The organism is Pseudomonas sp. FG35, assembly GCF_057809295.1.
In genome coordinates this window covers 1-57,671 of sequence record NZ_JBMDJR010000002.1, presented here as the reverse complement: position 1 = coordinate 57,671, position 57,671 = coordinate 1, and the positions used below count along the sequence as shown (strand labels likewise).

The 57,671-nt window shown below is 60.6% G+C and carries 49 protein-coding genes and 1 pseudogene (1 of these 50 running past the window's edge); 16 read left to right on the top strand and 34 right to left on the bottom strand.

Translation table 11 applies throughout. The annotated features are described in order from the left end of the window. Positions 1-1,188, bottom strand: partial view of a restriction endonuclease subunit S gene (locus tag ACODTD_RS04345; RefSeq protein WP_489104550.1) — the 5' portion only. 150 nt of this gene lie to the left of the window's left edge; only the first 1,188 of its 1,338 coding nucleotides appear in the window; its start codon is at positions 1,186-1,188; the stop codon falls past the left edge of the window. Then, positions 1,185-3,104 carry a type I restriction-modification system subunit M gene (locus ACODTD_RS04340; protein WP_489104549.1) on the bottom strand — a complete coding sequence of 640 codons (1,920 nt, stop codon included), beginning with the start codon at positions 3,102-3,104 and terminating at the stop codon, positions 1,185-1,187. The genes ACODTD_RS04345 and ACODTD_RS04340 overlap by 4 nt, the downstream gene beginning before the upstream one ends. A 555-nt stretch (positions 3,105-3,659) precedes the next feature. Here ACODTD_RS04340 and ACODTD_RS04335 point away from each other — a divergent pair. Further along, on the top strand, positions 3,660-4,028 hold the full coding sequence (locus ACODTD_RS04335; protein WP_221615020.1) for a DUF6124 family protein: 369 nt from the start codon (positions 3,660-3,662) through the stop codon (positions 4,026-4,028). A 95-nt stretch (positions 4,029-4,123) separates the two neighbouring features. Here the strand turns inward: ACODTD_RS04335 and ACODTD_RS04330 are convergent, their stop codons facing one another. Beyond that, positions 4,124-4,702, bottom strand: coding sequence for a GNAT family N-acetyltransferase (locus ACODTD_RS04330; protein ID WP_489104548.1), 579 nt, complete (start codon positions 4,700-4,702; stop codon positions 4,124-4,126). Between the two features lie 143 nt (positions 4,703-4,845). Between ACODTD_RS04330 and rimJ the strand changes: the two genes are divergently transcribed. Together rimJ and ACODTD_RS04320 are read left to right on the top strand one after the other, a co-directional pair. Then, on the top strand, positions 4,846-5,433 hold the full coding sequence (gene rimJ, locus ACODTD_RS04325) for a ribosomal protein S5-alanine N-acetyltransferase (RefSeq protein WP_074691948.1): 588 nt from the start codon (positions 4,846-4,848) through the stop codon (positions 5,431-5,433). 68 nt (positions 5,434-5,501) lie between these two features. Continuing rightward, positions 5,502-6,935, top strand: a complete 1,434-nt coding sequence (locus tag ACODTD_RS04320; protein ID WP_489104547.1) for an ArnT family glycosyltransferase — start codon at positions 5,502-5,504, stop codon at positions 6,933-6,935. 65 nt (positions 6,936-7,000) lie between these two features. Here ACODTD_RS04320 and ACODTD_RS04315 read toward each other — a convergent pair whose 3' ends face one another. Both ACODTD_RS04315 and pmrG read right to left on the bottom strand, forming a co-directional pair. Next, on the bottom strand, positions 7,001-7,822 hold the full coding sequence (locus ACODTD_RS04315) for a phosphatase PAP2 family protein (protein WP_489104546.1): 822 nt from the start codon (positions 7,820-7,822) through the stop codon (positions 7,001-7,003). Then, positions 7,819-8,490, bottom strand: coding sequence for a lipopolysaccharide core heptose(II)-phosphate phosphatase PmrG (gene pmrG / locus ACODTD_RS04310; protein WP_489104545.1), 672 nt, complete (start codon positions 8,488-8,490; stop codon positions 7,819-7,821). The genes ACODTD_RS04315 and pmrG overlap by 4 nt, the downstream gene beginning before the upstream one ends. On the opposite strand from pmrG, the pseudogene ACODTD_RS04305 reads away from it, so the two are divergent. The 3 genes and pseudogenes from ACODTD_RS04305 to ACODTD_RS04295 form a co-directional block, all read left to right on the top strand. Continuing rightward, positions 8,384-9,796 (top strand): annotated as a pseudogene (locus ACODTD_RS04305) (methyl-accepting chemotaxis protein); the annotation flags it as partial. The gene pmrG and the pseudogene ACODTD_RS04305 sit on opposite strands and share 107 nt — an antisense overlap. After that, a complete protein-coding gene (locus tag ACODTD_RS04300; RefSeq protein ID WP_371857340.1) occupies positions 9,791-10,654 on the top strand; it encodes a methyl-accepting chemotaxis protein in 864 nt (287 codons plus the stop codon). The pseudogene ACODTD_RS04305 and the gene ACODTD_RS04300, both read left to right, overlap by 6 nt. A gap of 472 nt (positions 10,655-11,126) precedes the next feature. Then, a complete protein-coding gene (locus ACODTD_RS04295; protein WP_201818931.1) occupies positions 11,127-11,510 on the top strand; it encodes a DUF6124 family protein in 384 nt (127 codons plus the stop codon). A 51-nt stretch (positions 11,511-11,561) separates the two neighbouring features. Here ACODTD_RS04295 and ACODTD_RS04290 read toward each other — a convergent pair whose 3' ends face one another. Then, on the bottom strand, positions 11,562-11,789 hold the full coding sequence (locus ACODTD_RS04290; RefSeq protein ID WP_285356184.1) for a FitA-like ribbon-helix-helix domain-containing protein: 228 nt from the start codon (positions 11,787-11,789) through the stop codon (positions 11,562-11,564). Positions 11,790-11,952: 163 nt separating this feature from the next. Between ACODTD_RS04290 and gliR the strand changes: the two genes are divergently transcribed. Next, positions 11,953-12,981, top strand: a complete 1,029-nt coding sequence (gene gliR / locus ACODTD_RS04285; protein WP_489104544.1) for an AraC family transcriptional regulator GliR — start codon at positions 11,953-11,955, stop codon at positions 12,979-12,981. On the opposite strand, the gene ACODTD_RS04280 is transcribed toward gliR, so the two are convergent. The 7 genes from ACODTD_RS04280 to mdaB form a co-directional block, all read right to left on the bottom strand. Beyond that, the gene (locus ACODTD_RS04280; RefSeq protein ID WP_489104543.1) at positions 12,978-13,346 is read right to left on the bottom strand and encodes a glyoxalase superfamily protein; all 369 of its coding nucleotides are present in this window, start codon (positions 13,344-13,346) and stop codon (positions 12,978-12,980) included. The genes gliR and ACODTD_RS04280 overlap by 4 nt on opposite strands. A 117-nt stretch (positions 13,347-13,463) precedes the next feature. Further along, entirely contained in the window at positions 13,464-14,921 is a 1,458-nt protein-coding gene (locus ACODTD_RS04275) for a D-aminoacylase (RefSeq protein WP_489104542.1), read from the bottom strand. A 1-nt stretch (position 14,922) separates the two neighbouring features. Continuing rightward, positions 14,923-15,783 (bottom strand): MurR/RpiR family transcriptional regulator, encoded by an 861-nt coding sequence (locus tag ACODTD_RS04270; protein ID WP_011332358.1) that lies wholly within the window; start codon positions 15,781-15,783, stop codon positions 14,923-14,925. A gap of 15 nt (positions 15,784-15,798) precedes the next feature. Next, positions 15,799-17,148 carry a GntP family permease gene (locus ACODTD_RS04265; RefSeq protein WP_201818925.1) on the bottom strand — a complete coding sequence of 450 codons (1,350 nt, stop codon included), beginning with the start codon at positions 17,146-17,148 and terminating at the stop codon, positions 15,799-15,801. Positions 17,149-17,397: 249 nt separating this feature from the next. Next, positions 17,398-18,291, bottom strand: a complete 894-nt coding sequence (locus tag ACODTD_RS04260) for an NAD-dependent epimerase/dehydratase family protein (protein WP_489104541.1) — start codon at positions 18,289-18,291, stop codon at positions 17,398-17,400. 103 nt (positions 18,292-18,394) lie between these two features. Then, positions 18,395-19,306, bottom strand: coding sequence for a LysR substrate-binding domain-containing protein (locus ACODTD_RS04255; protein WP_489104540.1), 912 nt, complete (start codon positions 19,304-19,306; stop codon positions 18,395-18,397). A gap of 60 nt (positions 19,307-19,366) precedes the next feature. Continuing rightward, positions 19,367-19,957, bottom strand: a complete 591-nt coding sequence (gene mdaB / locus ACODTD_RS04250; protein WP_489104539.1) for an NADPH:quinone oxidoreductase MdaB — start codon at positions 19,955-19,957, stop codon at positions 19,367-19,369. Positions 19,958-20,158: 201 nt separating this feature from the next. Here mdaB and ACODTD_RS04245 point away from each other — a divergent pair, with 201 nt between their 5' ends. Further along, positions 20,159-20,473 (top strand): putative quinol monooxygenase, encoded by a 315-nt coding sequence (locus ACODTD_RS04245; RefSeq protein WP_129972410.1) that lies wholly within the window; start codon positions 20,159-20,161, stop codon positions 20,471-20,473. Here ACODTD_RS04245 and ACODTD_RS04240 read toward each other — a convergent pair. Further along, a complete protein-coding gene (locus tag ACODTD_RS04240) occupies positions 20,463-21,227 on the bottom strand; it encodes a sulfite exporter TauE/SafE family protein (RefSeq protein WP_489104538.1) in 765 nt (254 codons plus the stop codon). The two genes, ACODTD_RS04245 and ACODTD_RS04240, sit on opposite strands and share 11 nt — an antisense overlap. Positions 21,228-21,309: 82 nt before the next feature. Here ACODTD_RS04240 and ACODTD_RS04235 point away from each other — a divergent pair, with 82 nt between their 5' ends. From ACODTD_RS04235 to ACODTD_RS04215, 5 genes are all read left to right on the top strand, one after another. Next, positions 21,310-22,191: a LysR family transcriptional regulator gene (locus tag ACODTD_RS04235; protein WP_489104537.1), complete on the top strand. Its 882-nt coding sequence runs from the start codon at positions 21,310-21,312 to the stop codon at positions 22,189-22,191. Positions 22,192-22,236: 45 nt separating this feature from the next. Further along, positions 22,237-22,812 carry an NAD(P)H-dependent oxidoreductase gene (locus ACODTD_RS04230; protein ID WP_489104536.1) on the top strand — a complete coding sequence of 192 codons (576 nt, stop codon included), beginning with the start codon at positions 22,237-22,239 and terminating at the stop codon, positions 22,810-22,812. Between the two features lie 51 nt (positions 22,813-22,863). After that, positions 22,864-23,253, top strand: coding sequence for a MerR family transcriptional regulator (locus tag ACODTD_RS04225; protein ID WP_489104535.1), 390 nt, complete (start codon positions 22,864-22,866; stop codon positions 23,251-23,253). Positions 23,254-23,386: 133 nt separating this feature from the next. Then, complete coding sequence (locus tag ACODTD_RS04220; protein ID WP_007953834.1) at positions 23,387-23,896, top strand: flavin reductase; 510 nt, start codon at positions 23,387-23,389, stop codon at positions 23,894-23,896. A gap of 59 nt (positions 23,897-23,955) precedes the next feature. Then, positions 23,956-24,231 (top strand): helix-turn-helix domain-containing protein, encoded by a 276-nt coding sequence (locus tag ACODTD_RS04215; protein WP_085713206.1) that lies wholly within the window; start codon positions 23,956-23,958, stop codon positions 24,229-24,231. 52 nt (positions 24,232-24,283) lie between these two features. On the opposite strand, the gene ACODTD_RS04210 is transcribed toward ACODTD_RS04215, so the two are convergent. The 7 genes from ACODTD_RS04210 to ACODTD_RS04180 all read right to left on the bottom strand — a co-directional run bounded on the left by ACODTD_RS04210 (position 24,284) and on the right by ACODTD_RS04180 (position 33,476). Beyond that, positions 24,284-24,841, bottom strand: a complete 558-nt coding sequence (locus ACODTD_RS04210; RefSeq protein WP_201818908.1) for a chorismate--pyruvate lyase family protein — start codon at positions 24,839-24,841, stop codon at positions 24,284-24,286. 74 nt (positions 24,842-24,915) lie between these two features. Next, a complete protein-coding gene (locus ACODTD_RS04205; RefSeq protein ID WP_007953843.1) occupies positions 24,916-25,281 on the bottom strand; it encodes an ArsR/SmtB family transcription factor in 366 nt (121 codons plus the stop codon). A 130-nt stretch (positions 25,282-25,411) separates the two neighbouring features. Next, on the bottom strand, positions 25,412-26,863 hold the full coding sequence (locus tag ACODTD_RS04200) for an efflux transporter outer membrane subunit (RefSeq protein WP_221615004.1): 1,452 nt from the start codon (positions 26,861-26,863) through the stop codon (positions 25,412-25,414). Positions 26,864-26,872: 9 nt separating this feature from the next. Further along, positions 26,873-29,950, bottom strand: a complete 3,078-nt coding sequence (locus tag ACODTD_RS04195; protein ID WP_011332346.1) for a MexW/MexI family multidrug efflux RND transporter permease subunit — start codon at positions 29,948-29,950, stop codon at positions 26,873-26,875. Continuing rightward, a complete protein-coding gene (locus tag ACODTD_RS04190) occupies positions 29,947-31,047 on the bottom strand; it encodes an efflux RND transporter periplasmic adaptor subunit (RefSeq protein WP_039772925.1) in 1,101 nt (366 codons plus the stop codon). The genes ACODTD_RS04195 and ACODTD_RS04190 overlap by 4 nt, the downstream gene beginning before the upstream one ends. A gap of 135 nt (positions 31,048-31,182) precedes the next feature. After that, positions 31,183-32,340, bottom strand: a complete 1,158-nt coding sequence (locus ACODTD_RS04185; protein ID WP_201818904.1) for an acyl-CoA dehydrogenase family protein — start codon at positions 32,338-32,340, stop codon at positions 31,183-31,185. A 230-nt stretch (positions 32,341-32,570) separates the two neighbouring features. Next, positions 32,571-33,476 (bottom strand): NAD(P)-dependent oxidoreductase, encoded by a 906-nt coding sequence (locus tag ACODTD_RS04180; protein ID WP_489104534.1) that lies wholly within the window; start codon positions 33,474-33,476, stop codon positions 32,571-32,573. A gap of 125 nt (positions 33,477-33,601) precedes the next feature. Here ACODTD_RS04180 and ACODTD_RS04175 point away from each other — a divergent pair, with 125 nt between their 5' ends. Continuing rightward, positions 33,602-34,738 carry an LLM class flavin-dependent oxidoreductase gene (locus ACODTD_RS04175; RefSeq protein ID WP_011332342.1) on the top strand — a complete coding sequence of 379 codons (1,137 nt, stop codon included), beginning with the start codon at positions 33,602-33,604 and terminating at the stop codon, positions 34,736-34,738. 36 nt (positions 34,739-34,774) lie between these two features. Here ACODTD_RS04175 and rfbA read toward each other — a convergent pair whose 3' ends face one another. Genes rfbA through ACODTD_RS04150 form a run of 5 tightly spaced genes read right to left on the bottom strand, consistent with a single transcriptional unit; the run spans position 34,775 to position 41,155 of the window. Further along, a complete protein-coding gene (rfbA, locus tag ACODTD_RS04170) occupies positions 34,775-35,698 on the bottom strand; it encodes a glucose-1-phosphate thymidylyltransferase RfbA (RefSeq protein WP_011332341.1) in 924 nt (307 codons plus the stop codon). 42 nt (positions 35,699-35,740) lie between these two features. Further along, the gene (gene rfbB, locus ACODTD_RS04165; protein ID WP_221615001.1) at positions 35,741-36,823 is read right to left on the bottom strand and encodes a dTDP-glucose 4,6-dehydratase; all 1,083 of its coding nucleotides are present in this window, start codon (positions 36,821-36,823) and stop codon (positions 35,741-35,743) included. A 54-nt stretch (positions 36,824-36,877) separates the two neighbouring features. Continuing rightward, positions 36,878-39,055, bottom strand: a complete 2,178-nt coding sequence (locus tag ACODTD_RS04160; RefSeq protein ID WP_489104533.1) for a prenyltransferase/squalene oxidase repeat-containing protein — start codon at positions 39,053-39,055, stop codon at positions 36,878-36,880. Between the two features lie 22 nt (positions 39,056-39,077). Then, the gene (locus tag ACODTD_RS04155; protein ID WP_201818897.1) at positions 39,078-40,328 is read right to left on the bottom strand and encodes a glycosyltransferase family 28 protein; all 1,251 of its coding nucleotides are present in this window, start codon (positions 40,326-40,328) and stop codon (positions 39,078-39,080) included. Continuing rightward, positions 40,325-41,155 (bottom strand): DapH/DapD/GlmU-related protein, encoded by an 831-nt coding sequence (locus tag ACODTD_RS04150; protein ID WP_236676587.1) that lies wholly within the window; start codon positions 41,153-41,155, stop codon positions 40,325-40,327. The genes ACODTD_RS04155 and ACODTD_RS04150 overlap by 4 nt, the downstream gene beginning before the upstream one ends. Positions 41,156-41,863: 708 nt before the next feature. On the opposite strand from ACODTD_RS04150, the gene ACODTD_RS04145 reads away from it, so the two are divergent. Continuing rightward, positions 41,864-42,208, top strand: a complete 345-nt coding sequence (locus tag ACODTD_RS04145; protein ID WP_489104532.1) for a cupin domain-containing protein — start codon at positions 41,864-41,866, stop codon at positions 42,206-42,208. 94 nt (positions 42,209-42,302) lie between these two features. On the opposite strand, the gene mmsB is transcribed toward ACODTD_RS04145, so the two are convergent. Next, positions 42,303-43,190, bottom strand: a complete 888-nt coding sequence (gene mmsB / locus ACODTD_RS04140) for a 3-hydroxyisobutyrate dehydrogenase (protein WP_039772935.1) — start codon at positions 43,188-43,190, stop codon at positions 42,303-42,305. A gap of 9 nt (positions 43,191-43,199) precedes the next feature. Next, positions 43,200-44,726, bottom strand: a complete 1,527-nt coding sequence (locus tag ACODTD_RS04135; RefSeq protein WP_201818893.1) for a CoA-acylating methylmalonate-semialdehyde dehydrogenase — start codon at positions 44,724-44,726, stop codon at positions 43,200-43,202. Positions 44,727-44,875: 149 nt separating this feature from the next. Here ACODTD_RS04135 and ACODTD_RS04130 point away from each other — a divergent pair, with 149 nt between their 5' ends. Continuing rightward, positions 44,876-45,823 carry a LysR family transcriptional regulator gene (locus tag ACODTD_RS04130; protein ID WP_201818891.1) on the top strand — a complete coding sequence of 316 codons (948 nt, stop codon included), beginning with the start codon at positions 44,876-44,878 and terminating at the stop codon, positions 45,821-45,823. Here ACODTD_RS04130 and yfiB read toward each other — a convergent pair. From yfiB to recC, 6 genes are all read right to left on the bottom strand, one after another. After that, complete coding sequence (gene yfiB / locus ACODTD_RS04125) at positions 45,820-46,320, bottom strand: outer membrane lipoprotein YfiB (protein ID WP_236676586.1); 501 nt, start codon at positions 46,318-46,320, stop codon at positions 45,820-45,822. The genes ACODTD_RS04130 and yfiB overlap by 4 nt on opposite strands. Next, positions 46,320-47,588 (bottom strand): diguanylate cyclase DgcN/YfiN, encoded by a 1,269-nt coding sequence (gene dgcN / locus ACODTD_RS04120; RefSeq protein ID WP_201818887.1) that lies wholly within the window; start codon positions 47,586-47,588, stop codon positions 46,320-46,322. Before dgcN ends, yfiB begins: the two co-directional genes overlap by 1 nt. Beyond that, the gene (yfiR, locus tag ACODTD_RS04115; protein WP_201818885.1) at positions 47,585-48,160 is read right to left on the bottom strand and encodes a regulatory sequestration protein YfiR; all 576 of its coding nucleotides are present in this window, start codon (positions 48,158-48,160) and stop codon (positions 47,585-47,587) included. Before yfiR ends, dgcN begins: the two co-directional genes overlap by 4 nt. 119 nt (positions 48,161-48,279) lie before the next feature. After that, positions 48,280-50,388: an exodeoxyribonuclease V subunit alpha gene (gene recD / locus ACODTD_RS04110; RefSeq protein ID WP_011332330.1), complete on the bottom strand. Its 2,109-nt coding sequence runs from the start codon at positions 50,386-50,388 to the stop codon at positions 48,280-48,282. After that, on the bottom strand, positions 50,385-54,074 hold the full coding sequence (gene recB / locus ACODTD_RS04105) for an exodeoxyribonuclease V subunit beta (protein ID WP_489104531.1): 3,690 nt from the start codon (positions 54,072-54,074) through the stop codon (positions 50,385-50,387). The genes recD and recB overlap by 4 nt, the downstream gene beginning before the upstream one ends. Continuing rightward, the gene (gene recC / locus ACODTD_RS04100) at positions 54,071-57,523 is read right to left on the bottom strand and encodes an exodeoxyribonuclease V subunit gamma (protein WP_221614997.1); all 3,453 of its coding nucleotides are present in this window, start codon (positions 57,521-57,523) and stop codon (positions 54,071-54,073) included. The genes recB and recC overlap by 4 nt, the downstream gene beginning before the upstream one ends. Between the last annotated feature and the right edge of the window lie 148 nt (positions 57,524-57,671).

Here is a 57,671-nt window from a genome sequence, read left to right as displayed (position 1 = left end):
AAGTTGTTCACGTACTGGAGGGAAAGCAAAACGATACTGACGGAATTTCTCGGCCGGCAGATGCGCAATGGTGGCTTTGGAGTCCGACTCCTCAAAAACACCTCCCACTTTGGCAGCCATCAAAGCGAAGAAGAAAAACTCCGCTGTATCTGTTTCGTCATTACGAGGGCGTAACCGATGCAGCGCCTTCTGGTAGCCAATCACATCACTTTCACCTCGCCAGATTGCAGCGCGCCCGACATCGCCACCCTCGCACACAAGGAGATCACCTGCGCGCACGGTGTAACGCGATAGCTCATTTGGATAGATGTCCATTTCCGGCAAAACCTCAGTATTCACCGCATCCCACTGCACATCCTGATTACGCAGATACGGCATCAGGCTGGTGCTCGTGATCCGCTTCTCATCCAGCATTTTCCCCAGCTCGACCGAGTAGCGAAAACTGAGTTTGCAGACAGCCCAATGCTCCGGTATCTCCCCCATCCACTCCACACCAGAGTCTTTCATCTTCACGCTGGGGTCGAGGCCCTTGGTGACGTCATGGGTGATCAGCGCCTGGCGCTTTTCGCGCAGCAGTTCGATAAATCGAGTTTTCTTTTCAATCAGCGCGTCGATGCGGGCGCTTTCGCGGTCGAGGTACTGCACAATATGCTCGCGTTCGCTAACTGGTGGCACTGGCATTAACGTATCGGCAAGGTAATCCTGCTCAATACTTTCAACCGTTGCACCCTGTTTTAGCCAGACCTTCAATAGATCGTCATTCAGTCCCTGTACCCAGCGCATGAAGAACCGTGCGGACAAATAGTCCGAGTCCAGCCAGATTGCTTTCATGTCCTGATTCAGCGCGACAGAAACATCATTGATGGCGACCGGGATCGTGTGTTTAAGAATTCCAGAGCGCACTACCATAAGCACTCGCTCTGCCGGCACCACCGAGGAGCTGCTTCCTGACAGTCCTGCTGCAGTGATGCACTCTTCGGCTCCTGTAATGAACTCAGATTTCATGTCCTTCGGCGACACCCAGGGAATATCACCATTCCAAAAATCTGGGTTGTCACGGGAGGGTGTTCCGCCGCCAGAAAAACGGGCCATATGTTTAAGCCTACGTAACTGCCAATGCGCCGGCACCTGCCCCAACCACTCCACCCCGGAGCCCTTGTAGGCTGGATAAGGCTTATAATGGCTCATGCCGTTACCTCGCCCAGCAGCGCGGCAATTTGGGCCTCCACCGCCTTTAGATTGGCATCGATCTCGGCCAACGGACGCGGAGGCTGGTAGACGTAGAAGTAGCGGTTGAAGTTGATCTCGTAGCCGACGATACCGACTTGGCCGTCCTTCGCATCCGTCTTGCCGATATCGATCCAGGCATCCGGCACATGGGGCAGTACTTCACGGGCGAAGTAGGCGTCAATGCTCTGGCTAAGCGGTACGTTCTCGAACTCGCGAAGGTCGGAGTCGGCCTGCAGGTTGCCCTTGTCATCCAGAACCGGCTGGGCATTGGCATCGCGCTCGCCGAAGCAGGCCAGCGCGGCTTTTAGTGCACCCTTGCCGAGCTTCTTAATGCCGGCCGCCTTGAGGAAGGCCGCCAGGTTGTCGAACTCGCCCTGTACGCCGGCAAAGGCATCGGCCAGATCGGCGCCCTTAGTGTTCTGGTAAGCGGCGAGCTTGTCCGGGGTAACCGAAAAGCGCAGGCGCAGCGGACGCTCGACGGTGATGCGGCGGTAGCCGAGGTCGGTGGTGGCGAAGATCTTGCTGTTCGCGCCTTCCTCGAAGGCCTCGTGCAGCTTGGCGATCTCGGCAACCTGCTCATCCGACAGATACTTGCGCTTGCTGCCCAGGCTCTTGCGCATGGGGGCGTGCATGGCGCTGGCATCGATCAGCTGCACCTTGCCCTTGCGTAGCGCGTCCTTGTGGTTGGACAACACCCAGATATAGGTGCCGATACCGGTGTTGTAAAACAGATCGGTGGGCAGGGCGATGATCACCTCCAGCCAGTCGTTCTCCAGAATCCAGCGGCGGATCTCCGACTCTCCGGAGCCGGCGCCGCCGTTGAACAGTGGCGAGCCAGACAGCACGATGCCGATGCGACTGCCACCCAGTTCGATCGGCTTGCGCTTGGACAGCAGATGCATCAGAAACAGCAGCGAGCCGTCCCCCACACGCGGCAGGCCTGGGCCAAAGCGGCCGGCGTAGCCCTGCTGGCTGTGTTCATCCTGCACCTGCTTCTGCACTTTCTCCCACTTGACCCCGAACGGAGGGTTGGCGAGACAGTAATCGAACTGCTCATGAGGCAACTGGTCGTTGGATAGGGTGTTGCCAAGCTTGATATTACGAGTCTCGAAGCCCTGAATCAGTTTGTCCGCCACCGAGATGGCGTAGGTCTCCGGGTTAAGTTCCTGAGCGTGGGGCACCAGGCGGGCATTGGGGTTCCACTCGGCCACCTGCTCAATGGCAGAAGACAGAAAGCCGCCGGTACCAGCGGCGCAATCGTACACTGTGCGCACCACACCCTCACCGTTGAGTGCCTGATGATCCGGGGCAAACACCAGGGTAGTGGCCAGCCGCACAACATCACGCGGAGTAAAGAACTCCCCCGCAGTGTCGTTGGCGGATTCGGCGAACTTGCGGATCAGGTGTTCGAACACCAGACCCATCTCATGGTTGCTGATGGTGGCTGGGTGCAGATCAATGCTGGCAAACTTCTGCGTCACTAAGTAAAGCAAATTGGCCTTGTCCAGCTGAACCAGCCAATCAGAGAAGGCGAAATGCTCGAACACTTGGCGGGCGTTGGCGGAAAACTTGGCGATGTAGTCCTCCAGATTGGCCCGTGTGCTGGTGGAGCCGACGCTGGCCAGAGAGAACTGCGAAACGTTAAAAAATGTAGCGCCCGCCGAGGTCGGCAGGATCAAATCCATGTCCACACCGCTGGCCTTCATCGCCGCATACTGGCTGAGCACCTTGTCACGAGTCGGCTCCAGGACGCACTCCAGTCGACGCAGCAAGGTGAAGGGCAAGATGATACGGCCGTAGATGGACTGTTTGAAATCGCCGCGCAGCACATCGGCCACGCTCCAGATAAAATCGGCGAGGTTTTGCTGGTTCAAGCTGCTGTTCCTTAATTTGTCGGTAAGGAAGGCGAGTAACGCCTCCCTGCGAGCTATCTTGATCAATGCCGAACCTTAACCGGTTGGATAGCTCAGGGCCAGTAAGAGAAACAGACTAAAGTGTTGATTTGCCCATTCAATTAGGGGTCACGCAGATATTAGACATTTTTGCCACATCGTCACCTGCAATGCAGATCAGGCTAATCCACATTCTACTTTGCTGGCCGGCTCGACCCTGCGGTATTCCAAAAGTTATTCCAAAGAAAATTAAAACCGTGTCTTTCCTTTTATTTTCAGATAGATAAGACACCATTTCAAATTACCCCGGCCCACCAACTATCAACAACAAGGCCCCCAGCGCGGGCCTTGTCGCATTTGCCGCTCAGTATCCGAATGATGCCTCCACCAACGTCCTAGGAAATTTCCCGCAACCCGCGTCGACTTCCATGAACTGGTTCAAGATGCTTCCAAACGCTAGTCTTCGCGCTCCGCTGCAACCCGGCAGATGGTTTACCAAAGGGATTCGCCGGGAGCCTGAAACCATGGAGCCTCGTCATGAAAAAAGACACCCCAAGCCTGCCTGATCAAACACCGTCTCACGAGTCCGAATCGAAAGAACCGGCTGTGCTTGCCCAGCCTCAGGAATACGTGAGAAAGCCGCGTCGAACCCTGCCGTTCAACGAGATTTTCTCCGTGCGCACCGATGTGGACACGGCCACCCTGCTGACCCATGCCTGTGAAACCCTGGCGGCGCTCAACATGATGACGGCGAACATCGCCGATGATTTCACAGGCTCTCAGCGCAGCCGGTTGCTGGCGATCCGGCAGCTGTCGATCATGACCGAAATGCTGGTCAATCGCGCCGTGGAGAACCTTGATCCAGTGAATCTGGTGCCTCGTACGACGGCGCCTGTCGTGCACTGAAAAACGACCGCTCGTCGATGACGCAAGTTGTTCATCGACATGAACTTTTCTTCACCCCGGCGGCGGTGATGGCCGTGTACATTGGCCTCGCTCATTCAAGAAACTACGGTTCGCCCGCGCTCCTGCGGGCTTTTTTTCGCCTGCGTTTTGCCTGGCAGGCGATAGACGCAGGTGTCTTGCTCACCGTGCCGTTCCGATTGCCGGGCCCCTGGGTGGATCCTGATCAACACAAACCCGACAGCCTCGGCCAAACGCCGGCTTCGCGCATTGGCAGAGGACGCCGTCAGGTAAAAGGTGAATTCAGGAAGGTTGTTGAGCAGGTGCGTGAGGGCGGCGCGCATGTAGCCCTTGCCCGATTGCTCGGTGTTGGCCCAGTAACCCACGACGTAGCGGTTGCGCGAGCGGGGCTTGAGTCCGATGCAACCGATCAGCGCTTGCCCGTCCTCGGTCACGATCAGCCATCGTCGCTCGCCGGTTTCACTGTTGAACTCTTTTCGGGCCTTCAGCAGAAACTCGAGCGCCTGCTCCGCGTTGGTGTACTCACGCGGCCAGGGCAGAAATTCCGAATGATCGAGGTAGCTGGCGTTCAGCGCCTGCTGAAACAACGAGTAAAACGCCGGATCCGCCGGTATCAGTCGCAGCGACCGCTCCCCCGCCTTGAATGCCCATTCCATCATGTCCTCCTTGAACGACGAATCTCATAACCTGATGTGCAGTGAATCAGGGAAATTTATAGTGCTCTGCGTTCGGCGATCCAGTTGTGTTTTCCGTCCGGCCGGACAATTCTGTCAATCATTCCCTGCTTCCGGAGCACCCGATGCCGCTGCTGACCCTGCCCTGTCAACGCCTGACGCTCGCGGTACTCGACCCGGATCAAGCGCCGCTGGAAAGCGCGTTCTACCAGCGCAATCAACGTCACCTCGCGCCGTGGTCGCCGATTCGTACCACCGATTACTTTTCCACTGAACAGATCCGCCGACGCCTTGAAATACAGGCTAGTGCCTTCGAAGCCGGGCTGGCGGTGCATATGGCGTTGCTGACTCCGGACGGCGAGCAGATGATCGGGGCCTGCAATTTCAGCGGGATCATCCGCGGTGCGTTTCAGGCGTGTTATCTGGGTTATCACATCGACGAGGCGCATCAGGGCAAGGGGTTGATGCAGGAAGCGCTGGAGGCGGCCATCGCCTATATGTTCGAGACCCAGAACCTGCACCGGATCATGGCCAACTACATTCCCGGCAATGAACGCAGCGCCCGGTTGCTGGAACGCCTCGGGTTCGAGCGTGAAGGCTATGCCAAGGCGTACCTGAACATTGCCGGGCGCTGGCAGGATCATGTGCTGACGGCGCGGGTCAATCCGCGTTTCGAAACGTCGGAGCAACGCTGGTCGCGACCGCTGTCCTGACGTTCACAAATTATTAAGGAATGGCCGCGTAAGCTCGGGTTTCCGCTCACTTCCGGTTGCCTGAACCCATGTCGCGTGCCGCCTCTTCCCTGCTTCTGCTTGCCGCCCTGCTGTTCTTTTTCGCCCTCGGCAGCCATCAACTGCAAGGTTCCACCGAGGCCCGGGTTGCGGGCATTGCGATGGAAATGCAACTGGACAACGACTGGGTGACACCGCGCCTGTTTGGCGAACCTTTTCTGGAAAAACCGCCCCTGAGCCTGTGGCTGGACGCCGGCGCCCTGCGGGTTTTCGGCGTCTCGCCCTGGGCGGTGCGACTGGCGTCGGCGGTGGCCGGTTTGCTCAGCGTGATGCTGCTGTATGCAATGCTGCGTCGCTTCGATCGCCCGAAGGCCATCGCCTGGACGGCGGGGATTCTGCTGGCGACCATGGCCAGTTACTGGAGCAACGTACGCGGCGTCGGCGAGGATGCGTTGCTAGCACTTGGCGTGACCACGGCACTGTTGGCGTTTTTTCAGGCGCAGCGAGCACCGACTCCAGGCAATTCGTTGCTGTTTGTAGCCGGGATCGCCATCGCCACGCTGAGCAAAGGCGTGCTCGGGCTGGCGATGCCGGGCGTGGTGATCTTTGCTTTTCTGCTGGCCGACAACCTGATGGACAAGCGCTTCAAGCTGACGGATTGGCTGCGTCCGGGTTTGCTGACCCTTGTCGGCCTGATCCCGCTGATGATCTGGCTCGCGGTGCTTTATCAGCACGGCGGCGCCCAGGCAGTCAGAGAAGTCTTGCTGACCAACAGCGTCGGACGTTTCAGCGGATCTTTCGTCGAAGCCGGGCACTACGAGCCGTTTTACTACTACCTCGCCAAGCTGCCGCAGGCGTTCCTGCCCTGGAACATTCTGGTGTATCTGGGCCTTTGGCATTTTCGCAAGGAGCTGAAGGCCAACCGTTACCTGCTGTTTTTCAGCCTGTGGATCATCGCGCAGTTCATCCTGCTGACCCTGGCCTCGAGCAAACGCACGGTGTACCTGATGTCGATGACACCCGCAGCGGCAGTGATCGCAGCGGAATATGCGGGCGTGCTGTTCGACAGGTTGAAGGATCACAAGAATGGTTTTGTCGGACGAATCGCCCGTCATCGTCAGACACTGGCGGCGGGGATACTGACGGTTGTCATCGCGAGCTATTTAGGCGCCGCGCAATGGGCACTGCCGAACGCCGATAAACACCTGTCGTTCCTGCCGCTGACCGAACACATTCAGTCGCTGCAAGCGAGCGGCAGTCAGGTCGCACTGTTTCAAGCCAACGAACGGGTCGGCGGCGCCAGCGTGTTCTATACCCAGAGCGTCCTCAAGGGCCTGGATACCGATGCGCAGCTCCGGGAGTTTCTCAGTGCATCGCCCTCGCACATCGCCGTGATGTCGGGAGACAGCGAACCCGCCGCACCGCTGAAAGTCCACAAGACCATGATGGTCGGGCGCCAGGCGTATTACTTCGTGGGCTATTGAAGCCACGACAGCACAAACGAAAAACCCGCCGGTGATGGCGGGTTTTTCATTTCAGCAGCGAGGACTCAGAGAGAAACCTCAGGCTGTGCGCCGAACACCTTCCGCTCTCGCTTGCTCAACACCGGCAACTCCAGACGAGCCCGCCCGTAGAACGCCAGCGCCGTCAGCAAACACGCCAGCCACACGAAGATGCCGGCCCAGAACGTGTGGGACATGTAGTGCCAGCCCTGTAGGACTCGCGTAGTGCCGTAGACAAAACCGAGCAGCAACGAGCCCCACAACAACGCGCTGGAGAAACGCCACTGATAACGACGCGCCACGAAATACAGCGCCAGCATAGTGAAACCACCCGAGGCATGGCCGCCCGGCCAGCAACGCCCTTCACCCGCTTCGTGGAACAGCTGGAAATTGTTGTACCACTCGATGTGCGGCATCTTTCCGCCGTACAGCGTGGTCTCGATCGGGCAGTAGACGCTGGTGTGTGCCTTGAGGAAATGGATCACCCCGGTGCAGACCGCGAAAGCCACCACCACAAACAGAAAATCCCTACGGTGCTCGGCGGCAAAGCGCAGTACCGGTGCGACTTTGCTGCGCTCGAGAAAACCACCCAGACGCGGATGCTTTTGCGGTTTCAGCAGCGGCCAGACAAACGACAACATCGCGCCGATCAAGGCGATTTCCGCCGTCCAGTTCGGAATGATCCGCGCCCACTTGTGGGTCAGTTTTTCGAAGAAGTGGACCTTGTCGAGCGGGAACGTGTGGGTCAGCGGATCGAACAGCAAATTGCTGAAAGCGATGTCGATGTTGGTCATGTCGAACATCAGAAAAACCACGGCCGCGCAGAGCAGCGGGATGCCGAAGTTGTAAGCGTAAAAGCGGGATTTCATCGGGTGGTCACCGTGCGCCAGTCGGAGGCTTCAATGAAGCCGAGCATTTGTGGGGCCGCCGGGCTGGCGGCGGAAACAAACAGCGACGCGCCGTACCCGAGGGTCGAGGCCGGCACCTTGAGGTCTTTTTCCAGCTGCGCCATGCATTCGCTGTGGGTCACCAGAATCAGGTTGCGTCCCGGGACTTTGTGCGCGAGCGCGTCCTGCAGCATCCGGCCCTTGCAACTGATCAGCCAGTCTTCGCCGGTCGCCGCCTTGTTGAACATGTAGCCGGCGGTCTGCACCGTGCGCACCATCGGGCTGTTGTAGACGTCGGCCTTGTCCAGGCCCAACTGCTCGAACTGCGCGCCGACGCTCACCGCGACACTGCGCGAGCGATCCGTAATGCCATCGTGGCCGCTCAGGCAAGCGGCTTTCGAGTGGTCGCAGCGCTCGACGTGGCGCACCAGCACGATGATGTCGCCCTTGTTCCAGCCCTCTTTCAACGCCTGCGCCCCGGCCACATTGCCGTGGGCAAGGTCCGGCACCGCCGCCGGGGCGAGCAGCCAGAGGGTCAGCGGAATGACCAGCACCGAGGCCGCCAATACCACCCAGGTGTTTCGAAAACGGGCCAGACCGCTCAGATCAATCGAGCGCTTGACGCCGAACAGACTCAGTCTCAATTCCACAAAAAGCCGCCATCACGTGTCATTCGATGCGGCGAGGTTAAAGAGCGCGGCGTGGGCAGCCAGTGAAACTCATGTGAAAAAAGTCTTGGAGGCGCTTGTTACAAATTCCGTAGGACAAAAACCTTTCAGCTCTCGGATTTGCGGCCGATACAGTCCTGCTTACACCCTTGCTGGCGCAAAAAAACAACAATCTTCCAGCCTGACCGACGATCAAGACGCACAACGTTTTTCTGGAGGATTTTTGATGAATAGCTGGTTCGGCAACATCAGCGTTAACCTGAAACTGGGGCTCGGATTCGGCCTCGTCCTGGCCCTGACCTGCATCCTGGCGCTCACCGGCTGGACCAGCCTGGGCGGCCTGATTGACCGCAGCAACTGGATGAGCGACATCACCCAGCTCAACGCCGGCCTGACCAAACTGCGCGTGGTGCGCCTGCAATACATGCTGACCAACGGCGACGAAACCGCCGCGCAGAACGTGCAGACCACCCTCGACGGGTTCGCCGCCCAACAGCAGAAGCTGATCAGCAGCTTCAAGAGCCCGGAAAACGTCAAACTGCTCAAGGAGCAGGCGGCGACCATCGCCGAGTACCAGACGTCCCTGAACAAAATGCGTAACGCCTACCGCACCGGCAACACGGCGCGCGACACCATGGGCGCCAATGCCGAGACCGCCTACAACCTGATCCAGTCGATCAGCACTCGCGTCCAGCAGATGGAGATGAGCGAACAGCGTTTCGAGCAGTTCCAGGCCGTCACCGCCGCCAAGGAAGCGTTCATCCTGGCGCGCTACGAAGTGCGCGGCTACACCGCCACCGCCAACGCCGAGACCGAGCAGAAAGCCGTCGGCCAACTGGACGTGGCCATTGTCAGCCTCAAGCCACTGAACGTGCATTTCGCCAGTTCGCAGCAGGACGCCCTGCGTCAGCTGGAAACCGCATTGACCAACTACCGCAGCGCCTTGCAGGCCTTCAAGAACGCCAACACCGATGCGGTGCAGGCGCGCAAGGAAATGACCGATCAGGGCAACCTGATCGTATCGCTGAGCGAGCAGCTGTATCAGATCCAGCTCGATCGCCGTGATGCAGAAAGCACCCAGGCCCGCACCCTGCAACTGATCAGCACCCTGCTGGCGTTGCTGGTCGGCATCATCGCTGCCTTCATCATCACCCGTCAGATCACCCGTCCGCTGCAGGAAACCATGGCTGTGGTCGACCGCATCGCCAGCGGCGACCTGAGCCAGAACGTGATCGTCACCCGCCGCGACGAACTCGGCGTGCTGCAACAAGGCATCGCGCGCATGGGCGTGACCCTGCGCGACCTGATCAGCGGCATCCGCGACGGCGTGACCCAGATCGCCAGCGCCGCCGAAGAACTGTCGGCCGTGACCGAACAGACCAGCGCCGGCGTGAACAGCCAGAAGGTCGAGACCGATCAGGTCGCCACCGCCATGCACGAAATGACTGCCACCGTGCAGGAAGTCGCGCGCAACGCCGAAGAAGCCTCGCAAGCTGCAGCCGCCGCTGACGGCGAAGCCCGCGAAGGCGACAAAGTGGTGAACGAAGCCATCGCCCAGATCGAGCGTCTGGCCAGCGAAGTGGTGCGTTCCACCGAAGCCATGAGCGTGCTGCAACAGGAAAGCGACAAGATCGGCAGCGTCATGGACGTGATCAAGGCTGTGGCCGAACAGACCAACCTGCTGGCCCTCAACGCTGCCATCGAAGCCGCCCGTGCCGGTGAAGCCGGTCGCGGTTTTGCCGTGGTTGCCGACGAAGTCCGTGGCCTGGCCCAGCGCACGCAGAAATCCACCGAGGAAATCGAAGGCCTGGTGGCCGGTCTGCAGAACGGCACGCAGCAAGTGGCCGCCGTGATGAACAACAGCCGCGCCCTGACCGACAGCAGCGTGGCCCTGACCCGCAAGGCCGGCGACTCGCTGGAAAACATCACCCGCACGGTGTCGAACATCCAGTCGATGAACCAGCAGATCGCCGCAGCCGCCGAACAGCAGAGCGCCGTGGCTGAAGAAATCAGCCGCAGCATCATCAACGTCCGTGACGTGTCGGAACAGACCGCGGCGGCGAGTGATGAGACCGCCAAATCCAGCGTTGAACTGGCGCGGTTGGGTGGGCAGTTGCAGCAGATGGTGAGCCACTTCCGCGTGTAAACCCTGCACACGAAAACCGAAGTACAAAGAAGGGCAGCTGAAAAGCTGCCCTTCTTTTTTGCCCGGAAATTGCCATTTTCAGGAATTGGATGACGCGCTCGGAAACGCAATTACACACGGTTGGCGATGGGTGTTTAAGGACACGCCGTGATACGTCCCGAAGCCCACAAAACCTTGCGCCGTTGCCTACGGCTACGCCAGAATCCGCCGGCTTGTGCGCCTTGGGCTGGCTGCGTAATTTGATTGCGTCACTGATTTCCAGTGATCGAGCTTAGCGGCTCGGAATGTCCCCCAACGGTTGCACATGTCGAATCCAGTCAGGCGCAAGCCTGCACTTGATGGTGGCTGTGCGCATGGCACCTTCGGGTGCGCCGGGTTTTGGGTGACTTACCGGTCCGCTAACTTGCGCACAGCTGCCACCCTTTTGCTTAGCGGCGAAAAGGTGCGGCCTCAACCAAGAGGTAAATCACCCATGTTCAAGGTAACGCCAAACCCACCGCTCACCGAACCCACAACCCTCCCGGATCCAACATCCCCCTACGAATGCCCCGGCTCGAAACGCTTCAACGAAGCCGCCGAACGCGCCCTCAATTATCATCTGGGCCCCATCACCGCCCACATCATGGCCGCGCCCTACAAACCCAACACTCTCTATCAGACTCACCCCGAAGCCGACACCGAATCCCTGCTGGTGGACGCCAGCGAATCCCTCGGCTCCGCCACCGTCATGCTCAACAATCATGTAGCGCTGGTCGAGGGCAGCCACCGCAAGACCCTGCAAGGCATCGCCCAGATCGTGATGATCGCCGAACTGGCCGTTAACCGGGCGCTGGACAAGGTCGTGCCGACGGATTGATGCGAGAGATGGCGAGTGCGGTGCACTCGCCATTTTTTTGAGCGGTGTTTATCAACCGCTGAGGTTTTCTGAACGTGATGGCAGATCAAGTTCGACGCCACCCATGGCGCCGAATCGATTGCGTATCCGAGTACCTAATCCGCCGGCTCGATCAACCTTAGCCAACGCGTTCTCCAGAATCTGCCGCGCTTCGTCTTCCATGGAATGGCCGTTTTGGGCGGCAGCGATACGCAGTTGCTCTGTCACCTGCTCATCGAGTCGAATAGTGATGCTGGCCATAAGGCTTCCCCCGCAATCTTTGAAATGAGTGATCGCAGACTAACAAACCAGTTCGAAGATCTCTGTATGGTCCCAAGGCCAGCCATTTACTTTATTCGCGGATTCAAATTACCTTTCAGAGCGCTCATCCGCCCCCGGCGGCCTCGATCAAGAGGATTCGGTCATGCAATCGCTCGGCTTCACCTCCGTCCCACCGCTGCTCAAGTACCTGCGCCATGCCGAACATCTGGGCATGGCCATCGAGCCTGCTTTGGCGGCGGCCGGGTTGCAGGCGCAGCAGTTGAGCGACAACAGCCTGCGCCTGCCGGGTGAAACCCATGAACGGTTGCTGGATTATTTCTGCGAACACTCGGGCGATCCGCTGTTCGGCCTCAACGCCGCGAATTTCGTCCTGCCCAACTCGTGGAGCGTGTTGGGTTACATCACCATGAATTGCGCGACATTGGGCGATGCCATGAGCCGCATCATGCCGTTCGAAAAACTGGTGGGCGACATGGGCGTCAGCCGCGCCGAGGTGCACGATAGCCACGTGCACCTGATCTGGAGCTGCCGCTTTGAACGCCGGCGGATCCGCCGGCATCTGGTGGAGAACGTGCTCGGCTCCTGGCTGCAATACGCACGCTGGATCGCCGATACCCGACTGTCGCCGGCCGCCGTGTGGCTGGAACACTCACTGCCGGCGGGCACGACGCTGGCGCAGTACGAACAGTTTTTTGAATGCCCGGTGCTGTTCGATCAGGCGTATTCAGCGCTGATCGTGCCGCTGCCGTATTTGCAATTGCCGTTGCGCCAGGCCGATGCACATTTGCTGCGCACCCTGGAAGAACACGCTCAGAGTTTGATGGCGACCCTGGAGGATGCGTCGCTGGAGCAGCGGGTCAAAAGCATCCTGCGCCAGTTGCTCAAGGAAGGCCTGCCGCGCAAGGAACAAGTCGCCGAACATCTCGCCGTGTCGGTGCGCACGCTGCAGCGCCAGTTGCATCAGGCCGGCACGTCGTATCAGCAGATTCTCGATGAACTGCGCCAGGAACTGGCCGAGCATTACCTGCTCAACAGCACCCTGCCGATTCAGGACATCGCCCAGTATCTGGGCTTCAGCGAATCACGCTCCTTTCACCGCGCCTTCAAGAGCCGACGCGGCATGCCGCCCGGTGAGTTTCGGCAGACTCACCGGGTCTCGAACGACGGCTAAAGACTGATCGCGTTGGTGAACACCAGACGATTACCGAACGGATCGGCGATGGTCATGTCCTGGCTGCCCCACGGCATGGCCTGAATCTGTGGATGCGAAAACTTGTATTCCTTGGCCAGCAACTGCTGCTGAAACGCCTCCAGCTCATCGGTCTCGATCCGCAGGGCCAAACCCGGTGCCGCATCGCCGTGGTGTTCGGACAGATGCAGCACACACTCGCCGCGCGACACTTGCAGGTACAACGGGAAACCGGGTTCGAAACGATGCTGCCAGTCGATCTTGAAGCCGAGGAAGTCGACGTAGAACTCCACGGCTTTGGCTTCATCGAAAATCCGCAGAATCGGGGTGGTTTTGCCGAAGCTCATGGGTTGCTCCCTGACTGATTGGCCCCAGAGTGTAGCCGGGGTGGATGTCAGCAATTCGGCTTGGTGATGGCTTTCTTTAATTGCAATGTGCCATCACCGTGACGCAGTCAGCAAAATTCAACGAAAGCCATCGCGCAGATCGCCCTGGCGCGCCAGGAACCGCCCTGCTGTCTGCCCGTTGGCCTGGCCGTCGCGATAACTCAACACACCATTGATCCACACCCCGTCGATGCCTTGCGCGGCACGTTGCGGGTCGTTGAAATCCGCCACGTCACGCACGGTTGCCGGGTCGAACAACACCAGATCTGCCCAGCGTCCTTCACGAATCTCGCCCCTTTCCTTCAAGCCAAAACGCGCGGCCGACAGACCGGTCATCTTGTGCACGGCGGTGTGCAGCGGAAACAGCCCGACATCACGACTGAAATGTCCGAGCACCCGTGGGAAAGCCCCCCACAGACGCGGGTGCGGGAATGGGTCTTCCGGCAGGCCATCGGAGCCAACCATCGACAGCGGATGGGCGAGGATCCGGCGCACGTCGTTCTCGTCCATGCCGTAATAGACCGCGCCCGCCGGTTGCAGGCGTTTGGCGGCGTCGAGCAATGACAGGTTCCATTCGGCGGCGATGTCCATCAGGTCGCGACCGCCCATATCCGGATGCGGCGTCGACCAAGTGATGGTGATGCGGTGGGCGTCGGTGACCTGCTTCAGGTCCAGGGTCGAAGAACTCGCCGCATACGGATAGCAATCGCAACCGACCGGGTGAGTTTTCGCCGCCTCCTCCAGCGAGGCGAGCAATTGCGGACTGCGCCCCCAGTTACCGGCGCCGGCACATTTGAGGTGGGAAATAATCACCGGCGACTGGGCGTGGCGGCCGATGCGGAAGGCCTCGTCCATCGCTTCCAGCACTGGTTCGAATTCACTGCGCAGGTGCGTGGTGTACACCGCGCCAAACGCATTCAATTCTTCGGTCAGTTGCATGACTTCATCGGTGGATGCCGAGAACGCACTCGCATACGCCAGACCTGTGGATAAACCGAGGGCGCCCGCCTCCAGGCTTTCACGCAACTGCTCGCGCATGGCGCTGATTTCATCGTCAGTGGCGGTGCGAAACAGATCATCAAGATGATTGCTGCGCAGCGCCGTATGCCCGACCAGCGCCGCCACGTTCAACGTGGTGTTGGCCGCTTCGACCGCCGCCCGATAATCGCTGAAACGTGGATAAACGAACGCCGCTGCAGTGCCGAGCAGGTTCATCGGATCCGGCGGATCGCCGCGCAAGCTGACCGGCGCCGCACTGATCCCGCAGTTGCCGACAATCACCGTGGTCACGCCCTGGCTGAGCTTGGGCAGCATCTGCGGCTGGCGGATCACCACGGTGTCGTCGTGGGTGTGCACGTCGATGAAACCCGGCGCCAGCACACGGCCGGCGGCGTCGATTTCCTCGCTGGCGCTGACGTCGTGCAAGTCGCCGATGCGCGCGATGCGGCCATAGAGGATCGCCACGTCGGCGGCGTAACCGGGGCTGTTGCTGCCGTCGATGACCAGCGCGTTGCGAATCAGGGTGTCGTACAGCATGTCAGTCTCCCAGCGGCAGGTGATCGTCGCCGCCACGGTATTCGTCGAGGGCGAGTTTGATCCGCCGCAGACGTTCTTGATTGTCTTCAGGATTGGCCAGCGCAAGCTCGGTGGCCAGCACGTCGATGGCCAGCAGCATGCCGTAGCGCGCCGCCGTCGGTTTGTAGATGAACGAGGTCTCGGCGCCTTGCAGCGGCAGGACGATGTCGGCCAGTTCCGCCAGCGGCGAGTCGGCGCGGGTGATGGCGAGAATCCGTGCGCCGTAGTTGCGCGCCAGCGCCACGGTCTCCAGCAACTCCGGGGTGATGCCGGTCAGCGAACAGACGATCACCACCTGCTCGGCGCTGAGGCTGGCGGCGGTGACGCGCATCATCACCGCGTCGTGGCACACCGCAATCGGGTAGCCGAGGCGTACCAGTCGCACCTGCAACTCATCGCTGCACAGGGTCGAGCAACCGCCGATGCCGAAGGCGTGGATCATCCGCGCCTGGCCCAGCAGTTTCACCGCATCGGCGAAGCGCGATTCGTCGAACGCCGACAGATGCTGGCGCAGGGTGGTTTCGATATCGCCGACGATCTGCCCGTAAAACGCCGACTGTTCGGGCGTGCCCGCCGGGTCGAGGAAACGGCTGCCGACGCCGCTGGCCTGGGCCAGTTGCAGGCGCAGATCGCGCAAGTCGCGGCAACCGACGGTGCGGGCAAAGCGCGACAGCGTGGCGGTGCTGACTTCGGCCCGCTGCGCCAGCTCTTCGAGGCTGGCGGAGGCGGCAAATCCTACGTCGTCGAGCATCAGACGGGCGATGCGTCCTTCACCGGCGCTGAAGGAATCCTGACGGGCGCGGATCTGATAAAGGATGTCCATGGCGGATAACTCCGACTACAGCAGGTAAGAAAGACCGACGGTCAGGGCGAAAGCGACAACCGAGATCAGGGTTTCCAGCACCGTCCAGGTCTTGAACGTCTGGGCCACCGTCATGTTGAAGTATTCCTTGATCAACCAGAAGCCGCCGTCGTTGACGTGGGAAAAGATAACCGAGCCCGCGCCGGTCGCCAGCACCAGCAGTTCCGGGTGGGGATAACCCAGACCGATGGCCACTGGCGCGACCACGCCGGAAGCCGTGGTCATCGCGACCGTGGCCGAACCGGTGGCGATGCGCATCAACGCGGCGAACAGCCAGCCCATGATCAGCGGCGACAAATGAAATTCGTGAGCGAGGCCGACGATCTGATCGGTGACGCCGGCGTCCACCAGAATCCGGTTCAGACCGCCACCGGCGCCCACCAGCAAGGTGATGCTGGCGGTCGGTGCCAGGCATTCGTTGGTGAATTTGAGGATCGATTCGCGGTTGAAACCCTGGGCAATGCCGAGGGTCCAGAAACTCAACAGCGTCGCCAGCAACAGCGCGATCACCGAGTTGCCGATGAACAACAGGAACTGATTGAAAGCGCTGCCCGGCGTGGCAATCAGGTTGGCCCAGCCGCCGATCAACATCAGCACCACCGGCAACAGAATGGTCGCCATGGTGATGCCGAAACCCGGCAGGCTGTCGCGGGGTTCGCGTTCGAGAAATTGTTTTTCCAGCGGGTTATCCGCCGGCAACTGAATGCGCGGCACGATGAATTTGGCGTACAGGGGGCCGGCAATGATCGCCGTCGGAATGCCGATGGCAATCGCATACAGCAAGGTCTGCCCGACCGACGCCTGATAAGCCTGCACCGCCAGCATCGCCGCCGGATGAGGCGGCACCAGCGCATGCACCACCGACAGACCCGCGACCATCGGCAAACCGACCATCAGGATCGACACGCCAACCCGCCGCGCCACGGTAAAGGCAATCGGCACCAGCAACACGAAACCGACTTCGAAAAACAGCGGCAGCCCCACCAGAAACGCAATGCACACCATCGCCCAGTGCGCGTTCTTCTCGCCGAAGCGCTCGATCAGCGTGCGTGCCATCTGCTCGGCGCCACCGGACTCGGCCATCATCTTGCCGAGCATCGTCCCCAGCGCCACCACCAGCGCAATGTGCCCCAGCGTCTTGCCTACCCCGGCCTCATACGCCCCCACCACGCCGGACGGCGGCATCCCCGCCACCAGCGCCAGGCCAATGGAAATCAGGGTGATGACAATGAACGGATTGAGCCGGTAACGGGCGATCAGAACGATCAGGGCGATGATGGCAACGGCGGCGTACACCAGCAGCCAATAGCCGAAGGACGGTGTCATGCGGTACTCCTCGAAAGGGTCACGTTCGAATGGGTTGTGAAACTCATAAATCATTTCGAGATCGAGTTTTCAAACCCAGTGAAAGTAATTTTCGTGGAGGGATAAGGGTTGTCGTTTTTGGATATGCCTTGTCGCGAATAATGAAAATCGCGGGGTGGGATTTTCATAATCCTCGGGCACAAAAAAACCGGTGAAAACAAGCAAGCTTGCTTCCACCGGTCTCGGGAACGTCGCCTTTTCAGCGTGAACTCACACCATTTCGTTACGAATCCATTCAACCACCGACGTACGCTTCGGCGCCCAGCCCAGCAGCTCGCGGGCATGTTTGCCGCGTACGCGGCTGTTGGAACCGAGGCCGTAGTTGGCCATTTCGTAACCCCACTCGGCTTCGGCGTCTTTCAGTGGCCAGTCTTGTGGCTCGCCGAGGTTCAGGGCTTCGGCCATGGCGGTGGTCATGTCGATGAACGACGCTTCGCCGCTTTCGACGAAGTAGAAGCTGCCCGGAACGTTTTGGGTCAGGGCCAGCAGGTACAGCGCCACCACGTCTTCGATGTGTACGTTGGACCAGATGTTCTGGCCGGTGCCGACGTGACGCACCACGCCGCTTTTGCGTGCCTGTTTCAGCAGGCGCGGCAGTTGCACGCTGTCGCGATTGACGCCCAGGCTGTGGCCGTAGATCAGGGTGTTGCAGATGACGGCCGAGTTCACGCCGTCTTTCGCTGCGGCGAGGATCAGGTTGTCGATGGCCACGCGTGCGGCCTTGTCGACGGTCGGCTCCGGCAGGTTGTCTTCGAAGTAGATGACGTCGCTGGATTTGCCGCCGGACGCATCGCCGACGATGCTCGAACCGCTGGTGTGCAGGAACACTTTGTTCGAGCCGCGCAGGGCATCGAGCAAGGCTTCGACGGCGCCGCGATGGTCGCTGCTGGCGGCGTTGATCACGGCGTCGGCGGCGCGGGCCTGTTCGGCCAGCAATGCGTTGTCGTCGAGGGTGCCGATCACCGGGGTGATGCCCAGTGCTTTCAACTCATCGGCCTGTTCGGCGCTGCGCACCAGACCGGTGACGGTGTGACCGGCCTGGACCAGACCGGTGGCGATGGAGCCGCCGATAAAACCGGCGGCGCCGGTGACGAATACGTTCATGGAGAAACTCCCTGCGTGAGTAAGTGATGCAACGAGTATCGACCGGCGAGCCCGGTGGAAAAACCTGCCCCCAACCAAATCACTGTTGCGCAGGGATCACGAATCAGCCTTTGAAATCGGCGCTGGCGTAAGCCGCCAGTTTGCTCTGGATGAAGTCGAGGAAGCACTGGATGCGCAGCGCCAGCTGCGAGTTGCGGTAGTACACCGCGTTGATCGGCTGGCGATAACCGCTGTTGAATTCCGCCAGCAACACCTTGAGGCGTCCGGCGCGAATGTCGTCGATGGTCATGAAATGCGAGAGGCAGGCGATGCCCTGCCCCTCCAGCGCCAGATGGCGAACCGTCTCGCCGCTGGAGGCGCTGATCGCCGGGGTGATCGGCCAACGGTCACCGTGAACGTAACGCAGTGGCCACTGGTTGAGGCCTTCGTTCTGGGTGAAGCCGAGCAACGTGTGTTCGCTCAGATCGGCCACTTCGCGCGGCGCACCGTGTTTCTCAAGGTATGCGGGACTGGCCAGGATCAGCAGCGGACTGCACCCGAGCGAACGAGCATGCAACGTCGAATCGGCGAGGGTGCCGATGCGGATGGCGACGTCGGTGCTTTGTTCCAGCAGGTCAATGATCAGGTCGTTGCTGTTGAGTTCGAGCTGGATGTCCGGGTACAGCCGGCGGAATTCGTCGATGTACGGCACGACGGCGTGGAGCATGAACGGCGACGCGGCGTTGATCCGCAGTCGCCCTGATGGCGTCTGCTGGCGCGAAGACAGGCGCTCTTCGAGCTGGTCCATCTGGTCGAGGATCAGCTTGGCCTGTTCGAAGAAGTACTTGCCCTCCTCGGTCAGGTCCATGCGCCGAGTGGTGCGGTTGATCAGCGTGGTGTCGAGCTTGGCTTCCAGTCGCGACAGCGTGCGGCTGACCGCCGACGGCGTCTGTCCGACCTGCTCGGCGGCGGCGGAAATCGAACCGCACTCGATCACGCAGACGAAAATCTGCAACTCATCGGATCTGGCTTTCACGGGTGTCCTCGAATCGAAAGGCCTGCTGCGCAAGCTCAGGCCTTCGATAGTAGCCGAGCGTCAGGCCTTGAGGCCAAACACCTCGCTCAGATGCTGCTCGTAACGCGCCACATCCGCTTCGATGTTCGGGCGTTTCATCACGTCCACGCAGAGGAAGGTCGGCAGGCCGGTCATGCCGAGGAACTGGTTGGCCTTGTGGAACGGGAAGTACACGGCGTCCACGCCTTTGGCTTCGAAGAAGTCGGTCGGGTCATCGAACGCCTGCTGCGGTGCGTTCCAGGTCAGCGACAGCATGTATTGCTTGCCGTGGATCAGACCACCGCTGCCGTACTTCTGCGAGGAATCCGAACGGGTGCGACCGTCGCTGGCGTAGAGGCTGCCGTGGCCTTCGGTGAAGACTTCGTCGATGTACTTTTTCACGGTCCACGGTGCGCCCATCCACCAGCCCGGCATCTGATAAATGATCACGTCGGCCCAGAGGAATTTGGCGACTTCTTCGGCGATGTCGTAACCCTCGTCGATGAAGGTGGTCTTGACGTCGACACCGCCACCATCCAGCACGCTCAACGCCGCTTCGTGCAGGGTGGTGTTGTAGCGACCGTCGGAGTGGGCGAATTTTTTACCGCCATTGAGCAACAGCACTTTTTTCATGGGAGAGCCTCGATCGGATTCCGATGCGCAGCGCAGAGCGCTGGATGGAGAAGGGGAAAAATGGAATGGCGGCAGATTAGCGATCCGCCTCGCGCGGAATAAGCACCGATGGCGCAAAAATCATTTGAGTAAAACGCACGAATCCAATGGCGATTGTTGCCGTAGGATTGGCCGCCATCTGAATCTGAGGAGTTTTTTGCGATGAGCGAACGCCAGGGTTTCATCCTGCACGCCAAGACCCGCCCGGAAAAAGCCGAGGCCTTCGAAGCGTTTTTCCGCGCCTACGTCGAGCCGAGCCGCGCCGAACCCGGCTGCATCGAGTACCACATGCTGCGCGACAAGGAAGACCCGAGCCTGTTCATCTTCTACGAGATCTGGGAAAGCCAGGCGCATCTGGACGTGCACTCGAACCTGCCGCACATGCAGCAGTTCCTGGCCCAGCGCATGGAATACCTGGAGCGGGATTTCGATATCCGCCCGATTGAAATGCTCAGCGCGTCGTCCGCTAACCGCTGATCAGCAGATGGGCGCCGAGCGCGCCCAGACCGATGAAGAACACCCGCTTGAACAGAACGGCACTGATGCGCTGACGCAGCCATTGGCCGAGCAACATCCCGAGCACCGCCGGGATCAGCGCCAGCAGCGAGGCGCTCAGCTCCGCGCCGCCGAGCGACCCGCGCCAGAGCAATCCGCCGGCCAGCGCCAGGGTCGATACGGTGAAAGACAGGCCCAGCGCCTGCACCAGTTCATCGCGGCTCAAGCCCAGGGCCTGCATGTACGGAACGGCGGGAATCACGAACACCCCCGTCGCCGAAGTGATGACGCCGGTGATCACGCCACACAGCGGGCCCAGCCACGGCTCATGGCGACGACTGACACTCAGCGCCGGCAGGAACAATCCGCTCAACGCATAGAGCAACAGCGCCGCGCCGAGCCCGCGCACCACCCAATGCCCGCCGGCCATGCCGATCCACAAGGTGCCAACAGCCGTGCCGAAAAAGATCGCCAGCAGCATCGGCCACAAGCGTTTCACCAGCCCCTGCAAATGCCCGCCGAACGCCAGTTGCCAGACGTTGGTGAGGGTCGCAGGGATGATCAGCAACGCCGCAGCCTGCGACGGTGCCATAGCCAGACCGAGCAGCCCCATGGCGACGGTGGGCAGGCCAAGGCCGATCACGCCCTTGATCATGCCGGCGACGACGAAGGTCGCGATCACCAGCAATGACAGGGCCAGACCGAGGTTTTGATAGAAATCTGCGAGTGCGTTCATGGCCACACTTTGCGCCTGCGCGGGTGAACTGAAAATCTGTCATACACTGAGGCAGCCTCTCTTTCAGCAAGAGCCACGCATCATGCACTTCGACCTCACCGACCTGCGCCTGTACCTGCACATCCTCGACAGCGGCAACATCACCGCCGGTGCTGCACGCAGTCATCTTTCGCTGGCGGCGGCCAGTGCGCGGATCCGGACGATGGAAGCGTCGCTGGGCACCGAGTTTCTTGAGCGCGGGCGCCGTGGTGTCACACCGACGCCGGCCGGCAAGGCCCTGGCGCAACATGCGCGGGTGTTGCTGCAGCAGGCCGACCGCCTGCAGCAGGATCTGGCCGAATACGCCCAAGGCGTCAAAGGTCAGGTGCGTCTGTTGTGCAACACCACGGCGCTCAGCGAATACCTGCCGGAGGTGCTGGCAGATTTCCTGCGCGAGCACCTCAATCTCGACATCGATTTGCAGGAACTGCCCAGCGCTCGCATCACCCATGCCTTGCGCCAGGGCGCGGCGGATCTGGGCATTGTGTCCGATGCGATCGACACCACCGACTTGCAGACCCGAGCCTTTCGCGATGATCCGCTGGTGCTGATTCTGCCTTTGGAGCATCCACTGTCTGACGCGAGCGAAGTCAGCTTCAGCGACGCCCTGCGCCACGACTTCGTCGGGCTGCACGCCGACAGCGCACTGGCCGTGTACCTGGAAGAACAGGCCCTGCACAGCGGCTCGCGGATGCAGATCCGCATCCGCGCCGATGGCTTCGATGGGGTGATGCGCATGGTGGCCCGAGGTGCCGGCCTGGGCATCGTGCCGCTGGCGGCGGTTCAGCGCGCCGCGCCGCAAGCCTTCAAGACCCTGCCGCTGAATGAAGGCTGGGCCAGGCGCAAACTGTTGCTGTGCGCCCGGGACTTCGCTGCCCTCCCCGCTTATGCTCGCGCCTTGCTCGACGCCTTGACTCTGCCCTGAGGGGCAGACTTTACCCTTGGGGTTTCTTCTTCAAGGACAGTGATTATGGGCAAGCGGATTCTGCTGATTCTCGGCCATCCATCCAGCGAAAGTTTTTGCGCGGCACTGGCCGGACGCTACGCTCTATCGGCCCGAGCGGCCGGGCACGAAGTACGGGAAATCGTCCTCGGCCAACTCGATTTCGACCCGATCCTGCGCGAAGGCTACCGTCAGGTTCAAACCCTTGAACCGGATCTGCTCCAGGCTCAGGCCGACCTGCTGTGGGCCGAACATCTGACGCTGGTGTACCCGATCTGGTGGGGTGGAATTCCGGCGCTGCTCAAAGGCTTTTTCGACCGGGTCCTGCTCCCCGGTTTCGCGTTCAAATACCGCGAGGGCAAAGCGTTTCCCGACAAGCTCCTGCACGGTCGCAGCGCCCATTTGCTGGTCACCATGGACACCCCGCCCTGGTATTACCGCTGGATCTATCGCATGCCCGGCCTGCACGAAGTACGAAGGAACACGCTGGCGTTCTGCGGTATCGAACCACGCCGGACGCTGACCTTCGGGCCGGTGCTCGGCGCCAGCGACCATCAGCGCGAAAGCTGGCTGAAGCAGGCCGGATCGATTGCCCGGCATTGAGTTTTCCGCTATTGGTGCGTGAGCCCGCTGACGGAGAAAAGGGATTTGCACATGTACATCGGCCAGGCCGCACAGCGTTCGGGAACCACGATCAAGACCATCCGCCATTACGAATCCATCGGCCTGCTGCCCGAGGCTCCGCGCCAGGGCAAATACCGGGTTTACGACCCGCAGACGGTCGAACTGCTGAGCTTTATCAAATGCGCACAGGCACTGGGTTTTCGCCTCAGAGAATTGCAGGCGATCTTTGCCGGCCAGCCTGAACTGACGCCCTATGAAAAGGCCCGCCGCGCGATTGCCGACAAGCAACAGGAGATTGCGGCGCAGCTGTTGAAACTCACCCGCCAGCAAGAGGAACTGAGCGCGCTGGAGGCCAGCCTTGAACACGCACAACAGCAATGCCTGTCGAGCGTATCGACCACAAATAAGCACAAGGAATAGCTTGCAAGGTACGTATACATACGTACTATATCGCCAGAGCGAACGTGTTGCCCGATACCCGTTTTCGCACAACGACAACGGACAAGGAAGAACGGATCGGCTCCATTAAACCTACATGGAATGAGGTGACGCGATGGTTGATTCAACGGAGTTTCGTAATGCAATGGCGATGCTGGGGAGTGCCGTCACCATCGTCACGACCGATGGCCCTGCGGGGCGTTTCGGCTTTACCGCGTCGGCGGTGTGCAGCGTGACGGATTCACCGCCCACGCTGCTGGTGTGCGTCAATCGCTCGTCGTCCAATCACGAGCATTTCAAGACCAATGGCGTGCTGTGCGTGAACGTCCTGACCGGCGACCACCAGTCGACCTCCGGCGCGTTTGCCAATCGGCAGTTGAGCATGCAGGAGCGTTTTTCCAGCGTGAATTGCCAGACCCTCAAGACCGGCTCGCCGGTGATCGAAGAGGCGCTGGTCAGCCTCGATTGCCGGGTCAGCAAGGTCGACGAGGTCGGCACTCACAGCATCTTCTACTGTGAAATTCTCGAACTGCAGCAACACAGCGAGGCCACGGAAGGCCTGGTCTATTTCAACCGCAGTTACTACCGCCTGAACGACGAACTGCGCCTGGCACCCGAGCAGTGATCCAGAAACCCGCCGGCTTCGGCTGAAGCCTGCCGGCGGGTCATGACAGGGATGTAACCATGCTATTCAATGAAGACAACTTCGCGGATATCGACCTGAACCTGATCATCATTTTCCTGGTGCTGTTCCGCGAACGCAGCGTGTCACGCACGGCCGAGCGCCTGCACGTCAAACAACCCGCCATCAGCGGATCGCTGGCACGGCTGCGCAAGCGGTTCGATGATCCGTTGTTTCTGCGCTCGTCGCGAACCATGCGCCCGACCTCGAAGGCCGAGGAACTGGCGCAGGCGCTGACACCGGCCATCAAGCAGATCGAAGCAGTGATCCGGCTCTGAAAAACCGGCGAAAAAAAACCTGCGGGACTTCACTCCTGCAGGTTTCATTTTGTCAGGCCGACTTGAGCGCCTGAGCGTACTCGACCCGGGCCCAGAACGCTGGCAGAAAGCACTCGCTGACCAGCAGCGCCGAGCCATTGCGGGTGAAACGCGAACGCCGTGCCAGCAGACGTTTGGCCTGTGGCGCGAAGCGATAGGACAGCGCCGCCAACGGTGCGCCGGGCGGCAGCAAGGCACACTGGAAGGGCTCGCGCAGGGTCTGCTCCGAGGTGTAGAGAATCTCGGCCAGAGGTCGACGGCCATAACCGTTCAGATCCGCCCAGTCGCCATTCAGTGCCGGCACGCTGGTCAGGCTTCGCGCGGTGACACATGCCTCGCCATCGAGTTTCATCACCACTTCGCGCACCCAGCCGAGAGTGGCCGGCGGCAAGTTCAGCGCTTGCGCTTCTTCAGGATTGAGCGGGCCATGGGACTGCTCGACGACTTCGATTGAATAATCGCCCATGGCTTTCAGACGTGGGGTCAGTGCCCCGGGCAAAAACAGCCAGTGATGCTCGGAGCCGGTCAATTCCGACAGCGGTCGCGATGACCAGTAATGACTTGTATCCATACCCGCTCACACCTTCCTGGTGATGGTGAATTGTTGGTTGCCGTGGAAGGCCAACCCTTCACCGGCGGTGTCTGTCACTCGGCTCCGTTTTCTTCGGTCACTTCGTGTTTGCTGATGACGCTGATGGTCTGTTCATCGGTCTTGACCGCCGACAGCAGCGAGTCGAGCAATCCCGGGAAACGCACATCCATGTCTTCGCGACGCAGGGACAGCAGGTTTTCCCGACCGTAGGGGCGCTGCCAAATCAGACCGCTGTCACGCAGAACCCGCCAGTGGTGGGTCATGGTCGACTTCGATGCGCCCTTGAGGATCCGGCCGCATGGATGTTCCTGGCCATCGGACAACACTTTCAACACGGTCAGGCGCAGCGGGCTTCCCAATGCGTTCAGCACATTTTCCAGAAGGATCTGATCCTGATTGGGATGATTCGGGACGTTCATAGGTAGGTACCCTTGATGATATAGGCGGGAAAAATCCGGCTTGTATTCGTCTATACGAGAACAGTAAGACTATACACAAGATGTTTTTTCCCCGCGACAGCCGCCCCGGAGGCGGCGTCCCGCAAAACAACTACAAATCGCTGCTCTGCGCGGTCTCCAGCGAAGGCGCCTGGAACCCGCCGCCCAGCGCTGCCATCAACGAAACCGAACTGTCGATGTGCTTGCTGTTGAGGAAAGCCAGACGCATTTCGTCCTGAATCAATTGTTGCTCGATGTTAAGCGCATCGAGAAACGTGTCCTCCCCGGCCTTGTAGCGCGACTGCGACAGATCGTAGGACGACTGGGCAATCGCACAGGCATCGCGCTGCACGACGATCTGCTGCTCGAACGAACGCAGCTGCGTGACCGAAATCGCCACCTCATGCAGCGCCGAATTCAACACCCGGTTGTACTGCGCGATGGCGCTGTCGAGTTCGGCATTGCCGGCCTTGAGATCTGAGCGCAGGCGCCCGGCATCGAAGATCGGCAGCGACACCGTCGGCGCCACATTCCAGAACTTGCTGACCCCGGCGAACAGCGCATCGCCGGTCAAAGCATGGGAACCCGCCGCTGCCACCAGATTGATGTTCGGGTAGAACGTGGTCTTCACCGCCTCGACGTTTTTAGTCTCGGCCTCCACGCGCCAACGTGCGGCGACGATGTCCGGACGACGGCCCAACAATTGGGCCGGCAACTGCGCCGGCAAGGCCACCACACTGGCTTGCAGATTCGATGGCCGCTCCAGGGTGTGCGCACGATCAACGCCCTTGCCGATCAGCGCCGACAGTTGAAGACGAGCAATTTCGATATCTTCGTTAGCGCCGATCAGTGTCGATTCCGAACGCGCCTTGAGGCTCTGCACCTGCTTGAGTTGCGACAGGTTGTCGAGGCCCGAGCCGTAACGTGAATCCGTCAGCTCCACCAATTTGCTCAGGCGTTCGAGATCCCGTTGATTGAGCTCCGAGACCTGCCACGCATACGCCAACTGGTTGTAAGCCTTGACCACGTTGACCGCGAGAATCAGCCGCGACGATTGCAGATCGACTTCCGCCGCTCGTGCGCTGTTGAGCGCCGATTCCCAGGCGGCACGCTGGCCGCCCCAGAGGTCGAAGGTATAGCTGAAATTGACCGCCAGATTACGCGCAGTGAAGTACTGGTGGCCCTCGCCGCTGTAGTCCTCAAAGCGCGACAGCCGACCGCGAGTGACACCCGCCGACGCGTCCATTTCCGGATAACGCTCGGCGTCGCGCAGGTCGAGAAATGCGTTGGCTTTCGCGACCCGAGCAGCGACTTCCTGCAAGTCCGGGTTGCTGGCGTAAGCCTCTTCGATCAGAGCACCCAGACGTGGATCGCCCAGCGATGTCCACCAGTCCGCACGCGGCCATTGGGCCGGCGGCAACTTGTCTTTCAGGCTGTCGGACGGTGCATCGCCGACCGCCAGCAATTTGCCCTGATGATCGATCCCGGCGTAGTTCACACAGCCCGCCGCCAACAGGATGGACGCCGCCAGCGGCGCCAGCATCAAACGTGTAATCGAATGCATGTCACGTCCTCACAGGATGGGTTGCGGCACGCCGGCCGGCTCGGCTTCGGGTGCGTGGCTCGGTTGCTTGATCGAACTGAGCAGCGTGTACACCGACGGCAGAATGAACAGGGTGAACAAGGTGCCGATCAGCATCCCCACCACAATCACCAGCCCCAGGCCGAAGCGGCTGTTGGCGCCGGCCCCGCTGGCGAACAACAGCGGCGCGAGGCCGACCACCATGGCAGCGGTGGTCATCAGGATCGGTCGCAGCCGCACCTGCGCGGCATGCTGAATGGCTTGCACGCGGTCCATGCCTTGCTGGCGCTGCAACTCGTTGGCGAACGCGACCATCAGGATCCCGTGCTTACTGATCAGACCGATCAGCGTGATCAGGCCGATCTGGGTGTAGATGTTCATCGAGGTCATGCCCAGCGCCAGCGGCACCAGCGCTCCGCAGATCGACAGCGGCACGCTGATCAGGATGATGAACGGGTCGCGGAAGCTCTCGTATTGCACGCTCAGCACCAGATAGATGATCACCAGGGCCAGGCCGAAGGTGAACGCCAGGCTGTTGCCTTCCTGCACGTATTGGCGTGCGTCGGACTGCCAGTCGAAACTGAAGCCGGCGGGGAAACCTTCCGATTGTTTTTGCAGGAAGCCCACCGCATCACCCAGGGTCACGCCCGGCGCCGGAATGGCCTGGAACGTGGCGGAGTTCTGCTGGTTGAACTGGGTCAGGCGATTCGGCTCGACCTTGACGCTGAGAGTGGCCAGTGTCGACAGCGGCACCGGATTGCCCTTCTGGTCCTTCACGTAATACAGCTTCAGGGTTTCCGGAGTCAGGCGATCCGCCGACACCGACTGCGGGATCACGTCATAGGAACGGCCGTGGAACGAGAACCGGTTGACGTACTTCTCGCCGATCAGGCTGTTCAGCGTTTCGCCGATGTCCTGCATGCGGATGCCCAGGGCGTTGGCCTTGGCCCGGTCGACCTGGATTTCCACCACCGGGTTGTTGAAGTCCAGATCACTGTCGACCACCGCGAACAGACCGCTGGCTTGCGCCGCCTGCTTGAGCTGATCCATCACGTTGTACAGCGCCAGGTATTCCTGATCGCTGCGGATCACCATCTGCACCGGCAGACCACCGGTAGAGCCCGGCAGCGGCGGCATCTGGAACACGAAAATGCTCGTGCCCTCGATCTGGTTCACCCGCGCCTGCAAGTCAGGCTGGATGGTGTTGGCATCGCGGCCGCGCTTTTCCCAGTCCACCAGGTTGATCCCGCCGACGCTGTTGGACAGACCGTCGGAACCGTTCGCCACCCAGTTACTGTAACCCTCGGGGATTTCGTTGAAGGTCTTGTACAGCTCGTGGGCGTAGGCCTCGAGGTAATTCAGGTTGGCGTGCTGCGGCGCCTTGATTGCGGTCAGCAGGATGTTCTGGTCTTCCAGCGGTGCCAGTTCGGTCTGCGCCGAGCGATAGAGGAACGGCAGGCTGAAGAAGATCACCAGCGCCACGCTCAGGCTGATCCAGCGCCGCGCCAGCGAACCGCCGAGCAGCGCGCCATAACGACGGGACAGGTACTGGAAGAAGCGATCCGCCTTGACCGCCATGAAGCCTTCGCTGGTTTTCGCGTCCAGCAAGCGGGTACTCATGATCGGCGACAGGGTCAGGGCGACGATGCCGGAAATCACCACGGCACCGGCCAGGGTCAGTGCGAATTCCTTGAACAGCGTGCCGGTGAGGCCGCCCATCAAACCGATCGGCGCATACACCGCCGCCAGGGTGAAGGTCATCGCCACCACCGGCCCCGCCACTTCACGGGCGCCGATCAGCGCCGCTTCGAACGGGCTCTTGCCCTCTTCGATGTGACGGTGGACGTTTTCCACCACGACGATGGCGTCGTCCACCACCAGCCCGATGGCGAGCACCATGGCGAGCAGGGTCAGCAGGTTGAGGCTGAAGCCGAACATCTGCATCAGCATCGCCGCGCCGAGCATCGACAGCGGAATCGTCACCAGCGGAATCAGCACAGTGCGGAACGTGCCCAGGCACAGGTAAATCACCAGCACCACGATCACCAGCGCTTCGAGCAGGGTGTAGCTCACCTCGTCGATCGACGACTGAATGAAGTGCGCCACTTCGAACGGGATCTGCACGGTCACGCCCGGTGGCAGGGTTTCCTGAATCTGCGGCAGCAGTTCGCGCACCCGTTTGACGATGACCAGCGGGTTGCCTGTCGGCGCCGCATCCAGACCGAGGAACAGCGCCGGCACATCGCTCATCGCGCCGCTGGTGTCGGTTGAGGCGGCGTTCAGTTCCACAGTGCCGACGTCACGCACACGGATGATGTGGCCGTTGTCGTTGCGCAGCACCATGTCGCGGAAATCTTCGACGCTGTTCAGGTCGGTGTTGACCCGCAGGTTGCTGACCACGTACAGGCCTTTGACCTGACCCGGCGCGGCCTGGAAATTGTTGCCCTCGATGGCGGCCGAAACGTCCTGCCCGGTCATGCCATAGCCGGCCAGTCGCTGCGGATCGAGCCACAGGCGCATGGACAGTTTCTGCTCGCCCATGATGTTGATCTTGGCCACCCCTTCGATGCCGGCGAACATCGGTTCGACGACGCGGGAGATGTAATCCGACATCTCCGGAATGGTCAGGTTGGAACTGGCGAACGCAACGTAGGCCACGCTGGTAAAACCGCCGGAAGTGCGCTCCACCACCGGGTCGTAGGCGTCCTTCGGCAAGCGGTATTTGATCTGGTTGACCTTGGCCATGACCTCGGTCAGCGCCGCGATGGAGTCACTGTTGAGCGCCATGCGGATCGTCACCTGGCTACGCCCTTGGGTCGAGGCCGACGACAGATAGTCGATGCCCTCGACCGAGGCCACGGCCTGGCTGATCGGCTGCGTGACGAAGCCTTGCATCAGTTCCGAAGAGGCGCCGGGATACTGGGTCGTGACCGTGATGGTCGACGTTTCCAGCATCGGGTACTGGCGGATCGGCAGATTCATCAGCGCGCGCACCCCGAACAGCAGGATCAGCGTGCTGACCACCACGGCCAGCACCGGGCGGCGAAGAAAGAGGTCGGTGAAATTCATTTTTCCAGCCCACTGAGTTTAAGAGCAATCGTGTCCGGCACGCCTTCCACCGCCACGCCGTCGTGGAGCTTGAGCTGACCGGACGTCACCACTTGCACGCCTTCGGTCAGGCCCTTGTCGACCACCGCCCAGCCATCGCGGCGCTCGCCGACCTTGATGCTTTCACGCTTGACCTTCTGCACGCCGGCCTCGTCGGTGTAGACCGAGAACACGCTTTCGCCGTAGGCGTTGTAGGTGATCGCGGTTTCCGGAATCAGCAGCTCGGCGGTCTGCGGCAGGGTCACCGAGACCCGTGCATACATGCCGGGACGCAGGCGTTTTTGCGTGTCGGTGATGACTGCTTGCACGTTGATGGTGTGGGACTGGTTGATCTGCGGATCGACCGCGACGATCTTGCCGGCGAAGGTCACATCACCCCAGGCATCGACCTTGGCCTGCACGGTCTGGCCCAGTTGCACTTGCGAGCCATCGCGCTCGGCGAGGGTGAAGTTGACGCGCAGCACGCCCGGATCGGTCAGGGTTGCCACCGCGCTGCCGGCCTGCAGGTATTGGCCCAGGTGCGCCTGGCGAATGCCGAGGGTGCCGGCGAACGGCGCGCGGATATGCCGTTGAGCGATCTGCGCCTGCATGCGCTCCATGTCGCCTTTGGCCGCGTCGTATTGAGCGCGGGCACTGTCGAAGGCGCGACGGCTTTCGGCGCCGGTCTTGGCCAGTTCCTGGACCCGGGCGAACTGGGCCTTGGCCGATTCGTACTCGCCTTTGAGGCGCACCAGTTCGCCTTGCTCCGGCGCGTCGTTGAGCTTGAGCAGCACTTGCCCCGCCTTCACTTCATCGCCGGACTCGAAATCGATGTCCACCACTTTGCCGCTGACTTCAGCCGACACCAGCACCTGACGCTGGGCTTCGAGTTTGCCGATGGCCTCGAGGTAGTAGGTGTAAGGCTGCTTTTTGACCACGGCCAGACCGACCCGGGTGCTGGGGATCCGTTGCTCGGCCGCCGCCGGTGGCGGCGACCAGAAACGCCAGCCCAGTGCTGCGGATAACACCACCACAAGAACAATAAAGATCAGCGACTTGATAATGTTTCGAGCAAGCATGTGGCACTCCCTTGACTCTTTGCTGCGAGCACAAAAGTTTGAGTTTTAAGAAAATAAAGGTGCAACTAAAGACGGGCGCGTTATCGATCCCTGTGAACTTGCACTTGTAAACGCGCCCGCTTTATTTATCCGCTGTTACGCCGCGGCCAGTACGTTGGTTTTATCCAGGTAATACTTGCCGATACCGTGCAAGTTCAAAGGCGACAACGTGAAGTGCTTCGAACCGGTGTGAATATCGCGGAAGCAACGCTCCAGGAAGTGCGACTTGTAGACGGCTTTGGAACCGGCCATCGAGTAGATCTGGTTGACCGCATTGACCGAGTTCTCGGTCAGCACCGAGGCGGCCAGGCCGACGCGGGCGCTGACCGGTTCGCCGACGGTTTCACCCCGGTTGATGACCTGGTGGATCGCATCTTCCAGCAGCAATTGCGCGGTGTGCACCGAAGAGATGGCGCGACCGGTCTTCTCGAAGATCACCCCTTCCAGGCCCGGGTCGGTGTTCACGGCGCGGTCATTGCGGAAATGATCGACCGCAGCCCGGGCCACGCCGAGCACGGTGGACATCGCCGCCAGGGTGCCGAACTCGTAGTAACCGGTGGCATAGGCCCGGGAACTGCGCGCTTCGGGGGATTGCTTGAGGGTTTCGACATCCAGCGAGAAAGACTTGTGGACGATCACGTTGGAGCACTGGAAGTGATGGCTGCCGGTGCCGCGCATGCCCAGGGTGTCCCAGGTCGGCAGGATGGTGCATTGGCTGGCGGGCACGAAGAACATCCGCACTTCAGGGGTGGTGTTGTTTTCGGTGCCTTTGACGGTGGCGGTGCAGACCAGCCAGTCGGCGTGGGCCGAGCCGCTGGCGAACGCCCATTTGCCGCTCAGCAGGTACTCGTCGCCCATCGGCAGCGCTTCGCCGCCGGAGTGGATGGCGCCGATCACGAAACCGTCGCAGTGGTTGTAGATCGCTTCGGAAGTGGCTTCCGGCAGGTAATCCGACAGGCGCCCCATCGCCACTTGCACCGCCAGCTGCCAGGACAGCGAGGCGTCATAGCGGGCGAATTCCAGCAGCAGGGCCGAGGTGGTCTGGATATCGACCTGGGACCCGCCGAACGCCTTGGACACCGAGGTGCGGCCAAAACCTTCCTTGAAGAATCGGGACATCACATCCTTGTGCGTCGCGTTGGTCTGCTCGCTGTAATCGCAGTGCTGAATAATCAGCGGATTCAGTGCACGCACCTTCTCGAGCCATTCATTGGATTCGGAGGGAAGGCTGTTCCATTGCATTAGATTTTTCATAACGGCTCCTAGCTATTATTTATTTACGATCAGCAGACGAAAAAACAGACAGAACTTTTATTGTTGTCAAACCCCGATAAAAATGTACGTCTACAGTCGTACATTTGACAAGCACTATTATCAGACTTCTTTCATTTCCCAATAAAAGAGCAATCACTGTCCGACAATAACGCAAGACGCAAGAGGCCGACGCAACTTGCGCACAAGTTACGTTGCCTGAAACTTTTGGATTACTTCACGCCGGCACGCCGGTCACTGACTTTCGACAGTGAGGCCCAGTCCTGATCGGCCTGACCATGGGCCATGCCGTCCAGCAGGTTGTCCTTCAACACGCTGGCAAACGGCAGCGGCACCTGCGCCGCTTCACCGGCTTCCAGCGCCAGGCGTACATCCTTGAGACCCAGCGACAACTTGAAACCCGCCGGCTCGAATTTCTCATCGACCATCAGCTTGCCGTAGCCCTGATAGACCGGCACGGCGAACAGGGTCGAGGTGATCATCTCGATGAACGCCCCGCGACTGATGCCATAGCCGCCGGCCAGGGTCGAGGCTTCGGCCATGGATTCGATTGCCGAGGCGATCATCAGATTGGCCGACAGTTTGGCAGCGCAGGCCACTTCAGCCGTGTCGCCCAGCGTCCAGGTCTTGCGCCCGAGCACGTCGAACAGCGGCTGAACCCGGACCAGTGCTTCGGCGGGCCCGGAGGCGAGAATGTTCAGATTGCCGGCAGCCGCCACATCGACTCGCCCCAGCACCGGTGCCGACACGTAACCAACGCCGCGTGCTTCATGCACGGTCACCAGCTCCCTGGCCAGCGCCACGGACACCGTGGACATGTTGACGTGAACGCTGCCGGCCCGCAGACCGTGCAGCGCCTTGGCATCGAAGAACACCGAGCGGATCGCCGTGTCATCGCCGAGCATCGAAATCAGCACCTCGGCCTGGGCTGCCAGTGCCGGTGTCTGGACAGCTTCGGCGCCGGCCTTGGCCAGTGCTTCCAGCGGTGCCGACGAACGATTCCACACGCGGACCCGATGCCCGGCTTTCAGCAGGTTCAGCACCATCGGTGCGCCCATCGTGCCCAGACCGATAAATCCCAGTTGCATGTCGCGTTCCTCTCTCGATGAGGTGTTCAAAGCCGATTAGACGATGATGCAGAATTGCGATTGTACGTGTACAGGCGTACATTTCAAGTGCCGCGACGATTCATTCTTCGCGGCAAGGGTTTCAAACACACCTTTACCCAAGGCAAGGAGGCTTTATGCAATTCGGGATCTACACCGTTGGCGACGTCACACAAGACCCTACCAACGCCCGTACCCCCAGCGAATCCGAGCGCATCCAGGCCACCCTGCAAATTGCGCAGAAGGCCGAAGACATCGGACTGGACGTGTTCGCCACCGGCGAGCACCACAATCCCCCGTTCATCACCTCCTCTCCCACCACACTGCTGGCCTACATCGCCGCCAAGACCCAACGCATCATTCTTTCGACGTCCACCACCCTGATCAGCACCAACGACCCGGTACGCCTGGCCGAAGAATATTCGCTGTTGCAGAACCTCTGCGGCGGGCGCATGGACCTGATGCTCGGCCGCGGCAACACCGCGCCGGTCTATCCCTGGTTCGGCAAGAGCATCGCCGACGGTCTGCCACTGGCGATGGAAAACTATCGCCTGCTGCACCGGCTCTGGCGCGAAGAAGACCTCAACTGGAGCGGACGCTTTCGCACCCCGCTGAAAAACTTCACCTCGATCCCGCGGCCCCTCGATGACCTGCCGCCCTTCGTCTGGCACGGCTCGATCCGCACCCCGGAAATCGCCGAGCAGGCGGCGTATTACGGCGACGGTTTTTTCGCCAGCCACATCCTCTGGCCCCGTGAGCATTTCATGGCGCTGGTCGAGTTCTACCGCGCGCGGTTTGCCCATTACGGTCACGGCACGCCGGAGCAGGCGATCGTCGGTCTCGGCGGGCACATTTTCATGCGCCGCAACTCGCAGGATGCGCGCCGGGAGTTCCGTCCCTATTTCGACAACGCCCCGGTGTACGGCCATGGCCCGTCCCTGGAAGAGTTCATGGAAATGACCCCGCTGGCCGTCGGCAGCCCTCAGGAAATCATCGACAAAACCCTGACCTTCCGCGAGTACTTCGGCGACTATCAGCGCCAGCTGTTCCTGTTCGACCATGGCGGCATTCCGCTGAAAACCGTGCTGGAACAACTCGACATGTTCGGCAAGGAAGTCTTGCCGGTGCTGCGTGAAGAAACCCGCAAACGCCGCTCGCCGCTGGCGGCCGAAGCGCCGACCCACGCCAATCGCCTGGCCCGTTTGCAAATTCCGTCGGCCGATCCACGCGCTACGGTCAAAGCTGCCGAACTCGACAGCGTGACCGGCCACTGACCCTGTGGGAGCGAGCAGGCTCGCTCCCACACTTGATCAGGCAGCGCCTTTCAACGGGCGCTGCGCATCCATCGCCACCACCACATCATCGTGGATCAAACGCGCCAGGTACTGACCGTAACCGGTCTTGCTCATGCTGCCCGCATGCACCAGCAATTGCGCGTCGTCGATCCAGCCCTTGTGGTAGGCGATCTCTTCGAGGCAGGCGATTTTCAGGCCCTGGCGTTTCTCGATGGCCTGGACGAAATTGCCCGCTTCCATCAACGCGTCGTGAGTGCCGGTGTCGAGCCAGGCCATGCCACGGCCCATCACCGACACATTCAATTTGCCGCGTTGCAGGTAGACGTTGTTGACGTCGGTGATCTCCAGCTCGCCGCGCGGCGACGGCTTGATGTCGGCGGCAATCTGCAGCACTTCGTTGTCGTAGAAATACAGGCCGGTGACGGCGTAGTTGGACTTTGGATCGCTCGGTTTTTCGCAGATGCTCAAGGCCTTGCCGGCAGCATCGAATTCCACCACGCCAAAGCGCTCGGGATCGGCCACGTAATAGCCGAACACTGTCGCGCCTTCATCACGCGCCGCCGCTTGCAGCAGGGTTTCACCGAAGCCGGCGCCGTAGAAAATGTTGTCACCGAGCACTAGGCAGACGTTGTCTTCACCGACGAATTCACGACCGATGATGAACGCCTGAGCGAGGCCGTCCGGACTCGGTTGCACCGCGTAACTCAAGCTCAGGCCCAACTGACTGCCGTCGCCGAGCATGCGCTGAAAGCCCGGCAGATCTTCCGGGGTGGAGATGATCAGGATCTCGCGGATTTCCGCCAGCATCAGCACCGACAGCGGGTAATAGATCATCGGTTTGTCATACACCGGCAGCGACTGTTTCGAGACGCCCAGGGTGATCGGGTGCAGACGCGAACCGGCGCCGCCCGCCAGCAGAATTCCTTTGTACTTGGCCATGCTTTTTTCCTTTCAAGCAGTGAGATTTGAATGACTGAACGTTCAGGCCACAAGGGCTTTGTCGCTTTGCTCGCCGAGGCGCTCCAGCGCGTAGGCACCGGACATCACCCGCACCCACCAGGCGCGGTTATCCAGATACCAGTCGACGGTTTTCTGCATGCCGCTTTCGAAGGTTTCCTGCGGCGTCCAGCCCAGCGTCGCGTGAATTTTTCCGGCATCGACGGCGTAGCGTTTGTCGTGGCCCGGACGATCCTTGACGAAGGTGATCAGGTCGCGGAAGTGCGCGACGCCCGCCGGTTTTTCCGCACCGCGTGCTTCGAGCAGATCGCACAGGGTGTGCACCACTTCCAGGTTGGTCTTCTCGTTGTGGCCGCCGATGTTGTAGGTCTGCCCGACCTCACCGCGCGTAACCACCGCATACAGTGCGCGGGCGTGATCTTCGACGAACAGCCAGTCGCGAATCTGCGCGCCATCGCCATACACCGGCAGCGGCTTGCCTTGCAGCGCATTGAGGATGACGTGAGGAATCAGTTTTTCCGGGAAGTGATACGGCCCGTAATTGTTCGAGCAGTTGCTCACCACCACTGGCAGGCCGAAAGTGCGATGCCAGGCGCGAACCAGATGATCGGAGCCGGCCTTGGTCGCCGAGTACGGCGAGCTTGGCGCATACGGCGTGCGCTCGGTGAACGCCGGATCTTCAGGCTCCAGGTCGCCGTAAACTTCGTCGGTGGAAATATGATGGAAACGGAACGCCGCCTGACGCGCCGCGTCCAGTCGGTTCCAGTAACCACGCGCCGCTTCGAGCAGCGTGTAGGTGCCGACGATGTTGGTTTCGATGAAGGCTTGCGGGCCATCGATCGAACGGTCCACATGGGACTCGGCGGCCAGATGCATCACCGCATCCGGTTGCAGCCGTGCGAACAGTTCGTCCAGCGCCGGCCTGTCGCAGATGTCGACCTGACAGAACCGGTAACGCGGTGAATCGGACACCTCAGCCAGAGATTCGAGATTGCCGGCGTAGGTCAGTTTGTCGACGTTGATCACTTCACATTCGGTCTCTTCAATCAGAAACCGCACCACGGCCGAGCCAATGAAGCCCGCGCCCCCTGTCACTAAAATTTTCATCAGCGCCTCCCCTGGCAAAATGATGATTGAACGTCCTTCGATGCTGTGTGCGGGTCAGTTCAACAACGCCACCCAGTATTGCGACAGACCTTGTTCGAGAATCAGCAGCGTCTGGATGCAGACGAAGCTTTCGTCGGTGGTTGCCGAGGTCGCATTGAGTGGGCCGAATCCACCGTCCTGCTTCTGATGGGCAGCGATCCAGTCTTTCGATTCCTGCAGATACGTCGGCTGCGCGTCGAGCAGATACATTGCTGCGATAGCCATGTAAGTACCTACCAGGCTGACCGCTTTACCCGGCCGGTAGTGGAACGAGCCGTTGGCCAGTTGCAGGCTCTGAAGCCAAGCGACGGTCTGTTCGGCATCAACGATGCGTCGGTTGAGAATGAACAGCGTCGACACCACGCGGTACACCGAAAACGCGTCCGGCGGATAACCCGGCTTGTTGGCGAAACCGCCGTCGGCCGAGCGGCAGCGCAAGGCAAACGCCATCACGCCCTGCTCGTCCGGCGCCTTGGCTTCAAGCGCATGCAGCGACAGCACCGCCAGGTTGGTGTGCCAGATGTCCGAGCCGAAACCCGGCACATCGCCGAACCCGCCGTCCGGGTTCTGACACGCTTGGAGGTAACGCACGCAACCGCCGATATCGTTCGGCAATGCGCCCAGCACTCGCAGCGACAGCACCGCGCAGTAGGTGGCGAACACATCGCTGAGATGCCCCGGTTGCTCGGCAAATCCGCCGTCGGTGTTTTGCGAGGCCCTGATGCAATCGATCAGGCTGGCCTTGTTTTCGATTTGCAGACCCAGCGCGTGCAAGTCTGAGATCACGTGCAACCCGGAGAACACCTGCCAGGTTTTGTCGGCACGGAAACCCAGCGGCGCGGTTTCGGCCGTCAGCCCGTAAGGCGTTTCATTCGACGCCCGGGCCTTGGCCAGCCACGCCAGATAACGCTGCAGATCAACATTGATGGTCGGCACGCCATTCGGGTGAATCCGCTGCACATCGCCACCGCCATCGATCACTTGCAACTCACGGTTTACCAGCGCTGCATCGTCATGATGAGTGACGGCAACGACCGGTTCGATGGACTGCAAGGCGTGGGCCGCGGCGAGCTGGATTTTCAGACTCTTCAGGTGCAACGGCAGGTACGTCAGGTTGCCAATGCTGAAGATTCCTGGCTGACGCGGCGGCGCCCAGAACTGACGAATGAACGGCACGGTCGGGTCATCCGGGGTCGACCAGAAATAGCCCTTGCCCATGAACAGACCGCCATGGCGGGCGTCGTGAAACTCCAGCAACGCTGCCGTCACCGAAGCCCGGTCGGCTTCGCTCGCGCCGGACGGCAAGGCCTGAATCGCCTGCAACAGCAACGCCACGTCGTAGGCGGTCTTGATCGGAAATGGCGACTCGTGATTTTTGTACGAGGTGTGCCAGTCGCAACGCACTTTGCCGTTGATCCCGACCCGGTCCCAATACCCGCCGTACGCCGGATCGCGAAACAGCGCCAGGGTTTGCAGCAGGAACGAACGAGCCAGATTCGACAGCGCATTGTCGTCCCGCGTATCAGCCAGTTGCGCCAGCACCAGGCTTACCTGAGCCCGCACACCGCAACGGGTCAGCGCCACATCGACACAGGATTGGCTGTCGCTGCCGGCCACCCGGCCGATCAGGTTTTCTGCATGAATCTGCAAGTGCCCGACCAAGCCGAGACCCAACGGCTGATTGTCGATACGCGCCAGCAAGGCCGTGGCGCTGATGTCGAGATCGATCGAGGTCGCCAGCTCCAGCGGCGTCGACCAGTCGCTGCTGTACAGACCGGCGAGCGTGGAACGGGCGTAGAGCGCTTCGACCTTTTCCAGCAGGCCGTGGATCGCGGCATTGTTTGCTGCGTCCTGCGGCACCCTCCGTTGATAGGCAATCAATGCCGCCAGTGCCTCCAGTTGCAGCGCCAGCGTGCGGCAACGTCCGGAGCCGTGCGGCGTCCAGTAGCGGTCGGCCAGTTCGTGGAAACCGCCATTCGAAGCATCATGCAAACGCATCAGCCCGTCATGGGCAAAACGCAGTTCGACATCGTCGCCGTGCTCGGCTTGGTAGAGCGTCGCCGCGACCTGATCCTGCAACTGCTTGTCGCTGGAAATCGCAACCTCGCCACTGGCATCGGTCACGGCGAAAAAGCCGCCGTGCTCGATGTCCTTGAGGCCTTGATCAAATAGAAACTGCGGATGCAGTGACATGGTGAATCCCTCTTCCTTGAGGTTAAGCGGCTTTGCTTTCGGTCAGCGACACAACGCTGCCCTGGCACAACTCAATGATGCGCGTCGCGGCGCGGGCGGCACCTTCGCCATCCGGCGCGGCGACTTGCTGATGCGGCGCGTAGTAGGCCGAAGCATCGGTGTCTTTTTCCAGCTCGCCCTGGATCAGCTCGACGATCGCATCCCGGTCGTGGCCCAGGTGCGTCGGGAAACCCAGCAGCTCCAGACGGCGCAGCGCCTCGAGTTCGTGGTACTCGGATTTGGACGGCAGCACGAACAGCGTTGGAATCTGCAGTGCGGCGATTTCCGTCACGGTGATCCAGCCCGGCGCCGAAATCAGCAGGCTGGCTTCGCGCAGCAGGCCCATCCAGTCCGGGTAGTACGGCACGCAGACGACGCCGTCCTGAGCCTGGATATCCTGACGGCCCAGCAGCACCAGTTTCAGTTCCGGATTGCGCTCGCGCAGGATCCTGAAACTGTCCAGATAGGCGGCGAGCAGCGCGTCCTTGTTCTGGGCAAACATTGTGGTGCCGCTGATCGAAGCCACAATGAATGGCGAGTCGCCGAGGTTCAGTTGCTCGCGCACGTTCAAGCCGGTCTGCACATTGATGTCGCGGATCATCGGGCCGACAAAATGCGCCTTGCCGCTGACCAGTGCTTCGGCCACTGGTGTGCCCTGATCGAGAGAGGCCACATAGGGTTTGTCGGTCAGCACCAGTTGGCTCTGATTGATCATCCAGTTGAACTGGCTGTGCAGCGCGGTGCGGGCCCGGGCCATTTCCAGCGCGTTGACTTCGAAACCGCCGTCAGCCAGATCATGATCTTCGAGCTGGCACAGGGTGAAGTCGTAGCGCTCGGTGACGAACACCAGCGGCGTACCGCTGAAAATCGCGGCCAGGCAGGCGGCCATGTTGTAGTCCGACACCAGAGCCGTCGGTTTGTACTCGGCGATCAGCGCCAGGTAAGACAGAATCCGCTCGCCGGACAAGAAAGTATTGGCGATATAACCGCCGATGTAATTATTCCAGTCGAGTTCTTTCGACAAGTTGCTTTTTTTTGAGTAATCGACCAAACGACCGGCAATATCCACAACTTCAACACCAGATTTTTCGAACATCGGCGTGAAGGTCGGCTGCAAGGAAGCCAGCGCCACGGTCAATGGCATGTCCGGACGCTGTTTCTTGATCGCCTGAGCGATGGACAGCGCGCGCATGTTGTGACCGGAACCGGTTGGATTGGGGGCAAATAAAATCATTCTTGAATCTCCATTAGTTGAACAACGCCATGAACCACAGTGTTTTCCAATACATCCCTTATAACCACCGAGTACGGTTTGATAACGGCACCGTCACCAATATTCAGTGGACCTACCAAGATGGCGCCCTCGCCAATTACGCAACGACTTCCAATGCGCACCGGTGCCTCCTCCCAAGGCAGTGAGCGAAATGAATGATCATGAGTGGAGGCAACGATCGTGACCCCCTCGGACAACTCGCTGAAGGCACCGACGGATACACCGCCAGCCGCCTCGATAACCACACCGGCCGCCAGTCGCGCGCCGGTGCCCAGTTCGATGCCGCCCAGTTGCGACATGCCGCCCTGACGGTTGCTGCGCCCGATCAGGATGCAGTCCCGGGCGATTTCCACCGACGCCCCGCCGCGCAATTCGGCATCGATCAGGGCGTCGTCACTGATGTCCCAGGTCTGGGTGTCGGGGTTCAGCGACTTGAACCGCGCGACCGACTGCGTGGACCGATCGAGCATCGACGGCAAGCCCTGGCGCGCCCGCTCCCGGACTTTGGCCAGCACCGGTTCCGGGCTCGGCCGGCCGTCCTCGACCACGGTGCGCCGGGCAATGACCCGCGCCGGGCGGCCGACGACGATTGCGTCCGGCGGCACATCCGCTGTCACCAACGCGCCAGCCGCCACCACGGCCCCGGCACCGACGGTAACACCGGCAGTCACGGTGGCCTTGGCGCCCAGCCAGACGTTTTCGGCAATTCGAACCGGCGACTGCGCCGTCCCCAGGCACCGGGCCCCGGTGGCGAACATGCTGGATTTGCCGACAAACGCGTGCTGCAAATCGCATCTGAAACCGATGAAACAGTCATCGCTGATTTGCACATGTGTCAGGCGACTGCCGGCACGCACCCAGACGTGCCGGCCAAGCTCACTTGAACTATCAACAGTCGTCGAAACTTCAATTACGTTTATGTCGTCCACAATAAAGCCTCATTCCATTGATGCCGGGCACATAACATTCCGAGAGGCGTGCGTATCCCGCAGATATAAATCCGCCAGTGCACAAATAATTAATTAACTGTTCATTTAAAGCTTCAACTCAAAGCACGCGAGACATTGCGTCCGCGCCACTTATTAACTGTCCGGTTCATTCAACTGTCATTATTCATTAACAACGGATAGAAGTTCACACTTGAGCCAAAGGCCAAGTCAGTTATCGAGATGAGAAAAAGCCGATTCAAGTCTGTCCGTGACTCAGATGAAGCTCCGTTTTGAGGAATAGTTCTTTAGTACGAATGTTATAGTACAGACGATTTTGTTTTGCAATAGGTGTCAGAATGGTTATCTCGTTTTAGTCTAAAAATTGATTGAACTTTTATGGTGCACGCTTGTGCCAAAACCTTCTTATATGCACAGCGCTGGTGCAAATCAGGGAGGAGTGCAGATTTGCCCCAGCGCTTACAGGCATCTGGAGGTCGACCCCAGACACTTCGACAGCCCCCACGAACGCTACGGTGACGCTCTATTTCCCTCTGGCCTGGAGCCGTCATGCCCGCACCTATCACCGTTCTGCGCGACACCCACCCCCTGCCCGTACTCGACGCCTGCAAATGGGAAAAGCTCGAGGGCGACCCGCACACCGTCAACCTCAAAGCCTACACCAGCGAAGACGGCAGCAAGATCATGGGCACCTGGATCTGCACGCCGGGCAAGTGGCGAGTGGACTACGTGAAATGGGAGTACTGCCATTTCCAGGAAGGCTACTGCGTGATTACCCCGGACGGCATGGAGCCGATCCACCTGCGCGCCGGCGACATCTTCGTGGTCGAGCCAGGCATGAAGGGCTCCTGGGAAGTGGTTGAGACCGTGCGCAAATATTTCGTGTTCGCCTGATACAAAAAAGCCGGGAAACCACCCGACGTGATTTCCCGGCAACACCTACTGCATCTGAATTGCAGACCTGCGACGAGCACAGGCCTGACGACGATTACTGCGGCTTGCGATAGCTGTTGATGATCGCCGAGAAGTCCTTGCCCCCTTCCCCGCGCTGACTCATCGCCTGATACAACTGCTGCGCCACCGCGCCCAGCACCACCGGCTGATGGGCCTGACGCGCCGCCTCGGTGGCCAGCCCCAGATCCTTGAGCATCAGTTCGGCGCCGAAGCCACCAGTGTAGCCGCGCGAGGCCGGTGCCGTTTCGACGATGCCCGGCCACGGGTTGTACATTTCCGAACTCCAGCAACGACCCGTCGAACTGTTGATGATTCCGGCGAGCACCGTGGTGTCGATCCCCAGCGCATCGCCCAGGGCCATCGCCTCGCTGACGCCGACCATCGAAATGGCGAGCAACAAGTTGTTGCAGATCTTGGCGATCTGGCCGGTGCCGACCTCACCGCAATGCACGATGTTGCGGCCCATCTGCGCCAGCACCGGTTGCAGGGTGGCGAACAGTTCAGGAGTGGCGCCGACCATGAAGGTCAACGTCCCGGCAGTGGCGCCGCCGGTTCCGCCGGACACCGGTGCATCGGCCATGGCCACGCCTTGTTTGGCAGCGGCCGCTGCCACATCGCGCGCAGTCTGCGGATCGATGGTGCTGCAATCCACTGCCGGCACGCCTTTGCCGATCCCTGCCAGCACACCGTCCTCACCGAGCCAGACGCTGCGTACATGCACGGCGGCGGGCAGCATAGTGATCACCAGTTCTGCATCTTCAGCCGCTTCGCGAGCCGAAGCGCGGATGGTGCCACCCAGTTGCTCGAGCTCCGCGAGCACGGTTTTGTTCAGGTCCACCAGATTCAGCGAATGCCCGGCCTTGATCAGGTTGCGCGCCATCGGCGCGCCCATGTTGCCCAGACCGATAAATGCGATTTTCATGGCCATTCCTCAGCGCAGGTTGATGGTGGTGTTCACGCCGTCGTTGACGCTGTCGTCATCGAACCAGCGCGCCGTGACCGTTTTGGTCTGGGTGTAGAACTGCACCACTTGCTTGCCGTAAGGGCCGAGGTCGCCGAGTTTCGAACCGCGCGAACCGGTGAAGCTGAAGAACGGCACCGGCACCGGAATCGGGATGTTGATGCCGACCTGGCCGACGTCGATTTCAGTCTGGAATTTACGCGCCGCGGCACCACTCTGGGTGAACAGGCCCGTGCCGTTGCCGAACGGGTTGGCGTTGACCAGCGCGATGGCCTGATCGAGGGTATCGACCTCCAGCACCACCAGCACTGGGCCGAAGATTTCCTGGGTGTAGATCTGCATGTCGGTAGTCACCCCGGAAAACAGGGTCGGGCCGACGAAGTTGCCTTTCTCGTAACCCGGCACGCTGATGTCGCGACCGTCCAGCTCAAGTTTTGCGCCTTCCTTGATGCCGCTTTCGATCAGATCGAGAATCCGCGCCTTGGCCTTTTTCGAAATGACCGGGCCGACATCGGTGCCCGGCTCATTGCCGGCGTTGACCTTGAGTTTCTGCGCCAGCGCTTTCAGATCCGGCAGCCACTGCTTGGCCGCACCCACCAGCACCACCACCGAGGTGGCCATGCAACGCTGACCGGCCGCACCGAAACCGGCGCCGACCAAGGCGTTGAGCGCTTGCTCGCGATTGGCATCCGGCAGCACCACCGCATGGTTCTTCGCGCCCATCATCGATTGCACGCGTTTGCCGTGTTTACCGGCCAGGTCATAAACGTGGGTGCCGACGGCAGTCGAACCGACGAACGAAACGGCCTTGATGTCCTTGTGGGTGCACAAGCCGTCAACCACGTCCTTGCCACCATGGACGACGTTAAGCACACCGGCCGGAATGCCCGCTTCAATCGCCAGCTCCACCAGCAGCATGGTCGACAGCGGATCCTGTTCGGACGGCTTGAGTACAAAGGTGTTGCCGCAGGCAATGGCCATCGGGAACATCCACAGCGGGATCATCGCCGGGAAGTTGAACGGGGTGATGCCGGCGCAGACGCCGATCGGCTGACGCAGGGTGTAGGTATCGACGCCGCCGGCCACGTTCTCGGCGAACTCGCCCATCTGCAGGCTGCCGATGGAGCAGGCGTGCTCGACCACTTCCAGGCCACGGAAAATGTCGCCTTCGGCATCGGCAATGGTCTTGCCCTGTTCGGCGCTCAGCACCACGGCGATGCGTTTGGAATGCTCACGGATCAACGCCTGCAGCTTGAGCATGATGCGCATGCGCGCGCCGATCGGAGTCAGCTTCCAGGTCTGGAAGGCGCGCTGGGCGGCGCTGACGGCAGCGTCGACTTCAGCGGCGGTGGCGAACGGAACCTTGGCCAGAACCTGCTGGGTCGCCGGGTTGATGATGTCGTGCCACTCGGTGGTCTGCGACTCGACCCACTCGCCGTCGATCAGCAGCTTGACCTTCTGGATCGTGGTTTCGTTGGGCGTAAGCGATGCGTTCATGCTGGTCTCCAGAACTTGTTTTTATCGTAGGAGCCAAGGCGAAAGGTTCGCCTTGAGATGAGGCGTGTGTCACGAATTGGTTGTCGGACTGTTTTTGGAGTATAGATGTGCAAACTTCTAATAAGAACGCACATATAAGCCCGTCCATCATGCAAAAAAACATCACCTCTCTAGGTTCGCTGAATTGGGACGACCTCAAGTTTTTCCTCGAAGTCGCCCGCACCCGCAAGGCCAGTACCGCGGCCAAACGCCTGGCGGTCGACTACACCACCGTGTCGCGGCGGATCAGTTCGCTGGAAGCGGCGCTCGGCACCTTGCTGTTCGAAAAGTCCCGCACCAGCGGTTTCGTGCTGACTGCCGAAGGCCAGCGCCTGCTGAGTTATGCCGAGTCGATCGAAAGCACGCTGCACATGGCCTGCGAGCAGGTGTCCGGCTCCGGCGTCGCGCTGTCCGGGCATGTGCGGATGGGCTGCACTGAAGGTTTCGGCAGCTTCTTCATCACCCCGCAACTGAGCCACTTCGTTGACGCCTACCCGGCGATCTCGGTGGACATCCTGCCGCTGCCACACTTCATCAGCCTGTCCAAACGCGAGGCCGACATCGTCATCGCCCTCGAACGCCCGGAACACGGGCCGTACGTGTGCTGCAAACTCTGCGACTACCGCTTGCAGCTCTACGCGACCCAGGAATACCTGGACAAGCACCCGCCGATCCGCCGCCCCGCCGACCTGGGCAAGCATCAATTCATCAGTTACGTGGATGACCTGGCGTTCAGCTCAGAGCTGCTGTATCTGGCGAACGTGTTGCCCGGCGCCAGCGCCAATTTGCGCAGCACCAGCGTGATCGCACAGTTCGTGGCGGCGCAGCAGGGGCGCTCATTGGCGATTCTGCCGTGCTTCCTCGCGGCCCAGGACCCGCGCCTGTTGCCGGTGTTGCCGGAGGAAATCGATATCACCCGGCAGTTCTGGATGTACTGCCGGGAGGATCTGCGCAAGTTGAAGCGGATCACCCTGCTGTGGGATTACATCCGTGAGGTGACCGAGCGCAATCAGGGTCTGTTGATGGGTGAGACCCGTGACATGCAGTTCACCGATTAATCGGCGCTGACCACAATCGACACTCGGCGGTTTTCGGTGCGGCCGGCGGCGGTGTCGTTGGAGGCGACCGGTTCGCGACTGCCGAGGCCCTGCAGCTGAATGTTCTCTTGTTTCATGCCGACCGAGGTCAGCACGTTGCCGACGCTTTTCGCGCGGCGCAGGGACAGCTGCTGGTTGTAGGTTTCCTTGCCCGAGGCGTCGGTGTGGCCATCCACCCGTACCCGCTCGATGCCGACACCCAGCAACGCTTTGCCGATACGCTCGACGATTTCGGTACTTTGTTTATTCAGGCTTTCGACATCGCTGCCAAACAACACTTTGCCCGACAGGCCGAACTCCCAGCCGTCATCGGTCAGCTCGAAGCCTTGCTGCTTGAGGACCGCGACCTGGGCCGGCGTCAGGCCTTTTTGCGGGGCGGTCTGGCAACCGGTCAGGGCCAGCATGGCCGTCAGCAACAGGGTGGAAAACAGTCGAAAGGAAAGTGAGAACACGGGCATCAGCTCCTGGTTTGAACGGGATCGACCGGGTGCTCCGACCCGGCCGTGGATTGGGCGCCACGCGACAAACGCTTGGCTTGATACATCGCGGCATCGGCCGCATCAAGCAAGGTGCCGGGCGTGACGCCATGATCGGGGTAAACCGCGATGCCGATACTGAGCGACGTCACGACACTGCTGTCGCCCGGCAGCGCAATCGGGGTGTCCATGCTGGCGAGGATCTTGTCGGCAATGCGTTCGGCGTCTTCGGTCTTGTGCAAGGGCGTGAGCAGAACGGCGAACTCGTCACCGCCCAGACGCGCCACCAGATCCTCTTCACGCAACTGCGCCCGCACTCGATTCGCCACCGCCACCAGCACCGCGTCACCGGCGGCATGACCGAAGTTGTCGTTGATGTCCTTGAAGCGGTCGCTGTCGAGAAACAGCACCGCCACGCGCTCGTTCAGTTTGTGGGCGCTGCGTAGCGCACGGATCAGGCGGCCTTCGAAAAAGGCCCGGTTCGGCAAGCCGGTGAGACTGTCGTGGCTGGCCTGGTGGGCGAGGGTTTCGTTCTCGCTTTGCAGGTGGGTTTGCCAGTCTTCGAGTTCATCGAGCAAGGCATTGAAGTCATTGCCGAGGTTGTCCAGTTCGGCAATCTTCGCCCGTGGCACCCGTCGATCCAGTGCCCGCTCGCTGCGGGCCGCATGCGCCACCGCCGCCAGGCTGTGCAACGGGCCGATGATCCTGCGCAACTGACGCTGCGCCAGGTACAGCGCGACCCAGGCGCTGATCGCCGTGCAGAGAATGATCCCCGCCAGACCGCTCAACAGAAAACGCATCAGGCTGCCACCGTGGCCGATCAGCAAGATCCGCCCGATCTCGCGATCCTGATGCTGGATCGGCAGGTTGATGGGTTTTTCCAGAATGACTCGCGCGACCTGCATCTCCAGCTCGGAAATCAGGCCGTTCTCCGGACGATGCCAGCGCGCGAGCAATTGGCCCTGAGCGTCCAGCACCTGGGCATCGGCCACTTCTTCGGTCGAGGCGATCAACGCCAGCGCTTCGGTCGCTGCGACCTTGTCATTGAACACCACGGCAGCTTCCACGGTGTAACTGATCGAGCGGGCGATCAAGTGCAGGTTGTGATCGGCATAGACCCGCAGCGCCAGCACCCCGAGCAGCGTCAGCGACACACTGGCCATTGCCACGGCGACCAGCGCCACGATCAGGTTGCCACGGCCGATGACCGAGCCCAGCGTCGGGCGCCCTGTGGATTTGCCGCGTCTCATGGCACCGCCGGTTTGCGGCGCGACAACTGCAGCACGCTGGGATGAATGCGCACACCGCTACGGGCGACGGAGTCGAGATTGACCTCGAACGACACCTGTTCATCGCCGACCCGCAGGCAGAACAGGCTGCCGACCGTGCACTGATCGCCGCCTTCACTGATGCTGAGCACCGGATGCCCGATCAGGGACGCGAACAACCGGCTGCGTTCTTCAGCCGTGAGTTTGCCGATGTAGACCGCGTCGCACTCGCTGACGATGGCCGGGTTGTCGGCCAACAGTCGACGCACGATGACCGGACGGCCCGTGGCCTGGGTCGTGCCCTTGACCAGGTCGTCGGTGTATTCGGTCGGGCCGACGATGCACAAACGCAATTGCGCCGGCTCTACCGGCCAGCGCGCATAACTGAGGATACCGAGGACAACCTGGGTGACGGATTTGGCCCGTTGTTCGGCCATACCCACCGGGGTTTGAGTCTGGGCAGCGGCCACACCCGTGAGCAAACAGAGCACACCGGCAAGCAACGCCTGCTTGCAGCCAACTACGCGCTCTGTCGCCCAGACAGCCACCTTCATGCAGGGATTCTCTTGGATCGTTACGAAATGATGCCGCAACGATAGCACAGCGTTGGAAAGCCAGCGATACAGCGACCTCTGACCGGTCGGTCAATTATCGGCGGCAATCGAAGGCACCTTCATCCTTTATGCGGCGCGCCTTCTTCCAGTTCCAGCATCAGTCCACTCAGGCGCTTCACCTTGCGCTGCACCGCTTCTTCAAACACGCCGCTCCGAGGCTCGATCAAGGTGAACCAGTCTTTGGCCCGGGTAATTCCGGTATAGATCAGTTCCTTGGTCAACACAGGATTCAGGGCGTCCGGCAGGATCAGCGCGGTATGGGCAAACTCCGAGCCCTGAGACTTGTGCACGGTCATCGCATAGACGGTCTCGACATCGTTGAGCCGGCTCGGCAACACGAAACGCACCCCGCCGCGCCCGTCGTTACGCGGGAACGCCACTCGCAATACCGACTTACCGGCATCAGGGCCATCGCGCTCGGGCAGTTTCAGGGCGATACCGATGTCACCGTTCATCAGCCCCAGACCGTAGTCGTTTCGGGTCATCAGCACCGGCCGGCCTTCGTACCATTGCTGGTCGCTCTCGATCAGCCGCGCCTTGAGCAACGCTTCGGTGATGCGCTGGTTCAGCCCCTCCACACCCCACGGCCCTTTGCGCACTGCGCACAACAACTGGAAGGTATCGAAGGCCCGCAGGACGTCACGTGCCCAGTCGACCCAACACGGGTTCTCGAGCGGCGTTCCGCTCGCCGGACGTCGATCGCGCAAGACGCTCAGATAGTGTCGATATCCGTGAGGGCCTTTCGCGTGCCCATCGAGCACCAGGTGCTCGAGTTCACGGTCGTGCTCATTGTGGAGTGGCAAAGAAAACACATCGCCATGAGTCTTGGCTTCCAGCAACTGGCGAGCCTCGACCGGGAGTTGCTGATTCACTCGTCGCGCCAGTTGACCGATGCCGCTGCCCTCGCCGAAACGCCGCGAGTGTCGCAGCATCACCACTTGCTGGGCCAATGGATGCGAGCCGTCAGTGCCTTCGTGCAAGCCGCTGTCCTGCAGGGATTCGCCACTCACCTGTTCCAGCCACTGGCGGGTCTGCGCACTGTACCAACCAGCTTCGGCATCACGGCACAAATCTCCCAGCACCGCACCCGCCTCCACGGAGGCAAGTTGATCCTTGTCGCCCAGCAACACCAATCGGGCATGAGGCGGCAAGGCATCGAGCAGATTGGCCATCATTTCCAGGTCGATCATGGACGCTTCATCGACCACCAGAACGTCCAGGGGCAGACGGTTACCGGCATGGTGGCGAAAGTGCCGCGTGCCGGGACGACTACCGAGCAGGCGGTGCACCGTGGTCACCTCGGTCGGGATTTTTTCCCGGACGCTGTCAGCGACCTTCAGCGATTGCACCTGCTGACTGATGGACTCGGTCAGCCGCGCCGCCGCTTTTCCGGTAGGCGCCGCGAGCCTTATGCGCAATGGTTGATGCGCCTCGACCGCAGGTGCCTGGAGCAACGCCAGCAAACGGACCACCGTCGTCGTCTTGCCGGTACCCGGGCCACCCGTGATGATGCTGAAGGCACCTCGGGTGGCCAGGGCGCAGGCGAGTTTCTGCCAGTCGATGACATCCGCACGCTGGGCCGGATCGAACAGTTCGTTCAGCCGGCGTGCAAGATCGGGTGGTGTCGCTTCCTGCTCCGCGAGTCGCTGACGCAGTGCGCTGTCGATACGCCGCTCGTAGGCCCAATAGCGCCGCAAGTACAAACGCTTGCCGGACAACACCAGTGGGCGCTCCTGAGCCGACGCACTCTCGTCGGCGGCCAGTGCCACCAGCGAACTGCCGGCCAGCACCTTGCACCAGTGCGCTCCGTCGAGGGTTTCGAGCAATTGCGATGGCAGCAGCAACACGCCGGGTTGCGCATCCCCCTCCGGCGGCAGGGAAAGTGCAAAATCCGGTGCCTTGAGGGTTTCGAACAGATCCAGGCAGACATGACCATGGCCGAGCTGGTGACTGGTCAATGCGGCGGCGAGCAACACCAGCGGATCGACATCGGATTCCAACTCATGAAGAAAGGCCACGAATGCCTTGTCCAGTGCCCGCAACCAGCCACGCTCGACCCATTGGGTCAGCAACAGCAAAAGATCATCGGCACGGGTCAGGGGTGTCAATTGCGCGAGGCTTTCGGCGGTCAGCGGCGTAGGCAGCAGGTCGGCGAATGTCCGATTCATAGCAGCTCTCCCTGTTCCCACGCGGGCTCGGCCTTGGGTTGCGGTTTGCCCTGGAACATGAGGTCCAGACGCTCGATCAGCTCCCTTGGTGGTCGCGCGAAGTAAACGCCACCGCCAGGGGCCCGTGTTCCGCGCAGGAACAGATACAGCGCGCCGCCGATATGCCGGTCGTAATCGTAATCGGCGAGCCGCGCCTTGAGCTGACGATGCAGTGCCAACAGGTACAGCACGTATTGCAGGTCGTAACGGTTGTCGAGGATCGACTGCTCCATAGCCCGCTCGGTGTACGCAGCGTCATCGACGCCCAGCCAGTTGGATTTGTAATCGGCCACGTAGTAACGACCCTCGTGCTCAAACGTCAGGTCGATAAAGCCTTTGAACATGCCATTGAGCTGCACCGCTTCGGCGCCGACCCGGGCCACACCGTTGTGAGTGAATTGACGCACCTGTTCGTCGAGCTTGAGGACGTCGACTTTGTGGCTGGCAAACCAGAACTCCATCTCGACCCGATACTGCTTCAATTGCTCAAGCACCACTGGCGGTTGGTCGAGCCCTGCGGGCAGTGGCAGTTTGAGCAAGTGTTGCAACCAGTCGCCGAGGGTGGTGATCCAGCCTTCCCAGCCCCGCCGATTGCAACGCCGGGCAATCGCATCGTCCAGCGATTCGCGGGTGACCGCGAACCCTTCCTCCCCTGCCCACTCCAGTAAACCGTGAAGAAACGTTCCCGGATTCGGTCCGCGAGGGAAGCGATGAATGTCAGCTCCGCCGGCGATGATCTCGCGCGGAGCTTCAGGATCGAGGCGTTCGTCGTCGAACAGCTTTTGCGCTTGCGGACTGTCGGGAGCTTCGTCATTGCCAACGCTCAGCACGTCACTGATGCGCAAGGCGCTGTACGACGCGATCCACCAGTTCTCGCTGGCCCTGCGGCTCGGCAAAAGGGTGGCACGTAGCGTGGCCTCATTACGCGGAGGCTGGTACTCCTCGCTGGTGGCCTCCGGCATTTCAACAACGCTCAGCGCCGAACAATCCTGTTGCAGATCGTCCAGCCAGCGGGCCAATCCGCTGGATTCATTCAACGTTGCGCCGCCGCCCAACAGATAGCCCAGTGCAGAAAGATGCAGCACCGAACTACTGTGATTGCCGCGCTTGAGATCCGTCACCCCGAGCCAGCACGCATGTTGTGCGCGGGTCAGCGCGACGTAGAGCAAGCGTAGATCCTCTGCCAGGCGTTCGTTGTCCGCCACAGCGATCAGTTCCGCGTCGGGCTTCAGACTGATGCGAGCCTTGCCGGACTCATCGTGGTAATGCAGCGGCAATCGACTGCCATCCACGGGTTTGGCCGAGCAGATGAAAGGCAGGAACACCAACGGGTATTCAAGTCCCTTGGACTTGTGAATGGTCACGACCTTGACCAGTTGTTCGTCGCTTTCAAGACGCAGGATCTGCTCTTCGCCTGCCTGCCCGGACAGCGCCAGATGCTCGGCCAGATGGCGGATCAGTGCCTGCTCGCCATCGAGTTCCGACGCGGCCTGTTGCAACAACTCCGACAGGTGCAACAGGTTGGTCAGCACCCGCTCGCCATCACTGCGGGCAATGAGCATCTGCGGCAGTTGAAAGTCGTGCAGCAGGCGCCGCAACATCGGCAGCACCCCTTGCTTGCGCCAGAGTTCACGATAACCACGGAACTGCATGACCCGGGTTTCCCAGACCAGTTCGTCCTGATTCAGACGCTCCAGCTCGGCCAGCGGCAGGTTCAGCGTGATGCACGCCAGCGCCGCCTTGAGGGAGCGTTCGACATCCGGCTCGGCGCACGCCTTGAGCCACGACAACAGATCATGGGCTTCCTGAGCGGAAAAAACGGAGTCCTTGTCCGACAGATAAACGCTGCGGACTCCGCGTGCTGCGAGCTCACCGCGTACCGCCTGCGCCTCTTTACCATCGCGCACCAAAATCGCAATGTCCGCTGGCCGCAGCCCACGCCAATCCTTGCCCTCCTGAGCAAACCCGGCACGACCGGTTTGCCCGCCATTGAGCAGGGTCGTAATCTCACTGGCGCAGGCCGCCGCCAACTGCTGGCGATACACTGCCCCGGACAGTGGTTTGTCGGTGGATAAATGCCAGATGTTCAGCGCTGGCACGTCCAGCCCGGATACCTGCAAATGTTCTTTACGCCCCTGAGCCTCCACAGGCTGGAACGGCACGGGGTTATCGCCGTTTTTCTCTCGGAACAGAAACGCTCCGCGTCCTTGCTCACGGGACTCTGCACGCTCGAACACATGGTTGACCGCACTGACCATCCCGTGGCTGGAACGGAAGTTAGTGCCCAGGGTATGCAGGCGTCCGGTTGTGGCCTGCCGGGCTCGCAGATAGGTGTAAATGTCCGCGCCACGGAAGGCATAGATCGCCTGTTTGGGATCACCAATCAGGAACAGCCCGGTCTCCGGGTTATCCTCTTCAATGCGATAAATACTTTCGAAGATCCGATACTGCACCGGATCCGTGTCCTGGAACTCATCGATCAGGGCGACCGGGAACTGCTCGCGGATGAGCGTGGCGAGGCGTTCCCCACCATCGGACTGCAAGGCAGCATCCAGGCGCAACAGCATGTCGTCGAACCCCATTTCGGCCCGACGGCGCTTCTCGTCCTCAAAGCGAGCACCGACCCATTTGGCTGCATGCTGCAGCACGGCCGCATCGGGCGTCGGCAAATTGTCGAGGCTCGACTTGAGCACAGGCATGGCATCCAGGCCCGGGTGACTCGGCGGCTCACCTTTCCAGGCTTCAGCCATGCCGTCCGGTGTGAGCCGGGCGAACCCGGTGCCGATATCCAAATGCTCGAGCGTCTCGTCCTCGGCCCAGGCCTTGAGCTTTTCGAACCAGGGTTCGAAATAGCGGGCCTGCATCTTGCGCCCGTCCACCGTTTTGTTGGCGACGCCCTGATGGCAGATGGCGAGCAACTCATCGGCCCACTGCCGCCATGGTTCCTTCAACTCCATCAACGCTGCACGGCGCTCCTGCAGACACTCTTCGATCAGCTCAGACGGGGTCTTGTCAGAGTCCCCTTCGCGCTCGGTGCCAAACAGCCCACGCACGCGCGGCAACAGGGCCGCCGGACCTCCCCAGTGACTGCGAACCCAGTTCAAGGCATCGCCCTGCATCGGATAGCAGAACAGCCGCCAATAATCGCGCAGCACTTCACCGAGCAGGTCGCTGTGATCGGTTTCCAGTGTCTGGGTAAACAGACTGCCGCTATCGAACGCATGCTCGCGCAGCATTCGCTGACACCAACTGTGAATCGTCGAGACCGCGGCTTCGTCCATCCATTGCGCGGCAATGTCCAGGCGGTTGGCGCAACCGGGCCATTGTTGCGGATCGAACTGTGCACGCAGTTCATCGATCAGCGCATCAGGGGGCGAAGTCTCGTCACGGAAGAAACGGGCGGCCTCGGCCAGGCGCGTACGGATGCGTTCGCGCAACTCTTTGGTCGCCGCATCGGTGAAGGTCACCACGAGAATCTGCGGGGGCAACAGCTCTCGACCGAAACCACTTCCCTCGCCTCCATGGCCAAGGATCAACCGCAGATACAACGCCGAAATGGTAAACGTCTTGCCAGTGCCCGCACTGGCTTCGATCAGTTGGCTGCCCTTTAACGGGAATGCCAGGGCGAGTGGTGGCTGGTTACTCATGCGCCTGCCTCCTCGTGGGTCCATGAGTGCCAAGGTGCCTCGAGCAACGGGCGATAAAGCGCATCACACCAACCGGAGAAGGTTTCATCCGCCTGCAGTGCATCGTAGTCGGGGAACTGTCGGGCCAGAGCCGGGCTTTCCCGACGTTCGCCTTCGCTGGTCTGACCATCACCCTCATAGGTTTTGCGGGCAGCCGCTTCAGCCTTGACTGGATCGGTCTGCCCCAGCCATGCAAAAGCCGTTTTTACCGCGACCGGAAGTGGCTGACGCATACCCGTCTGCCAGGCGAGCAGCAGATCCTCAAGAACCCGTCCCGCTCGAGTCTGTTCCAGAGGTTCAAGAAGGAGCGTGTCATCACTGGCCACCAGTGCGGTCGTCAGGGAGAGCCCACTGGCACACGCGACAAGGTGGCTGACCCAGGGCTTGGTCAGGCGATGCCATTTGCGGCTCTTGATCGAGCCTATGCTGTTCGGGATCGTCGTGACCGACAGTACGCCGCCATCGGCGCGCCGGTGCAAGCCGCCCAGCCACCCTTCAAGGCGCAGCTCCTGCCATTCAAAATTGATCGGTAGGGCGTTGGACAGGGGTGTCGGCCATAACGCCAGCAACTGTTGATATCGCTGCAACAAGTCTGGCAAAGGCTCGATCAGCTCTCGCTGAAGGCATTCACCGAATCCGGCAATGGGCAACAGGCCGCTGTTCTGCAGGCGTCGGGCTTGAGACTCGAGTGCCTGATCAACATTATCCGGGTGTCTCAAGGCTGCTCCGAGCAAGCTGTCACTGAGCATATATCGCTGCAACGCATCCAGTACAAAGGGTTCCTCGTCAGCCTGAGGTATCTGCGCCGCTTCGAAGTAAACCTTGAGTCGCTGAGTGAAAAAGTGTCGGACCGGATTGCGCAGGAAGTCCTGTAGCAGTTCCAGACTCAACGGCTCCTCCTGGATATGGGGTACAAGCATCGTTGCGGTGTCGTTCTGTTCGTGAGGTTGATGCAGCACCTGCCATTCGCTGGCATAGCTGAACAGTTTGTCTTCCTCATGGAAGTAGCGCGAACTGAATGGCTGCAACGGATGCTCCTGAGTCATGGCAATCAGGAGATCCTCTTTGTTGTCGCTCGATCGCCATCCATTGGCGAGATGATCGCGCAACTGGCCGATCAACACAGAGGCTGGCCGCTCGCTGTTGTCGCGAATGCTGCGACCGACCCAACTGATGTAGAGCTGATGACGGGCGGACAAGAGCGCTTCGAGCAGAAGATAGCGATCATCCTCCCGACGGGAGCGATCTCCCGGCCGGTAGTCGCTGCCCATGAGATCGAAGTCCAGCGGCGGTTGAGCGCGCGGATAATCGCCATCGTTCATGCCCAACAGGCAAACCAGCTTGAACGGGATCGCGCGCATCGGCATCAGCGTGCAAAAGTTAACGGCTCCGGCCAGGAAGCGCTGCGACAGACGCCCCTGATCCAGCCCCGCCAGCCAAGCCTCACGGACGACGGTCAGTGGCAGCTCGTCCAACAGACCGACGGCCTCACAGGTTTCCATCCAGGTTTCGCGCAACTCCTCGAGTTGAGCCAGCAGGTAGTCGTCATGCTCATCTTCGGGCTTGAAAAACAGTTGCATCAACGCCTGAAGCCGATGCCCCCATTCCTGTGGTTGGGCGGGTTTCATCAGTTGCTGATGCGAAAGCTCCAGTGCATCCAGCAACGCTACCAATGGCCCAATCAACGCGGCATCGAGACCGCCGATTTCATCGTAGGGTTCGATATCCCCACAGGCTCCGGAACTGCCGACGGCATAGCCGAGCAGCATCCGACGCAGGCCGAAGCGCCAACTGTTTTGCTCCAGTTCGTCGGGCAATCCCAGTTCGGCCCGTTGCCCGGCATCAATCCCCCAACGCACGCCGGCACCTTCGATCCAGCGATGCAGGGTCGGCAAGTCTCGTTCCTGCACACCAAATCTGGCGCGTAACGCCGGAACATCAAGCAAGTCGAGGATTTCACTGACGGGGAAACGACTATCCGGCAGCTTGAGCAGATGCTCGACAGCGATCAGTAATGGATCCCGTCCGCGCTGCCCCTGATCGGCCATCGTGAAGGGAATGAAGCGTGGATCATGACGATCCAGCTGCCCAAATACGGCGCGAATATGCGGCGCATAACTATCGATGTCAGGCACCATCACGATCACGTCGCGCGGGCGTAATTGAGGGTTGGCACTGAAACGTGCCAGCAACTGGTCGTGGAGAATCTCCACTTCGCGCTGGGCGCTATGGGCAATATGAAAGCGGATCGAATCGTCTTGAGTCAGATCGACTGCCGGCCAGAGTGCTCGAGTCTCGTTGAGCGGCCGCAGTTCCAGAATGTCGTCCTGTAACTGATTGAGCATGTTCTTCGGCTGGTTTTCGCTGAACAGATCGATACGTCCATTGCGAAATGCTGCGCGATAGCTATCGGGGTCGTCATAGCTGTCGAGAAGGTTGATGTAATCGCGACCTTGCTTGCCCCACGCAGCAAGGAGCGGGTGAGCATGCTGGTGGAGCATTTCCGAATCCAGCACTACGGGCATACCGTTTTTTCGGGCTTGCCGCTTGTACTGATGGCGCAAGAGATCCTTGTCGGCAACGATATCGGCCCAGTGATAACGACAGGGGTTATGGACGCACAACAAAACCTGGCTGAAACGGGAAAGCCCGGCCAATGCCTCCAGTACCTGGGCTGGCAACGAGGAAATTCCGAAAACGATCACTCGCTGGGGAAGTCCGGTCGGTGCGCGTTCAAGACTGTTGATGCGCTCCATGAACCGCTGGTGCACGCCCGCCCGACTTTGAGCCATGCCTTGCTCGCCCACATCGTCCAGCAGGGCACGCCACAACTCTGCCTGCCAGCAACTGGTCGGAGGAAGCGGCTTCGCTTCACCCCTCACATTGCGTAGTTGATGATGCCCCTCTGCCCAATCCTCAAGCCAATCAGCGCGGTAAACCTGATATTGGTCAAAGAGGTCTGCCAGACGTTCGGACAACTGGTAACGCTTGCGCAGATCGGTGTCATGGGTGAGGAAGCGTTGTAGCGGTTCGAAATGGGGTCGGGTGATGACCTGTGGCAACAGGCGCATCAGGCGCCAGGTCAATGGTGCCTTATCGAGCAGCGACGTTGCCGGAATCTCCTCTCGCCCCAGAACCATCCGGTAAAGCTGCCACATGAAACTGCCCGGCAGTTGCACATCAATAGCGGCGGCGATACCACAGCCGCCAGAGTCGTCCGCTTCAGGGTCTTCAGCCAGTGCCAGCTTGAGCCATTGAGCGATGCCGTTGCTCTGCACGAGCGCAATTTCGTTCTCCAGGGGTGCCAGTGGATAGCGCCGCATGATGCTGATCACAAGGCTGCGCAGTTCATCCAGGCTGTTGCTCTGAACGACCATGAATGCAGCGTTGAGGGACTGGGTGTCCGGCATGAAGGCTTCCTTGGAAAAGTACAAAAGCTAGGGCTGAACCTTAGCATTGTCGGCCGGCGAGGACAGCCGCAAGGCGGCTGAGAATGCTGTAAGAACTTTCCTGCGGGCAAAACAAAACCCCAACTGCTTTCGCAATTGGGGTTTCGGA

What these genes read in the sequence shown, in the direction of transcription:
- ACODTD_RS04335 (WP_221615020.1), top strand. Translation starts at nt 3,660, where the DNA reads ATGAAAAAAGACACCCCAAGCCTGCCTGATCAAACACCGTCTCACGAG.
- ACODTD_RS04330 (WP_489104548.1), bottom strand. Translation starts at nt 4,702, where the DNA reads ATGGAATGGGCATTCAAGGCGGGGGAGCGGTCGCTGCGACTGATACCG.
- rimJ (WP_074691948.1), top strand. Translation starts at nt 4,846, where the DNA reads ATGCCGCTGCTGACCCTGCCCTGTCAACGCCTGACGCTCGCGGTACTC.
- ACODTD_RS04320 (WP_489104547.1), top strand. Translation starts at nt 5,502, where the DNA reads ATGTCGCGTGCCGCCTCTTCCCTGCTTCTGCTTGCCGCCCTGCTGTTC.
- ACODTD_RS04315 (WP_489104546.1), bottom strand. Translation starts at nt 7,822, where the DNA reads ATGAAATCCCGCTTTTACGCTTACAACTTCGGCATCCCGCTGCTCTGC.
- ACODTD_RS04300 (WP_371857340.1), top strand. Translation starts at nt 9,791, where the DNA reads ATGGGCGTGACCCTGCGCGACCTGATCAGCGGCATCCGCGACGGCGTG.
- ACODTD_RS04295 (WP_201818931.1), top strand. Translation starts at nt 11,127, where the DNA reads ATGTTCAAGGTAACGCCAAACCCACCGCTCACCGAACCCACAACCCTC.
- ACODTD_RS04290 (WP_285356184.1), bottom strand. Translation starts at nt 11,789, where the DNA reads ATGGCCAGCATCACTATTCGACTCGATGAGCAGGTGACAGAGCAACTG.
- gliR (WP_489104544.1), top strand. Translation starts at nt 11,953, where the DNA reads ATGCAATCGCTCGGCTTCACCTCCGTCCCACCGCTGCTCAAGTACCTG.
- ACODTD_RS04280 (WP_489104543.1), bottom strand. Translation starts at nt 13,346, where the DNA reads ATGAGCTTCGGCAAAACCACCCCGATTCTGCGGATTTTCGATGAAGCC.
- ACODTD_RS04275 (WP_489104542.1), bottom strand. Translation starts at nt 14,921, where the DNA reads ATGCTGTACGACACCCTGATTCGCAACGCGCTGGTCATCGACGGCAGC.
- ACODTD_RS04270 (WP_011332358.1), bottom strand. Translation starts at nt 15,783, where the DNA reads ATGGACATCCTTTATCAGATCCGCGCCCGTCAGGATTCCTTCAGCGCC.
- ACODTD_RS04265 (WP_201818925.1), bottom strand. Translation starts at nt 17,148, where the DNA reads ATGACACCGTCCTTCGGCTATTGGCTGCTGGTGTACGCCGCCGTTGCC.
- ACODTD_RS04260 (WP_489104541.1), bottom strand. Translation starts at nt 18,291, where the DNA reads ATGAACGTATTCGTCACCGGCGCCGCCGGTTTTATCGGCGGCTCCATC.
- mdaB (WP_489104539.1), bottom strand. Translation starts at nt 19,957, where the DNA reads ATGAAAAAAGTGCTGTTGCTCAATGGCGGTAAAAAATTCGCCCACTCC.
- ACODTD_RS04245 (WP_129972410.1), top strand. Translation starts at nt 20,159, where the DNA reads ATGAGCGAACGCCAGGGTTTCATCCTGCACGCCAAGACCCGCCCGGAA.
- ACODTD_RS04240 (WP_489104538.1), bottom strand. Translation starts at nt 21,227, where the DNA reads ATGAACGCACTCGCAGATTTCTATCAAAACCTCGGTCTGGCCCTGTCA.
- ACODTD_RS04235 (WP_489104537.1), top strand. Translation starts at nt 21,310, where the DNA reads ATGCACTTCGACCTCACCGACCTGCGCCTGTACCTGCACATCCTCGAC.
- ACODTD_RS04230 (WP_489104536.1), top strand. Translation starts at nt 22,237, where the DNA reads ATGGGCAAGCGGATTCTGCTGATTCTCGGCCATCCATCCAGCGAAAGT.
- ACODTD_RS04225 (WP_489104535.1), top strand. Translation starts at nt 22,864, where the DNA reads ATGTACATCGGCCAGGCCGCACAGCGTTCGGGAACCACGATCAAGACC.
- ACODTD_RS04220 (WP_007953834.1), top strand. Translation starts at nt 23,387, where the DNA reads ATGGTTGATTCAACGGAGTTTCGTAATGCAATGGCGATGCTGGGGAGT.
- ACODTD_RS04215 (WP_085713206.1), top strand. Translation starts at nt 23,956, where the DNA reads ATGCTATTCAATGAAGACAACTTCGCGGATATCGACCTGAACCTGATC.
- ACODTD_RS04210 (WP_201818908.1), bottom strand. Translation starts at nt 24,841, where the DNA reads ATGGATACAAGTCATTACTGGTCATCGCGACCGCTGTCGGAATTGACC.
- ACODTD_RS04205 (WP_007953843.1), bottom strand. Translation starts at nt 25,281, where the DNA reads ATGAACGTCCCGAATCATCCCAATCAGGATCAGATCCTTCTGGAAAAT.
- ACODTD_RS04200 (WP_221615004.1), bottom strand. Translation starts at nt 26,863, where the DNA reads ATGCATTCGATTACACGTTTGATGCTGGCGCCGCTGGCGGCGTCCATC.
- ACODTD_RS04195 (WP_011332346.1), bottom strand. Translation starts at nt 29,950, where the DNA reads ATGAATTTCACCGACCTCTTTCTTCGCCGCCCGGTGCTGGCCGTGGTG.
- ACODTD_RS04190 (WP_039772925.1), bottom strand. Translation starts at nt 31,047, where the DNA reads ATGCTTGCTCGAAACATTATCAAGTCGCTGATCTTTATTGTTCTTGTG.
- ACODTD_RS04185 (WP_201818904.1), bottom strand. Translation starts at nt 32,340, where the DNA reads ATGAAAAATCTAATGCAATGGAACAGCCTTCCCTCCGAATCCAATGAA.
- ACODTD_RS04175 (WP_011332342.1), top strand. Translation starts at nt 33,602, where the DNA reads ATGCAATTCGGGATCTACACCGTTGGCGACGTCACACAAGACCCTACC.
- rfbA (WP_011332341.1), bottom strand. Translation starts at nt 35,698, where the DNA reads ATGGCCAAGTACAAAGGAATTCTGCTGGCGGGCGGCGCCGGTTCGCGT.
- rfbB (WP_221615001.1), bottom strand. Translation starts at nt 36,823, where the DNA reads ATGAAAATTTTAGTGACAGGGGGCGCGGGCTTCATTGGCTCGGCCGTG.
- ACODTD_RS04160 (WP_489104533.1), bottom strand. Translation starts at nt 39,055, where the DNA reads ATGTCACTGCATCCGCAGTTTCTATTTGATCAAGGCCTCAAGGACATC.
- ACODTD_RS04155 (WP_201818897.1), bottom strand. Translation starts at nt 40,328, where the DNA reads ATGATTTTATTTGCCCCCAATCCAACCGGTTCCGGTCACAACATGCGC.
- ACODTD_RS04145 (WP_489104532.1), top strand. Translation starts at nt 41,864, where the DNA reads ATGCCCGCACCTATCACCGTTCTGCGCGACACCCACCCCCTGCCCGTA.
- mmsB (WP_039772935.1), bottom strand. Translation starts at nt 43,190, where the DNA reads ATGAAAATCGCATTTATCGGTCTGGGCAACATGGGCGCGCCGATGGCG.
- ACODTD_RS04135 (WP_201818893.1), bottom strand. Translation starts at nt 44,726, where the DNA reads ATGAACGCATCGCTTACGCCCAACGAAACCACGATCCAGAAGGTCAAG.
- ACODTD_RS04130 (WP_201818891.1), top strand. Translation starts at nt 44,876, where the DNA reads ATGCAAAAAAACATCACCTCTCTAGGTTCGCTGAATTGGGACGACCTC.
- yfiB (WP_236676586.1), bottom strand. Translation starts at nt 46,320, where the DNA reads ATGCCCGTGTTCTCACTTTCCTTTCGACTGTTTTCCACCCTGTTGCTG.
- dgcN (WP_201818887.1), bottom strand. Translation starts at nt 47,588, where the DNA reads ATGAGACGCGGCAAATCCACAGGGCGCCCGACGCTGGGCTCGGTCATC.
- yfiR (WP_201818885.1), bottom strand. Translation starts at nt 48,160, where the DNA reads ATGAAGGTGGCTGTCTGGGCGACAGAGCGCGTAGTTGGCTGCAAGCAG.
- recD (WP_011332330.1), bottom strand. Translation starts at nt 50,388, where the DNA reads ATGAATCGGACATTCGCCGACCTGCTGCCTACGCCGCTGACCGCCGAA.
- recB (WP_489104531.1), bottom strand. Translation starts at nt 54,074, where the DNA reads ATGAGTAACCAGCCACCACTCGCCCTGGCATTCCCGTTAAAGGGCAGC.
- recC (WP_221614997.1), bottom strand. Translation starts at nt 57,523, where the DNA reads ATGCCGGACACCCAGTCCCTCAACGCTGCATTCATGGTCGTTCAGAGC.